Raw genomic sequence first — 57671 nt, 5'->3', positions numbered from 1 at the left:
TTTTCCTAAAACGTTATCCCCGTGGTAATCTGAATATTTCGTGTTTTGATATCAGAGTAATAATAAGAATCCTCTCTCATTTCTTTCATTTGGGATGTTCCAATGCCTTCATTGATACGAACGGTAATGGGAATACTAATTTTTCCAATTTCAAATTCAATACCTGCGCCGGCCACTAATCCAATAACATTCTGTGTTACTTCTGGTTGGAGATCAATGATTCTTTCCCCACTAAAACAGCCGTATAATTCACATATATTACCTCTATTTTCTACCTTGAAATCTGTTCTGTAACGAACATTCACCCCTGCTTCTGCAAAGGGTCGGATTTTGCCGGAAGTAAATGAATATCTCAAAAGAAGTGGAAGATTAATGGCCTGACATTGGTAGATATCAGTATCGCCGCGATCTTCATTCGTTCTTTTGTAACTGCTCCAATTGGGTTGAGCATGGATTGAAAATCTTGATCTTTCGGGTTTGAATGCATAACTGACATCAATGCCCAAAACAGCACCTTTGATGTTAGCGAGCGATTCATATTGGAAAGTTTTTCCAATAATCTGCGTACCGCCCAAGATGCCGAAATGAAATTGCTTTTGTTGTGATTGTGCGTATAGCAAGTTTGTGAATAAAAAGTAGACAACAAATGTGTATAAATTTTTCATAACGCTGCAAGTGGTTGCTTATAAGCTGATGACACCAGAACAGTTTTTTAGTTGCAAGGGATCTTAATATTTTATTGAAAATTGGACCGGAAAAATTCGATTTCGACCAATATGGATTGATGTATTCATTAACGAAAAAGACTTCAACATGTCAAATCATAAAATGTTCTTGCGTGTAAAAGAAGAATGCTGCACCGATCCGAAATCCGGACCTGGCACAGCATTCTTTATAGCTTTCGAAAAAATTGTGCTTAATTATTAAAACCTGAATCCTAATCTGGTAAATAGAAAAGCACCATTACTTCCCATTTGAACAGGATCCCATCCACCACCAGATTCGGTCAGATATGGTTTTGACATATCTGGATACACATTCAGGATATTACTTCCTCCAACCGACAAGGAAAACTGTTTGCTGAATTTGTAATTAACAGTAACGTCGGTCTGGATTTTTGGCTTATAAACGTCGGTGTATTGTGCCGGTGTATAGTCCTTACCTGTTTCAGGATCCGTTGATCCATAATTCCAGTTGGTCAGTTTTATTTCTCCGAAACGGACAAATCTCACCATCAAACTCAACTTGCTAACGGTATAGTCAAGCGTCAGGTTAATCTTCGAAGGAGGTGCAGAGGCAAGTACAAAACTGCGTTCTCTCTGGTTAAAATAGGTATCTTCTTTTCCCGCCAGTTTTGGACTGGTATTGATCGGTCCCAGTTTCATCCAGTTAAAATTAGAAGCAAGTGTCGTACTGAACCGGCCTCTGCCCAAAGGTGTTGAATGTGCGATAATGACGTCAATTCCTTTGGTTGTTGTGTAAGAAAGTGCATTGGTAAAAAACTGAGCCTGACCAACATTTAAGGATTTTAAAAGTGGCCCGATCGCCTCATCCTCATCACTGAACTGTCCTGTTAAAACAACACGGTTTTTAACTTTTACATAATATCCATCCACCGTAACCGACAACGCAGAAGCTTTTGGGGTCACCGTAATACCCAAACTTGCATTTTCTGATGTTTCCTGTTTAAGTTGTGGGATTCCCAGAGCTTTGGTTACAGCACTGTTATTATTTGCCAAAAGCACCTGAACTGCTTGTCCGTTTACGAAATTGGTGAAGGTAGAATTGAAATATTTCTGGGCAAGAGATGGCGCCCGGAAACCTGTACTAACAGACCCGCGAATGGCGATGTCGTCTGTCAGTTTATATCTTGCACCCAATTTACCATTCAAAGTACTACCAAAATCACTGTAATTTTCGAAACGTGCTGCGGCATCCACCAAAAGTTTTTTGGTTATATCTGCCTCAACATCCAGATAAGCGGCAGCGTTTGAACGGCCATGATTGGTTACATCCACAGGGCTGAATCCCGGAAAACCCTGGGAGCCACCTGCAAAATTCTGATCATAGGTTTTATAAGATGCCTCTTCGCCTGCGAAAATCTTGTAGCGTTCCATCCTGTATTCGCCACCAAAAGCTACGTTCAAACCGCTAAATATACTTTTATAATTCCGGGTAAAATTCAGATTTGTTACATTCTGGCCCAACTGAAAACCACCGGCATCAAAAGATGTAGGAGATTGCAATCCAAGCGAAGTGTTCAATGAATTTTTTACTGAAAAATGGAAACGGTTGAAACCATAGGTATTACTTAAATCAATATCCCACTGTTTCCAAACGCCACGAATTCCAACTGTTGCAGCATTATCGGTGATCTTGCTGGCGATGATCGGATCGAATCCGTTTGGATAAATCGCAGGAATATTTTTCACATCATCAGCAAAACGGGTCCATGCATAAGCGTCACCGTTTCGTGTATTATGGCCGCCGAAGCTGTAAACCTGTATGTTTTTGCCTAATGGAATTTTTGCGTTATAATAAATCGCAGCATTTTTCATCTGCGGATCACCATACTGTCTGCGGCTGATTTCGTCAATCGGACTCGTATTAGCGCGGTTGGTATGGTCGCGGAAATTATAATCTGCTGTTACATTCAAAAATCCTGTTTTCGCGATTTTTACACCATAATTCAGATTAACATTGTAATTCTGTCCGTCGAATTTTTTGTCGTCATAACGATACTTTGCTTGATACATGCCGGCGTTTACATTCGCAGTCAGCTGATTCACAGTTTCTTTTAAAACAATATTAATCACACCCGCTATCGCATCCGAACCATATTGCGCAGCTGCGCCATCTCTTAAAATTTCAATTCTTTCAATAGCAGCGGCAGGAATTGCGTTCAAATCAGTTCCGGTATTCCCGCGTCCTCTCGATCCAAACAAATTCACCAATGAAGATTGATGACGTCTTTTTCCATTGATCAATACCAAAGTCTGATCCGGTCCCAAACCTCGCAGTGAAGCCGGATCCACGTGATCTGCGCCATCCGAACCAGTCTGTCTGTTTGAGTTAAAAGAAGGTGCAGCAAATTGCAAAAGCTGGTTAACGTCCAGCTGTCCCTGTTTGGTAGTTACTTCCTGAATGTTGATGACATCAATCGGAGCCGGCGTATCAGTAGAAGAGCGATTCAGATTTCTGGAACCTACAACTGTAACCTGACTCAAAACTGTCGCATCCAGCAAAGTGAAATTCTGCGTTTCCTGGCCGTTAATTTCCTTTTCAATTTTGTTGTAACCAACATAAGTTACGATCAAAGTTGCGTTGGAATAACCAACCGACAGGGTGTAAATTCCACTGCCATCCGTGCTGGTGCCATTGCCGGTTCCTTTTTCAACTACCGATGCACCAATAAGCGGCTCTCCTTTTTCGTCTGTTACTTTTCCTGTTATTTTCAATTTCTGGGCGAAAGTGGAAAGCGACAGCAAAATGAAAAATAGCGAATAATAAATTTTAGTCATTTGATGAAATTTTAGTAATAAATCGCGCAAAATAAAATAATAAATTTTACACATTATGAATATTACTAAAATAATATTTCTTACATCTGGATTCTGACAGAATATATCCGAAAAGTCCTAGTTGGATTTTGATGAGTACAGATTATTGGTTTTCTTCCACTAATTTTTTGATCTCAACCAAAATCGGATTCCATCCTTCGCCGTTATTATAAGCTTCCTGATATCGTCTTTCTCCCTCAGCGACGGTGCTGTAATCGCCCTGTTCAACAGTTAAAACCGTTTGTCCGTCCAATTCTTCGAGCGAATAATTTACATTCAAATAATTTTCAGACACATCATCAATCGTTGAATTTGGATCGATGGTCGTGTAAATCAGCTGCTTCTCAGGTTCTATCTTAACAATGTTACCTTTCACAAAAACCATTTCCTGGCCTTCATAACTTCCTTTCCATAAAAGCGAACTCCCAACTTCCCAGTCCGAAACCGTTTCGCAGCCAAACATATAAACTTTGGTCTTTTCAGGATTTACCAGGGCATCCCAAACCTGTGAAGCGGGTGCATTGATCGTGATCACGCTTTTTACAACTAATGGTTCCATTTTCGATTTTTGTTAAACGGCAGAAATAATTTGAATGTCCCGAGGTGAATTCCTTTACTCAGCAAAGACTATCCGGCACAATATTTACCCGGATTTAAAAACAATGTGATATCCAAAATATATGAGGGCAGAAAATACATGTCTTATCACTAGAAACATGTCAAAACTTTCAAAAGATTCGGAATATTGATATTAAATTGTTAATATTTATAAATATTTTTAGTAAGAAATAATCGCTTTGTGAATGGATAATCAAATCGAAGATAGCAGTTCAAACCTGAGTCATCATTTTGTGATCATTGAAAATATCAGTCCCGAAAATGGCTTTGGTCAATATGCAACAAAGGCAATTTCCGGTGATTTTATTACCATTCAGGCTGATATTTTAACGCATGGAAATGCTGCACTGGCTGCCAGGATTTTTTATAAAAACAGAGGAGATAACTGGCAAAAAGCGTACATGAAACCTATCGGGAATGACCGGTGGGAAGGACAATTTCAGGTTTTAGAAACGGGGAGATATACATATAAAATCGCTTCCTGGGTAGATCCTGTTGCAACCTGGCAAACAGAGATTAATGGGCGCTTGCAAAAGTATCTTCCTATTGCTGACTTGATTCCGCAAGGTTTAAAGCTTTTGGAACAAATGTCAAAACTGGCTTCCAGAGATGATAAGGCACTGATGAAGGAAGCCTTACGGCTATTTAAAGATAAAAATCGTGAAGACGAAGCAGGGCAGCTTGCAGGGAGTTTTCGTTTTACAGAATGGCTGAACCGATATCCGGATGAACGTTTGTCGAGCGAAACAGTGGAGTTTTCATTGCTGGTCTATCGTAAAAAACTTGAATTCAGCGCCTGGTATACCATGTTCCCACGATCTGCTTCTGATGATTCCGGGAAACACGGCACGTTTGCGGATGTGGTGAAACGTTTGCCAAGAATTGCTGATCTGGGATTTGATGTTATCCACTTTCCACCGATTCATCCGATAGGTTTTCAAAATAAAAAAGGTAAAAACGGTGGTCAAAAGATTGAAGAATCGGATCCGGGATCACCATTTTCTATCGGAAATTTTAACGGAGGACACGAAGCTATTCATCCTGAACTGGGTAGTATAGTTGATTTTAAAAATCTAATTGTCGAAGCGGAAAAACTAGGCGTGGAAATTGCGATGGATCTTGCTTTAAAGTTTTCTGCCGATCATGCCTGGTTGGCTGAGTATCCTGAATGGTTTGATAAAAACGGTTCGGAACCATTTATGTCGTCGGGTCAGCTTATTTCCGTTCAACCTGATTTTTATAATATCACGATCAACGAAAGCAATGAAAAGGCGGTTGCGCAAGCTTTGGAGGAAATAATAGAATTATGGATTTCCCGGGGAATCAGAATTATCAGGGTCGTAGAGCCTGAAAGACATCCATATTACTTTTGGCAAAAATTAATACAAAATATCACGGGCCGGTTTCCAGATCTGATTTTCTATGCCGGAACTTTTAAGCCTCCAAAGGTTATGAACGTGCTTTCCAAATCGGGTTTTGCACTTTCAGATTCCTATTTTATGTGGAAAAATGGGAAATATGAGTTGGAACAATATATGAATGAGCTGGCATACTCAACTCAGAAGGATTTTTACAAAGCCATTTTCTGGACCAATACGCCCGATATCAATCCTTTTAATTTACAATCCGGCCACGAACCACAGCAACTGATCCGGTTTTTCCTTGCTGCTACATTGTCCGGCTGCTATGGTATTTACGGGCCGGTTTTTGAACAGTTGATTTATGAATCATTTCCGGGAAAAGAGGAATACTGGAATTCGGAAAAGTTTGAAATAAAACACTGGGACTGGGAAAAGGATACCAAGGTGCATTATCTGATCAAACTGATCAATAAAATAAGAAACGAAAATCCTGCTTTGCAAAAGACCAACAATGTCCATACCTGTTTCCTTGAAAATGATCAGATACTTGCGTTTTTAAAAAATGATTTTGCAGGTAATAAATTGTTGTGCGTTGTCAATCTGGATTCCTACCACCGGCAGTCGGGGATGGTACAGGTTCCGGTTCATATGATCAATAAAAACCATGATGAAAGATTCATAGCGCATGACCTCATTACAGATGCACGTTATGAGTGGATAGGCGAGTGGAATTATGTTGAATTGGATCCGCACATTTTACCATTCCATTTATTACGAATTGAGGATTATCATGGAGAAATCTATTAATGCTTTGGTCTAACTGTGAAATAGGCAAATAAGAATTGGGTTTTTATAGAAAAAAGGGTGAATTTGAAAACCGCAGAAAGAAACTGCGAAATTTTCACTCTTACTGGTTTATAATTTATGAAAAAGTTACTACTCTTACTTGCTCTCCCTTTACTGTCACAGGCGCAAACCGCTCCCGATGCTGTCAAAGAAAAAGCGGCCAAAATTCATGAAAAAGCACTGACGATTGATACACACGCCGATGTGCCGATCAACATGATGAAAGAAGGTTTTGATGTTTCGGTGGAGCATGATTATGCAAAAGACGGTTCTCAGATCGATTTTCCAAGGATGAAAAAAGGCGGCATGGACGGCATGTTTTTTGCGGTTTATTTGGGACAAGGAAAACGCAGTCCGGAAGCCAACGCCGAGGCAAAGAAAAAAGCACTGGCGATTTTTGACAAAATTCATGAAGCAGTAAAGCTGCATCCGGAAATGGCCGGAATTGCAACGACGCCAAAAGATGCTTACAGATTGCAGAAAGAGGGTAAGAGAGCCGTTTTTATCGGAATGGAAAATGGCTGGCCTGTTAATAATGATCTTGCAAACCTGAAATTATATTATGATCTGGGATTGCGTTATATCACGCTTTCTCACTCTGCCAACAACGATATCGCTGATTCCTCGACTGACCCGGATGGTCCTGAATGGAATGGTTTAAGTCCTTTCGGTGAGCAGGTTGTGAAAGAAATGAACCGTTTGGGAATGATGGTAGATATCTCCCACGTTTCGGATTCTACATTCTATGATGTGATAAAACTGACCAAAGTTCCCGTAATCGCTTCTCACTCTTCATGCCGCGCATTGTGTGATGTGCCGAGAAATATGACGGATGATATGATCAAGACGCTGGCAAAAAACGGTGGCGTGATCCAGATCAATTTTGTGCCCGGCTTTGTTAAAAAACCTTCGATGCAGCAGGAATTATCGATGAAAGCGATACGCCTTAAACTTCGTCAGACAGATTTGTCGCCGGAAGATAAAAAAGCGCTTTTTGAAGAAATGAAAGCAAATGCTAAAAAATATGAATCTGATATGCCAACAATTCAGGATGCGGTTAATCATATTGAACACGTGATCAAACTCACAAGCGTGGATCATGTTGGTATTGGTATGGATTTGGATGGTGGAGGAAAAGTGATCGGGCTGGACGATGTAAGTGATATCGGTGTGATTACCGAAGAGCTTGTTCGCCGCGGATATTCTGCAAAAGACATAGAAAAAATTTGGGGTGGAAATATTATGCGGGTTCTGGCTGCTGTTGAGAAAGGTAAGTCAATATAATGAAAGTACTTTGGCATTGGTTTTTTAGATGAGAAATGAAATAATAGATACATTTTAAGAAATAGTTTAATAAAATTGTAAATTGAAGCGATTACAGGTTCCAAAACAGTAACCAGTAAAACCGACACTCTCATCCGATTATTGTAAATTGTATATTAACCAATGACTAAGTCAACCATTAAAAACAAAAAGAATTCGTCCCAAGCGTCTTCGCAGGAACAGGACTTGGTTGCGGTGCCTAAGCGTGACTTGAAACCGGTGGAAACAATATCACGTTTTACCGACTTTGATATTCATCTTTTCAAGCAGGGAAAACATTTCAAGTTATATGAAAAACTGGGTTCCCATGTAATGGAGGTAGAAGGTGTAACGGGGACCTATTTCGCAGTTTGGGCCCCCAATGCATCTCATATTTCTGTCATAGGTAATTTTAATGGCTGGAACAGAGGTGAACACGGACTTTCAGCGCGTTGGGATAGTTCTGGGATATGGGAAGGCTGGATTCCAAATATTGGGGTAGGTGAAGTCTATAAATATCTGATTGTAACCAGCGATGGCGAACATTTGGAAAAGTCGGATCCTTTCGCTCTCTGGTGTGAAGTAGCACCCAGAACAGCCTCTATTGTCTGGGATACCTGGTATGAATGGGGTGATGCCGAATGGATGAAAATCCGGAAAGAAAAGAATAAACTAAATGCCCCGATTTCGGTGTATGAAGTACACCTGGGTTCATGGCAGCGCGATCCTTCCGATCCTGAACGATATTTGACCTATAAGGAAATTGCAGAAACACTGGTTCCTTATGTGAAAGAAATGGGCTTTACCCATGTGGAATTAATGCCTATAATGGAGCATCCTTATCCACCATCCTGGGGATACCAGATAACAGGATATTTTTCCTGTGCCTCTCGGATGGGAACTCCGCAGGAATTAATGTATCTGATAGATCGCCTGCATCAGGAAGGGATCGGGGTTTATATCGACTGGGTTCCTTCACACTTTCCCGGCGATGCTCACGGACTTTTCCGTTTTGATGGTACATCGCTTTATGAACATGAAGATCCAAGAAAAGGATATCATCCCGACTGGAAAAGCTACATTTTCAATTATGGCCGGAATGAAGTAAAATCATTTTTGATCAGTAATTCCATTTTCTGGATGGACCGGTATCATACGGATGGACTTCGTGTGGATGCGGTGGCTTCTATGCTTTATCTTGATTATTCAAGAAAACATAATGAATGGATTCCGAATGAATTTGGCGGAAGGGAAAATCTTGAAGCGATTGCCTTGCTGAGAGAAATGAACATTGCAGCTTATACCGAGTTTCCTGATATTCAAAGCATTGCTGAGGAGTCAACAGCGTTTCCAGGCGTTTCCCGTCCGGTTTTTGTAGGTGGACTTGGCTTTGGTATGAAATGGATGATGGGCTGGATGAACGATACTCTGAAGTATTTCGAAAAAGATCCGGCTTTCCGTAAATGGCACCAGGACCAGCTTTCATTCAGTCTTGTTTATGCTTTTACAGAAAACTTTATGCTTCCTTTCTCGCACGACGAGGTGGTATATGGTAAAAAGTCGCTGGTTAATAAAATGCCAGGTGACGAATGGCAGAAATTTGCAAATTTGAGATTAATGTTCGCCTATATGTTTACGCATCCGGGAACGAAGCTCATCTTTATGGGTTGTGAATTTGGTCAGACGTCCGAATGGAATTTTGAACAAAGTCTTGACTGGCATCTTCTAGACTTCGCTCCGCATAAGGGAATGAAAGAGTGTATGAAGGCACTTAACAGAATCTATAAATCAGAAATTGCATTATCAGAATATTCATTTTCAAGCGAAGGTTTTGAGTGGATTGATACGCAGGACCGTGAAAACTCGGTACTGATTTATGCCCGTAAAGCTTCGGATCCTGATCAAAACGTTGTAGTTGTTCTGAACCTTACGGCAGTACCAAGACCTAACTATAAAGTTGGTGTACTCTCTGCCGGAACATGGGAAGAAATTTTCAATTCTGATGACGTTTTATATTATGGTAGCGGTCAGTTGAACACGCAACCGGTGAATTCAGAAAATAGCTTATGGCATGGTAAGGAAAATTCAATTCACCTTAATTTGCCGCCGTTGGGTGCTGTAATTTTGAAGAAAACCCCAAAAGGGAGATGATTTGGAATAGTTTTTTGAAAATAAGTAAGAAGTATAAGGCGGAGACATCTCTGCCTTATTTTTTTAAGTTATATTTGGAAAAAGCGATTTGGGCATAAAAATTGCCATTTCTGAACGGAAAAATCCGGTACAGAGCTGATCATTGGAAATCAATTATTAAAAAATACCATGGATAAGGAAATCGAAAATGCGCTTTTGCTATTTCTAACTGCAACAGACAGAAACTTTATTGAATTCCCGACAGAAACACAGGATCTTTTTCAGGAGGCGACCGAATTGCTCAGAAAGCATGGATTGGTAACCGTTACTAAAATGGAAGATGAGGGATATAACATTACCGCCAGCCTCACTGAATCAGGTCTGGAACAGGTTCACATTTTGCGTGAAAAAAGAGGGGTTTAATGACCGGCAAATAAGGTAGAGCAAATTCCAAATTTGTTTTTTTGAACATTTATTTACCTTTACGTCAGCATAATAATTTTTAAAAATGAAAATCATTCGGTTAGCGGTAGTATTATTTTTACTAAGTACAGTTGCAAGTCACGCACAATATCCCTCCCGTGTCACATCTGGAGTGGATCTGGGAACGGGTTATTATGATAAGGCCTGGGCTCCATCCATTGGATATCATCAGGAATTAAGTGTCAATGGTTTTCCATGGTTTAACCTGACCTGGGGCGCTCGTACAGCCGGTTATTATACCGGGGAGAAAACGCTTACCCCGAAAACAAGTTTTTCTGGCGGGGATTCATTGAAATTTGGAAAATTGACTATGAACAGTTTGAGTATCCTTGCAGGAATAACACTTAAATTTGGTCAGTTTGATATAGGTGCCAATACGGATATCATTGGAATAGCCATAGGCGTGAAACGCAAAGGACTTTATACTAAGCCGACTTTCCCACAAGGAGAAGGATCGGATTATTACAACGCACTAATTCCAAGTTCTCCTAATTTCTTCAATGTATTACCCTTGGGAATGGATAAAAACAGTGGACAGTCCGAAATTTTCGTTCGTTACTGGATCACCAATAGAGTTGGCGTAAAAGCAGGTTATGTTCATGGTCGGACTACTTATAAAACGGATGTCAAGCTGGACAACAATCAAAACCGTTTTTCAACTACATACGACATGCCATACATTTCGGTCTGCTTCCCATTATATAATTAGTAATCAGCAGTTGACAGCGGAAAAGTAATATGGACGAAAAACTTGTTGATTCTCACAAATATAATCTGTGGAAAGGAAGGCTTGAAACAAGCGGTCTGGACGTGCACAGAGTAGACGAATTATATTCTCGCAGAAATGGCAAAGGAGAAGTGCTCTTCTCTCTTCTATACACAGACGCAACGACGCCAGAGGGAGATAAAATTCCACCAATCTGTTTTCTGAAAGGAGAAGTGGTGTGTGTGCTGATTTGTTTTGTTGAAATTGAAACCAGAGAAAAATACTTGTTATTGGTTCGTCAACGTAGAATTTGTGACGGGTCTTTGACTTATGAGCATCCGGCTGGAATGCTGGATAGTGAGCGTGATGCAGCTTCCGTAGCGGCCAGAGAAGTTTTTGAAGAAACAGGAATTCCGATTAAAAAAGAGGAATTGGTTGAATTGAATAAAGAACCATTCTTTCCCTCAACCGGTACCAGCGACGAGGCGATGTATCTTTTTTATAGTGAAATAGAATTGTCGGCCGAAGAAATTGCTCAGCATCATAACAAAACACAGGGACTGGTTTCTGATCACGAGCATATCACAACGCACGTTGTCCCCTTTGCGGAAGGGCATAAATTGATTACAAATACCAACGGTATCCTGCTGGATTTCATGTACTTGAAAGATGTGGGAGACTGGGATTTAATGAAAAGATTGTAAGCTTAGCAAGAGCCTCTCATTTTTATTTCCAATAATATTCTGTCAGTAATTGACAAGAAATCAAATTACGGGCTATATTTGCACCCCGTTACAGGCTTTAAGCCAAAGAGCACCCATAGTTCAATGGATAGAATTTCGGTTTCCGGTACCGACGATATGAGTTCGAATCTCGTTGGGTGCACTGAATGACATAACAAAAACAATCAAAACCCTGCAAATCAATGATTTACAGGGTTTTTGTTTTTTGAAAATGCGTCAAAATATAATATAATTCGCAATATGTTGGTGAGCAAATCGAGAGTCACGTACTTCGAAAATATTGACTCACCAGAATCGTGCTGCAAGCCCACATTTATTCAATTGAAAAGTGGATTGTGCTGACTTATCGTCATTTGGATAATGCAAAGTCAACCGCTGCCTTGGAATGAATTGCGATCGTGTCAAAAATTGGAATACTGCAATCAGTTTGATTAAGCAATATTGCAAATTCAGCGCTGCCGAATACTACTCCCTCTGCTCCGCGGCTTTTTAATTTGTCAATAATTTCGATGTATTTATTTTTTGTGACGTCCAGAAAAAGTCCTTTTGTTAATTCGTTAAAAATAGAAGCATGAATAAAATCTTTATCAGCTTCGTCAGGAATAATTGTGTCGATGCCCAACTGTGAGAGACGATCTTTAAAGAAAGGATGTTCCATTGTAAATTTTGTTCCAAGAAGCGCCACCTTATTAATTTTTTTGCCAACAATTTCCTTAGCTGTTTCGTCTGCACTATGCAGCAACGGAATTGTTATTTTTTGCTGAATGGGATCAGCAACAAGGTGAATCGTGTTGGCACACATCACGATACAGTCAGCTCCTGCATTTTCAAGCTGTATCGCAATATCTGATAACATCTTTTCAACTGCAACCCAGTCGCCTACGTTTTGGAGTACACTGAATTCTTCAAAATCCACAGAATAGAGAAGTAGTTTAGAAGAGTGAGCGTTGCCAAGTCGCTGATTTGTAAGCTGATTAAGCGTCTTATAATAAACGGATGTAGCATACCAGCTTAGCCCGCCAATTAGTCCTAATGTTTTCATTATTTATTATGTTTAAATCATATTGTTCTAATTATCAGACAAATATTTGGGCATTTTCTGTCGTGCTTTTGTCTGTTCAAAGTTCCCAGCCAATGTCGCTTTTGGTATGTAAAATATCTTTTAATTGGTGTACCCTAAAGAAACTTTTTTTGCCGCCTTTTAGCGGGAAAAGATATTCCGAAGTGTTCAGTAAGCATAGCGAGAAAATTGATGAGTGCTTTGCGATGCAATAATCCATATAATGCCTGATAATCCACTTGACAAAAATCAAGACATAGTAATAATTTACATCTTCACAGGTATTGTCTAGGTTTGTTTTAAAAATTTAAGGTTATTTTGAAAACCAGTTCACAATACATCAACTTATGCTGTCACCGAAAACCAAAAGAGATGTTGCCCGTGTCATTCCTTTTGGAGTATTGTGGTTTCTTTTTAGCCTGATTTATTGCATGCTGGAAAAAGGGATTCTTGGAGATATGGACCATTATCCATCTACTGGCAATCAGTACAACTTTGCAGCAAACCTTTTTGCAATTCCGGCTATGGGCCTGATGATGGGCCTGATTACCGGCATTCTTGAAATCGGTTATTTCAGTAAGTGGTTTATAAAAAAGAGCTTCGCCAGAAAGATCGTGTTTAAATCATTTCTTTACCTGATCATTACGATCATTTTTCTGGGTGTCACGTTGTTGATGAACGGACTGAATATGCATAGTGAGCACACTTTTAAAAACCTGGTATCACCAGTCCGGGCATTTTTTACTGACTACGCTGCGGTCGGTCTTATGCTATACATTGCTGCGCTCATTCTGATTACGCAATTTTATGCTGAATTTAGCCAGAGTATCGGACCAGGCACGTTGAATAATTTTTTCCTGGGAAAATACCATCATCCGGTGGAGGAGGAGCGAATATTTATGTTCCTGGATATGAAGTCCTCGACTACAATCGCGGAAAATCTTGGCCATGTCAAATACTTTGAAATGTTAAAAGAATATTTCTTCGACCTGTCAGTTGCTGTTATTGATTATGCGGGCACAATCTATCAATACGCCGGTGATGAGATGATCGTGAGCTGGAAACTGAAAGACGGGATAAGAAACAATAATTGTATTGAATGCTTCTTCGCTATGAAACGAGCACTTAATAAACAGGAGGAAAAATACAACAGTAACTTCGGCATCTTACCTGAGTTCAAAGCCGGGCTGCATTTTGGTATGGTGACTGCCGGGGAAATCGGATCGCTGAAAAAGGAAATCATTTTTACAGGCGACGTGCTTAACACTTCTGCCAGGATTCAGGGACTTTGCAATCATTTCGAAACCGATCTGCTGGTATCGGAGGACCTTGCTAAAATCCTTCGCCTTCCGGCCGCATTTGATGTAAAATCAGTTGGAGAGAACCTGCTGAAAGGCCGAAGCAAAAAAATGGAGATATTTTCCATTTCAGTATCAAATATCGGGCAAATTTAGGCAATCATCGTCGTGCACCTAATACGGTATATCATTTAAATGAATGCCTGAACGCTACGGGCGACAAATTAGTTTTGAGCCTGAATAGTTTACTAAAAGATTGCGGATGTTCAAATCCCAAACTATAAGCGATTTCATTTACAGTAAGGTCTGAACCAGCTAATTTTTCTTTGGCCAGCTCAATTACTCTGTCTTGTATAAACTGTTTGGTACTTTGTCCTGTTAGAGATTGCAATAATCTGCTAAGATAATTTGCAGAGATGTTCAACTTTTCAGCAACAAATTCAACGGTCGGAAGGCCCTTAAAATTTAATTGTTCCGCAAAATAATCTGTTAGCAAATCTTCCAGTTGTTGTAATGTAGAGTGATGTGCTTTTTTCCTCGTGATAAATTGTCGTTGATAAAAACGTTCGGAATATGTCAATAGTAACTCTATTTGGGCGACAATAACATTCTGGCTAAAATTGTCAATATTACTGTGATATTCTTGTTCTATCTTTTGAATGATTTCAATTACCAGGGTCTCTTCCTTCTCGGAGAGGTGTAAGGCTTCATTGACCTGGTATGAGAAATATTGATAAAGTTTTATTTTTTTTGAAAGTGAAGTATTCCATAAAAAATCGGGGTGAATCAGTAAAAGCCAACCGGAATGTTTCAGTTCCTCTTCGCTCGTTATTTCTACTGATAATACCTGTTTTGGTGCCATAAAGTGCATAACCCCTTCATCAAAGTCAAGTTTTTGCTGGCCATACCTCATTTTTGTGGTAACGTCCCTTTTTAGCGCAACAGAGTAGAAATTATGCACAATACTTGCCGGACATTTACCAGGACGCCGTTTGATATCCGCAAATTTTATTACGCTGATCAAAGGATGCAAAGGCTTAGGAAGCTCCATCAGCCTGTGGTATTCAGCGATTGTTGTTATATGGAATGGTGCAGTCATAATTTTTCTTTAACTGACAATTGAATATACGAAATATAAATGACTGCCGCTTCCATCAGAAGCATCTGGTTGATTACTTAATTTGTTTGCACAAGCTATAAACCAAATATTGTTTTAAGGCCTTCTTTTAAAGAAGCAGGCTTACGTCCCAAAACTGTCTCAAGGTCGTCATAAATATCCTGCTCCTGGTTATGTCTTATATCCGTTATAAAATCAATGATCTTTCGAATTGAAGCATTAGGAACATTTCTTTGTTGCATCATTTGTGTGAACGTATCATCGTCAATAGCATTGTAACTGACAAGGTTACCGGAGAGTTCGGAAAGGGCTGTGGCAATATCATAAAATGAATAGGCCTTATCTCCTGTAAAATTATAGATCTTGTTTTCACAATCTCCGGCAAGTAATACCTTCGCCATGGCTTCACCCATCTCACTTCTCAATGCAAAAGCAACTTTTCCGTTCCCGGCTGGTAGAAATATTCCTTTATCCAGGGCTGCCTTCCCGCCTATGAACTGAGGGATCGCATCCATGTACAATATGTTTCTGAAAAACGTATGGGCCAAACCGCTGGCTTTGATGTAGTCTTCGGTCTCAAAATGTTCATCCATTAATTTATTAACCAGGGAATTTCTGTCGTGCAAACAACGGCTTGTATATGCGATACTTTTTATGCCTGTTTTTTTGGCTGCATCAACGACGTTCTTGTGATCCTGCATACGGTCACCCTGATCACCGGAAGAAATTAACAAAACGACCTCAACATTTTCCATGGCTTTTTCCAGGGTTGTGACATCATCATAGCTGCCCAGAAAAGCGTGAAAGCCCTTAGCCTGAAACTCTTTTTGTTTTTCTGAGTTTCTGGTTAAAACTGAAATTTGTTTGCTTTGTATTTCAGTTAATAATTTGCTGATAACGGCGCTGCCCAGATGTCCCGTTGCTCCTGTTACAAATATTTTTTTCACTTTGTTTCAGTTTTTGTTTATACAAAGGTCGATTACAGTAATGGACTAAATGTGTTCAGATCTTTCTTTTTAGAAGTCAAATCTGACTTAGCATTACCTATTTACGGACCCTAGGCTTGCAGATTATCCGGTGGGAATATTTGGACTTCAATTTGATACTATCAATAAGGCTGGTAGTAGAGGAATAAAAATTAACGTGTTCTTGTCTACGATACTAGATAAAGTAAACTGCATCATTGCCTTGCATATTAAATAACTAAAAAAGGCATATTAAAGGTGCTGGTTTAAGGAGACAAAAATTTATTCCTCTTAAAATATATAACTTCGAAAAACGCATTATATATTTACGTAACTAATTACGTAATTGATGAATATTAATTTTTTTCAGACAGCGGGAATAAAAGCGTTAGGCAGCAGACTCAGAATGCTGACCGAAAAGGTTACCTACGATGCGGCGGACATTTATAATTTATACGGCATAGAGATGCAGCCAAAATGGTTTCCGGTTTTCTACGCCCTTTCTCATGGTGAAGAAAAAACTATTACAGGAATTGCCACTGAAATTGGACATTCTCATCCTTCGGTATCTAAAATTGTAAGCGAAATGATTAAAGCAGAGCTTATTGTAGAGAAAAAAGACGCTGCGGATGGAAGGCGCAACATGGTGAGCCTTTCGGAAAGAGGAACTAGCTATACAGAGAAAATCCAGGATCAATACACAGATCTTGAACATGCTATCGAGGCAATTAATTTGCAGGCAACACATGACTTATGGAAAGCGATCGAAGAATGGGAATTTCTGCTCGAACAGAAGTCACTGCTGCGCAGAGTGAGCGAGGAGAAAAAAAGCCGGGAAAGTGTAGATGTTAAAATTGTAAAATATGAACCCGAATATGCTGCGGCATTTAAGTCCCTGAATCAAGAATGGATCTCTGCTTATTTCGAGATGGAAGAGGCAGACTATAAGTCTTTAGATGATCCGGAAGGATATATTTTAAAGAAAGGCGGCCATATTTTGGTCGCACTATATCACGGTAAACCAGTCGGTGTTTGTGCTTTGATTAAAATGGAAAACAGCGAATACGATTTTGAACTTGCCAAGATGGCCGTATCTCCTCTGGCACAAGGCAGGAATATAGGCTGGTTGCTGGGGCAATCGGCACTTGATTGTGCCAGCAGGCAAGGTGCCAAAAAGATATATCTTGAAAGTAACACCATCCTGAAACCTGCTATTAATCTTTATCATAAACTAGGATTTGAAAAAGTTGCAGGTCATATGACGCCCTATAAAAGGTGCAACATCCAGATGGCTTGTGATATTAGCAAAAAGAATAGATGATATAATAATACCGTTAAAACAGATCGTTCGGGATGTATGAAAATAAGATATCCATTGTCAAACTCAAGGTTCTATGATTAAACAGACCAGTAACCCGTTCATTCTTGCACTCAAAGCCCGTAATCTCACCGTAGAAATCCATCAGCATTCTGCATATCAAATCGTTTTATCGAACGATACTCCATTTAATTCAACGATTAGCGGGATTTTTTATGAACGAATCCACGGTTTTCTGATTAAACCTCATGTCCCACATTTTTGCATTGCAGAAAATGGAACATTAAATGTTTTGAATATAGAACCTTACTCACATATTGGTTTAGAACTGGCGGGCAGATTTAAAGAAGATCAAAATTATATCGTTTTTAATTCTCCTCACGAAACAAATTCCTTCTTTCAGACACAAAATGATAGTTTGGATGTAAATATGGTAGTTGATGCGATGCTGTCCAGGTTACCTTCGATAGATTATGATGCCAGGGTTACAAGAATCGTTGAATATATAAAAGGTAATTATTTTGAACAGAACATAACTCCGCAAACATTTGCTGATATTGTTTTTCTTTCTCCATCCCGCTTGGCCTCACTCTTTAAAAAGCAAACCGGAAGCAGCTTATCCAAATACTTATTATGGACGCGGTTGCGTCAGGCCATCTATCTTATACTTTCTGACAAAGACAGAAGCCTTACTGACATTGCCTACGATACCGGATTTTACGACCTCCCACAGTTCAATAAGTATATGTATGAAATGTTCGGAATGCCTCCCAAGGCCTTAAAACACAATAGTGATCTGATTGACATTTATTAACATCGCATCACCTGTAAGTTTTAATTTTTTCTTACTGATTTGGTATACGCTAGCCAGGTCAACTTTGCTTTTAGAAGAACAGTGATCTGATACAAGTTTGATCATGTCCTTGGGTGCAACTTTGTGATATCATTTTAACAAAAAAAATAATATCATGAAATCCATCGTATATCAAAAGTTCGGCACCACGGACGTATTGCAAATCGTTGAAGAGCCAAAACCTACTATTAAAGCAGATCAGGTATTGGTAAAAGTGAAAGTTTTCTCTGTCAATCCAATGGACTGGAAAATCAGAAAGGGAGAAATGACACTGATGTCGGGCTCTAAATTTCCAAAACACACCGGCACTGATTTCGCCGGCATCGTTGAAGAAATCGGGACTTCTGTCAGTGGTTTTAAAATAGGCGATGAGGTCTTTGGCATAGTAAAAAATATGATGAAAGAAGGCGTTTCAGCCGAATATGTCGCTGTGCCGTCTTCCTTGATTTGGAAAAAGCCATTTAATATCAGCTTTGCTCAGGCTGCTTCTATCCCCGTAGTTGGTACGGCAGCGGTGAGCGCGTTAGAAAAAATGGGTAGCATCAACGCGCAAACCAGCATCCTGGTAAATGGAGCCAGCGGCGGTTTTGGTATGTTTTTACTTCAATTATTAAAACAAAGAAATGCCAATGTAACAGCCGTTACAAGCAGCAAGGGAATTGAACCGGCAAAAAAATGGGGAGCCAATTCCGTGATAGACTACACGAGAGAAGATGTGCTTTCTCACAAAGCCACCTACGATGTCGTCATCGATTTATCAGGTAAAATGGGTTATAAAGTTGCCAGACAAATCATGAAACCCAGGTCCATCTTTTTAAACCCAACACCAAGGCCAATTGAAATTCCCGTATCATTTTTTAAAAATTTGTTTACGGCCAAAAAGCATATTGTAATAATTTCCAGTCCCTCGGCTAAATACACAGATATATTGCTGAATGCCATCGAAAACGGGATAGAGATTGAAATCAATAAAGTTTTTCCATTTGCTCAATACAGAGAAGCTTATCAATATGCTGAGCGAGGTGGCTACATCGGAAAAGTTGCCGTAGAAATAAACTAAGGAGAGATTTTGACCTATTTGAGAAGTGGCCTGCAAAAACATTTTGACTTGAAAAGACCTTGCGGCTAAAATTTCATCAGGCCGGGAATCGCAGATCTTTTTTCCAAATTCTTTCAATTGACTGACCATCAAAATAAGAACAGTGATTTGATACAAGTTTAAATTTTTTGATCACAACATCTTTGCATAGTAATTAATCAAACACAAAAAGAATATGAAAACGAAAATAGTAGTTCTCGGAGCCACAGGAACAGTGGGAAGTAAGATTTCAGAAATCCTTTTAAATCAGGGGCATCAGGTAACATTGATCGCAAGGCACACTGAAAAACTGGAAAAATACCGAAGTCTGGGTGCGGAAATCATTGCAGGGGATATTATTGATATTCAGACGCTGACCAGTGCTTTTGAAAATGCGGATAGTGCATTCGTATTATTACCTGACAATGTAAAAGCTGAAAATACAAGAGCTTACCAGAGACAGGTTACCAGCATCCTGATTGAAGCCATCGGGAAGTCGGGCATCAAATATATAGTCAATATGAGCAGTGTCGGGTCTCACATGCATGAGGGTAATGGTATGATGGCAGGAACCGGTGAGCAGGAAGTCAGATTAAATCAATTGAACAATGTAAACGTATTGCACGTCCGGTCTGCCTATTTTATGGAAAACTTTTTAAGGACCATCGGTATGGTGAAAAAAATGGGGTTCAACGCCACAGCAGCAGATGGAGACCATGCCATACCGATGGTAGCCACGTATGATGTCGCAAAAATTGCTGCCGGGTATTTGGCAAATCTCGATTTCGAAGGTAAAAGTGTCCTTGCCATAATGGGTCCGGAGGACTATACATATAAAGAATTTACCACCATTATTGGGACCGCTATCGGTAATCCGGAACTAACGTATGTGCAATTACCGGTAGAGCAGGTGAAGCAGGCCTTTTTAGGTAACGGGTTTTCAGAAGATTTTGCAGACAATCTGATTGAAATGGGAACAGCCATTAAAACCGGATTTATGAATTATCAAAAAAGAGATGATTCTAATACCACGCTTACAACAGCAGAAGATTTTGTCAGGAACGTTTACCTGCCGCTCTACAACATGTAATAATAAAACTGGCTGTTCACAAAATAATATTTCATGTTTATCCTGGTCTGAAAGTGACTGTCGGAATTTAGTAGAATGTCAGGCACATACTGTATTTCTTACAATTTCAAATCATCTGATAAGCCTCAGACTGAGCGGTTATTTCTGCGGACGAGCGAGTCTCAGGATGAGCTTTGCTTGTTTATGTTAATATCGATGGTATGCTTTTTTTATAGTTGGGGATATACCGGTTTAGCCGGCGTATTGAATTTATCACCACTTAAACAATTATTTACCAATGAGAATTGCATCAACATTTTTGACACTGGCAACCGTAGCAATGTTATCGGGCTGCGGGTCCAAACAAACGGAAACAAAAGATACAACTGAGTTTGCCGACAGTACTAATGAAGCTACCGCTAAAAACACTGGTGCAGACTCAACATCAACCGACCTGGAAGATGACGCTGAGTTTGCCGTCGAGGCTGCGAATGGTGGAATGGCAGAGGTTGCGTTAAGTAAAATAGCAGTAGAAAAAGCTACCGATCCGAAAGTAAAAGATTTTGCTAAACAAATGATTAAAGATCACTCAAAGGCAAATGAAGAACTGAAAACACTGGCTAGTAGTAAAAATATTACCCTGCCTTCGGCGCCAAATGAAGAAAAGCAAAAGGAAGCTGCGGATCTTGGCGGGAAAAGTGGAAGTGATTTTGACAAAGCTTACATATCGCAGATGAATAAAGATCACGAAAAAACCGTGAAACTTTTTGAGGATGCGCAGAAAGATTTGAAAGACGCAGAGTTGAAGGCTTTTATAGAAAAGACACTACCAGTAATCAAAGCGCATGCTGAACATGTAAAAAGTCTGGAAAAGACTAAATAGTTTATATTAGGTGCTTTTAAGGCTGGCGGTCACAGGTTGTGGTCGCCAGCTTTTTTTGTTCATCAAGCTTTGCACGTTGAATAAGGTTACATCCTGATACTGCTGTCACGGTCATTTTCATAAATCTTAGACTTGAATGTAGATACGGATTTTAATTTTCTAGTTAAAGTCCGCCCTGAATTGCAATGGTGTCTGAAGGGTTTTGGTTTTAAAAAGCTTGCTAAACGATTGGGGATATTCGAAACCTAGTTCATAAGCAATTTCGCTGACTGAAATGTGCGTGGTCGATAATCTGTCCTTTGCGCGCTCGATCAGTTTTTCATGGATCAATTGTTGCGTGGTGCTGCCGGTAAGTTGTTTCAGACAATCGCTAACATACTTGGAAGATAAATGTAATGCATCGGCCAGGTACTGCGCCGTGGGCAAACCTTTTTTAAGTTGGTCGGATTCAAAGTAACTGTCGAGCAGTTTCTCAACCTTGTCCAGCAGCTCGCTGCCTTCACTTTTACGTGTGATAAACTGCCTGCCGTAATAACGGTCACAATGGGTCAAAAGCAATTCAATATTAGCAATCCATACTTGCTGACTAAAATTGTCAATCGGCAGCAACGACTCTTTTTGCAACTGGTGAAAAATGTTTTTCATCGTCTCCTGTTCATCTTCCGAGAGAATGAGCGCCTCGTTGACGGCATAGTCAAAATAACCGTATGATTTGATTTTGTTACATAACGGAGAAGCTCTTAAAAAATCCGGATGGATCGATAGCATCCAGCCTGCTTTGGCAAAGGCGAAGTCCTTATCTATAAAGCTTACCTGCCTTGGTGCAAAGCAGGACATTACACCTTCGTCAAAGTCAAATATACTCTGACCGTATTGAATTTTGCAGGGGCAATCTGTTTTCAAGGTCACCTGGTAAAAATCATTGATAAGCCTTGTCCGCTGTTCAATTTTAATAGGTGGGAAATCTTCAAATCTGATCAGGCTGACCAACGGATGCTTTGGCTTGGGAAGCTGCAATAGCTGGTGCAGCTGGGTAATCGATTGAATCTGAACCGTCGTTGTAGTTTCCATATAACAAAGTTAACTATAACTGACCTGATTTTTTCCTGTATGATTTGGCCATGAACCGGGTAATCATTGTATTTGGTAATAAAGCGGCTAACCGGGCACCAAAGCGGTTCCTGCTTCCGGATACATGAAAATGTTTTTTTGCGTACAGTGCTTCTAATAATTCATCAGCCACCTCTTCTGGTGTTTGTGTGGAAGAAGTCTTGTAGTCGGAACTGAGTCCGACGCCTTTTTCATTATTGATCCCAGCTGATTCATTAAAATTGGTTTTAGTCAATCCGGGGGCAAACAGCATAATGTGAATATTGTATGGTTTATATTCCTCGGTCAAAGCCTGGGTAAACGAACGCACAAATGCCTTGCTGGCCGCATAGGTCGCCATGTAAGGCACAGGTATAAACGAGGCCAGTGAGGCAACATTGATGATCGTTCCACTTTTTCGTTCCAACATGGGTTGTAAAAAAAGATGGGTCATCGCCACTAAGGAGGCATTATTCAGTTGAAGTAATTCCAGTTCGGATTGCAAAGATAACGCTCCAAATTCACCACCTGAGCCGATGCCTGCATTATTCACCAATGTTTCGATTTTCCAACCCTGCTTTTGTATCTCCTGGAATATTACAGTGGCAGCATTTGGTTTGGATAAATCAGATGCTATGAATTCAACTTGTACTTTATATTGATCCTCTAATTGTTTGCTGATTTCAGCGAGTTTTTCTGCGTTGCGTGCTACCAACACCAGGTTGTGTTTTCTTGCCGCAAGCTTTCTGACCAGGGCTTCACCAATTCCGCCAGAGGCTCCCGTTACTAAGGTATATGTCATTTTCTTGCATTAGTTTGTTTATGCAAAAAACGATATATATCCGCTATTCACTTGTAATCAAAAGTCGGTACGTTGTGTTCAATTGTCGGGATATCTGATAATATTGATATGAATCTGTTCTCAGTAATTTGTTTATTGTATTTAAATTTACGGTATGCTAAACAAGGAAACCGTATCTCAAAGTCTGTATGATCTTTATAAGAGCATGGATCTGCCGTTGGGGTCCATTGATCCGAAATCGGGGTTTACCGTACATTCCTTAAAGGAAACTTTCAAGACACTTCCTTTTAAATCGATTGCTTACCGTCCTGATTATTTCAGCTTCACTTTTATAAAAGATGCCCACGGCAAATACGTAATAGACGAAATGGAGTTCCTGACCGAGCCGGGAACTATCTACTTTACGAACCCGGGAAACTTCCGGCAATTTGAATGGTACCATATTGACGATGCCTACCTGATTACATTTAAAGAATCATTTCTGAAAGAACATGTGCATCATGATGTGTACAAAGATTTTTCATTTCTGCTGACAGAGACAGTTCAGCCAAAAACACTGCAAGTATCCGAATTTGAGGAAATAGAGCAGTTGTATCGTCAGATTCTGAAAGAACAAGTCGGTAACTCACCGTATAAAAATAAGATTATCGGCAGCTTGTTTGTCGCGTTGCTGTTGAAGATTAAGGAATATTTCTGGCAGGATTATAACCCGATCTATGAAGGTAACCGCGGTTCACTGATCGTTAAAGTATTCAAGCAAAATCTGGAAAACAGTTTTCGTGACCTTTTAAATGGCAAAACTGATAAGATACCACGGGTACAGGACTTCGCCACTTTGCAGCATTTGCATCCCAATTATCTGAGCACGGTCATTAAGACCAAAACAGGCAAGGCCATCAGTACCTGGATTGCAGACAAAACCATCGCTGAAGCCAAATCATTGTTGCAAAATTCAACGACCTCCATCAAAGAAATCACTTTTCTGCTGGGTTTTACCGAGTCTACCCATTTTAGTAATTATTTTAAAAAACACACAAATCTTTCCCCGGCGGCCTATCGCAAACAGCATCAAAATATCTGATCTTAGATATTTGTAAGTAATACTTTAATATCCGTCCTTTTGCAGGGGAGGCCATCTATGATCTTTGTTCTATCAATTTAAAACAAAGAAAACATGAGCAATCTAACAGAAAAAGTGATCCTGGTAACAGGTGCTTCAAGAGGCATCGGGGCGGCAATCTCACACAAATTAGCACAGGCCGGAGCAAAGGTAATCGTCAATTACGCCGGCGGAAAAGAAGCGGCTGAACAAACCGTTAACGACATCATTGCCAAAGGCGGCGATGCCATTGCAATTCAGGCGGATGTAAGTAATGCCGGTCAGGTAAAAGCAATGTTTGACGCAGCCATTGCGCATTACGGAAGGATTGATGTGCTTGTCAATAATGCAGGCGTCATGATCACCAAACTTTTGAAAGATACCACAGACGAAGATTTCACCCGCCAGTTTGATATCAATGTCCGCGGTACGTTTAATACCATGCGTGAGGCCGCAACACGTTTGGCCGACAAAGGCAGTATTATTAATTTTTCAACTTCTGTTAACCGGATCATGCTGCCCGCTTACAGCACCTATGTCGCTACAAAGGCGGCAGTCGAGCAGCTCACCCGTGTATTTTCCAAGGAAGTTGGCAGTAGAGGAATTAATGTCAACTCAGTTTCTCCCGGACCTACCAATACCGAACTTTTCACCAATGGAAAATCACAGGAGGTAATCGACCGGTTGGCATCACTCTCCGCTTTTAACCGCATCGGTGAGCCGGAAGATATCGCACAGATCGTATTGTTTTTAGCCAGTGATGAAGCCAAGTGGATCAATGCACAAAATATAGGCGCCAATGGCGGGATGGCGTAAGGCTGTCATCAATTGGCCGTCAGGCTTAACAAACAATTCATTCATAACATTAACCAGATTACAGGAAAAAACATGAACTCATTAAAAAATAAAGTAGCAGTAATTACAGGATCAGCCAGAGGATTAGGCAAAGCCATAGCAGAACGTTATGCCGCATTGGGCGCCAATATCGTCATCAACTACTCCCGGGACAAAGCATCTGCCGATGAAGTAGTAGGCAATATCAAAGCTATGGGCGTAAAGGTGATCGCTGTGCAGGCCGATGTGAGCAAAGTCGCTGATCTTGAACGTTTGTTTGCCGAAGCCAAAAATACTTTCGGGAAAATAGACATCGTCGTGGCGAACGCGGGTATCGAACTTGTTGAAACGCCGGTTGTAGATTTTACCGAAGAACAGTTTGACCGCGTATTTTCTATCAACACCAAAGGAGCTTACTTCACCATGCAGCAGGCTGCGAGAAATGTGGAAGATAACGGGCGCATCATTTATATTGCTTCCAGCACAACCTCATTTCCTGTCCCCGGGATGGCTGTTTACGGAGGAAGTAAAACTACGCCAAGGTATATGGTTGAAATTCTTTCCAAAGAGATAGGGCATAGAGGCGTCACAGTTAATACGATTATCCCTTTTGCAGTAGACCATTCCGGCATCTTTGCCGAGCCTGACAGTTATCCGGAGCTCCGCAAACAATTGTTGGACAGCTGCCCGATGGGAAGGCTTGCAGAAGTTGAAGATGTAGCAAATGCTGCCGAGTTCTTCGCCAGCGATCTTTCTTCTTTCGTTAATGGACAGCATTTGCTTGTAAACGGTGGTGCAACCAATTAATTTATTTGAATTTTGGCTCATGGCTACCGAGCGCACACGGCAGCCATGAGCCAAAATTGTCAGGTTATCAAAATCATAATGATCACCGGTAAATCATTTTTAATTCAGTGTTTTTATCCGGGCCTAAGGGGAACATAAACATTCAGTTTGGAATGCTGTATCAGTTAAGATATTTTAATTGTGTTGTATTAACTAACTGAAAAGTGCTATAAGTGAAGCGTCTCCATCTTTGGCAACGATAGCTTGGGCAAAACTCTGAAACAGTTCCTAAGTCGTTTTTATCATCAATAAATTTTTTCATTCGCGACTATTTATTTAACAGAACAGGCTATTTTACTCATAAAAATATCCGGACTTTTGTATATCATATTAAGTGTGCATAAAATTATTATTTGATATGTTCAGGGATGATTAAGGGTTGTGCTATCAAGATTTCAATACTATTGCCGAGGTTATTTCCTTTTTTGAACAAATGATGATACTGCGCTCTGCCGTTATAACCGATGAGACTTTAAAAAATACTGACGGTTTTCATCAGGAAAATAATCTGCAATTTTTACTAAATCTTTTTGGCGTTGATGCAGGTGATTAAAATTGAAATTATAAAAATAATATGATGAAAAATAATAAGATAGGAGTTGGCATTATTGGCGCGAATACAACCAACTGGGCATCAAAGTCTCATATTCCCGCACTCAAACTGATACCTGAATTTGATCTTGCAGCTGTCAGTACCACAAGGATGAGTACCGCCAAGGCAGCAGCGGATCAATTTGGTGCGCGGTATGCTTTTGATAATGAATCTGATCTGGTAAACTGCCCGGACGTTGATCTGGTCGTTATAGCCGTTAAAGTACCATATCATTACAAGTTGGTCAAAGCAGCCATTGAAGCGGGTAAAATGATCTATTGTGAATGGCCGCTGGGCAATGGAACTACCGAAGCGCAGCATCTGGCATCGCTGGCGGCTGACAGGGGGTTGCGCACTTTTACAGGGCTTCAGGCAATTTCGTTACCCGAAACGGTTTATCTGAAAAGGGTAATCGCTGAGGGATTGATTGGTGAAGTGCTTTCATCCAGCGTGATAGGATCAGCAGGTGGCTGGGCTTCCTCCCGCACCACAGACGATCTTTATTTATTAGATCCTGCAAATGGAGCCAGCATGATTGAAATCCCTTTTGCGCATACGCTAGCTGCATTTGTTGATGTTTTAAGTGGTTATAAAACCGTAAACGCCGTTCTGGCCCGTCGCAGACAGGAGGTTCCACTTCTGGCAACCGGAGAAAAAGTCCCCCAGCTTACTTATGATCAGATCGTATTGTCCGGCACACTTGAAAATGGATCTGTCGCCAGTATGCATTACAGAAGCGGTATTTCGGCAGGGACAAATTTTCTCTGGGAGATCAATGGGACAAAAGGCGATATTGTCATTACAGGAAATCTGGGTCATTATCAGTTATCAACTGTGCAGCTGCAATACTCTGCGACCGGTAACAAGTTGACCCCGCTAGTTATTCCTGATGACTATTTATCAAAAAGCACAATCATTCCGGACCAGCCGGTTCACGGTATGTATTACGCTTACCAGACTGTTTTAAACGATATTAAAAACAACACCCGGCATTTTCCTGATTTTGAATCCGGCGTTCGCATGCATAAGTTTTTAGACCAAATTTATGAAAGTGCGGCCAGCAAATTGGTTTGAAAAGATGATTCCCAATTATCGTCAGTAAGCACGGCGAAACCACCCCCAGGTGTTTCGGAGCCTCCCGAATTATTAACCAGTATATCCAGGCGACCAAATTTTTCAAGTACTTTCTCGACCACTTGGCTGGTACCGTCCGGTTTGCTTAAATCAGCTACTGAATAAATGTCGGTGGTTTCTTCTTCCGGCTTATTTCACGCAGTAATGATCACTTCAGCACCTGATTTCAAAAGGCGGTCTGAGATGGCTTTACCGGTTCAATTGCTGCCTCCGGTTCCATGATAAGGTTTGAAGTGGGTCTCAAAACAACTTTATTAAAATAACTAATGAATTAGTTTATAAACTAACAAATAAGTTATACATTTAGACCGTATAGTTAAGACGTTATTCATACCATTATCTGAATATTAATTTACGTTGGCTATGATAAGGAATTACATTAAAGTTGCCTGGCGTAATCTGTTGAAGGATAAGTCGGTTTCGTTCATCATGATTTTCGGATTAGCCTCTGGTATAGCTGCCTTTCTCTTAATTGCTCAGTATGTATTCTCTGAATTTAGCTATGATGACTTTCATGCTAATGCTGATAATATCTATCGTATTCAGCTGGATGATTATAAACAGGGTGTTCTGACCAATAGCAGTACAATCAGCTACCACGCCGAAGCTCCGGCCATAAAAGAAGCTTTCCCCGAAGTGGAAAGTTTTGTTCGCCTGCACAGGGCGGATGGCATGATCAGTTACCGAAAACCAACGGGGGAACTGGTAAGCTATCATGAAAAAAGGGCATTTTATGCGGACTCTTCCTTATTCAATGTATTTTCATTCCCATTACTAAAAGGTGACACCTATCGGGTGCTGCGTCGGCCTGAGTCAGTTGTGATTTCAGAAAGGATGGCGCAAAAATATTTTGGTCAGGAAAATCCGATTGGAAAAACGCTTCAGTTAAGTTCAGATTGGCAGGGAGGTGACTACGTAGTGGAAGGCATATTTGCTGATATTCCGGCAAACAGTCATATCCATTTCGATTTTGTTTTTTCCATCCAGAATCTGCTCAAAAATAAACAGTTCGCCTCAGGAGGCTGGTACTGGACTAATTTCTATACATATCTGCTGCTAAAACCGGGTACCTCTTTCAAAGCATTAGAAGGCCGGCTGTCCGGTATTATCGAAAAGCATATTAGCAAGCAACTTAAAAAATATAATATCAGGCAAACGTTTGTTTTACAGCCCCTTACCACAATTCACCTTTACTCCCAAACGGCTTCGGAGGTTGAAGCAAACGGGAATATTGTCGTCGTTTATGTGCTCACGCTGGTAGCTCTGCTGATTCTGGCCATTGGCTGGCTTAATTATATCAATTTATCAACGGCGAGAGGAATTGAAAGAGCGAAAGAAGTAGGACTCCGCAAAGCACTGGGTTCTGGTAAAGCACAACTAATTCAACAATTTTTTGTTGAAGCTCTGGGTATTAACCTGTTATCTGTGTTAATTGGAGTTGGTCTTTTTTTGTTAGCGCATAACATCTTCAATGACTGGATTCAGGCTACAAATGATTTTTCCATGGCTCAAAAGCCAATATTTTGGATTGTATCCTTCTCTGTCATTTGTCTGGGGTTTTTTCTTTCCGGATTTTATCCCGCCTTTATCCTTTCCTCGTTCAAACCAATTACTATTTTAAAAGGGTATTTGCCTAAACAAGCCGGTGGCGAATCGTTCCGTAAAGCCCTGGTAGTGTTTCAGTTTACCGTTGCAATCTTCCTGATCATTGCTACACTGATCATTAATCAGCAGCTTAATTTCATGCAGCAGCAGGATTTGGGGATGAACATCAACCAGAAGCTCATCGTTAAAGCTCCCAAAGTGTTACGAACGGATAGTTTTACGAATGACATTCGGTTTTTTAAGGATCAGATGTTAGCAAGTACGGGTGTGCAGCAGGTGACGACTTCCTCCGAAGTTCCTGGTCAGGAAATTTTCTGGACCGACGAATGGCAACGATTTCATGAGGCTGCCGCTGAGTATAAACTGTGCAGTATGTTGGCTGTTGACGAGGATTTTATTCCAACTTATAAAATCAGGTTGCTGGCGGGGCGAAATTTCAATAAAGAATTAGTGCTTGACAACGAATCGGTTATAATCAACGAGAGTGCGTTGAAAGCTTTTGGCTTCGTTGACGCCGAAGCGGCACTCAACCAGGAAATTGGCAACGTTATTCCCAAAAAGATTGTCGGCGTCGTCAATGACTTCCATCAGCAATCCCTGAAAACGGCAAATCGTCCTATGATTTTTCAGCATATTCCCTGGAATAGTAACTTTCTGACGATTGCGCTACGGAGCAGCAATATCAGGGAATCAATCAGTATGCTGCAAAAATCCTATGAGGAAGTATTTCCTGGTAATGCATTTGAGTTCTTTTTCCTGGATGATCATTTTCAGCGACAATACGAATCCGATGAACGGGTAGCCACTCTGTTCAGCTGGTTCGCGCTATTAGCGATTAGTATTGCCTGTTTGGGTCTGTTAGGTCTGGCTATGTTCATGGCCAGGAATCGCATAAGGGAAATCGGCATACGAAAAGTACTCGGAGCCAGCGTTGTCAGTGTTGTCGTGCTGTTATCCAGGGATTTCCTTAGGCCCGTGGCTATGGCTATTCTGCTGGCTTCCCCTCTTGCCTTGTATGCAATGACCTGGTGGTTAGAAGACTTTGCCTATAAAACGGACATCGGATGGTGGACATTTGCACTGGCAGGTGCGATGGCAACTGGAATTGCCCTGGTAACTGTAAGTTTTCAAAGTGTCAGAGCCGCATTGATGAATCCCGTCCAAAGCTTACGTGGCCAATGAGGTTAAGAAGCTGGCGGCGATTGATCTCTTGTACCGTCGTGAAAGAAATTTGGTAAGAAAATAAATAGTATGTAACTTTTATTCAACTTATCTGATCTTAATTCTTATGAAGATTTTTCTTTATTGTTTGCTAGTCATTATTTGTTTGTCATGCAAAACGTCAGGGGATGATGTAACTAAACAGGATACTGTTCTGGATGAATATCCTGATTGGTATACTTTGAAAGCACCGGTAGATCACCAGATTGTGGGTGCCTGGGGCAATTATAACAAAACGATACTGATTTCTACAATGTTTAAACTTTTTCGCAGCACCGATCAGGGCAAGAAATGGGAACAGGTTAGTGAACAGTCGACCGGAATTATGGGTATCGTACAATATCGGGATACTTTGTTTACCATGAGCGGTTTGTCCAGCCAGTCGAAAGAGAATAAATCTCAACAAATCCTTGTACAGGCAAATAATTATAGCGTAGATGATGGCAAGACCTGGCAAAAATACGTGGCAAGAAATCCCGTATTAGGCGGCCTGCCTGAATTTGATTCACCTGATAAATTTTTAATCAATCCGGTTGTAGCTCCAAATAAGGTAACATATCAGATTAATAGAGCCTTCCGAGACGGACCCAATGTTACATCAGGAGTTTTTGAAACCCCGGGAGTCATTAAATCCACAGGTGAGACAATTGATCTCCCGCAACTTCATCAGATACAAAGCCTTTATTTTGATGATCAGCAACGGCTTTACATTATAGGAAGCGATGCAGTCTGCGGTTCTGGAGACTCGTTTAAGTTTTGTAATAGCAAGGAAGGCAGAGGGGTTATCTATGTTTCCAGGAAATCAATGCCTTAAATTTTTCCTTATACTACTTAAATTTTCGGGTGTAATTCCCGGGTAGGTCAAAAAGTGATGCCAACCGCTATTAATGTAATCCTTACTGATTTTCATTTGCCGTGGTAATTAATTTAAAATTAACCTTTTGTTATAGGCCAGGCTCTTTCTTTGTCGCTTATCGCCATAATCTTGTTAATTATTAAATTCATTAACCGCATCATGAAAAACTTTTATCTGTTGCCAGCACCTTCCTGGCGCATCATTGCAGCGCTTTTGCTTTGCCATTTCATAGTCATACCTGCACATTCAGATACGGGCATATTGCTGGCCGGAACAGCCAAAATTAATATAACCCCCAAAACCAGTGAGCCAATTCATGATTCGGTATATGCCCGTAGCCTGGTGCTGGAAGTGGACCGTCTCAATATAGCTTTTGTAGCGGTTGATCTTGTTATTTTTACAAGTTCCAGGATAAAAAAGGAAAGCTTTGTAAAATATGGAATTTCTCAGGTTATCCTTTCTTCATCACATAATCATTCCGGACCGCTGGTCGATAATAAAATCTTTTTCGCAGAAAACAGTCCGTTTCAAAAATTTTATGAAGATCAAATCATTAAAGTGATTGGAATGGCGGTAAAAAACAAATTTAAAGCCAGGATTTCTGCTGGTAAAAGTATATTTCCCCAGTTAAACTTTAACAGGTTAATCGTGCGTGAGGATGGCCATGCCCGTGAGTCCTGGTTTGAGGACGAGCATTATAAATCTGAAAATCCGGAAAGAATTCCCTTTGGTCCGGTTGATACCGAGCTGGGCGTTATAAAAATAATGAATGACAAAGGGGATACCCGGGCAGTTTTAATGAATTATGCCATGCACGCTGATATCGTTTGTTTTAATTATGCGGTTTCAGCAGATTTTCCAGGCATAGCAGCCCGGAAGGTTGAAGAAACCCTGGGCAAAGATGTTAATTGTCTTTTCATCCAGGGCGCTTCGGGTAACATGGAGTCGTTGCTGATAAGTCCTAGGCGTTCGGGCCCCGACGATAAAATACAAACCAATTATGAGCCTATGGAAAGAACAGGCGAGCTGTTAGCCTGGGAAACCATTAAACTGGTAAAGAAAACAGCACCAGGTCCGGACCGCACGGATATGAAATTCATAACAGATTCTCTGCAATTCACCGGGCGTTATGACAAAAGTCTAAAATTCAACATCCAGTTTTCCAACCTGGTAATTAACAACGACATTTCGATAGCCATTTGTCCCGGCGAATTTTTCGTACAATTTCAAATGGACTGGAAAGAGAAGATGAAACTTGCCGGCGCAAACGGTTTTTTGTTCGGTTATTCATGGACGGGTGGGGGATGGCCGGGTTACATTGGAGACATCCGATCTATGGCATTAGGCGGCTATGGCGCCGACCAGAACCCAAAAGGTATTCAGGTGGGAAGTGGTGAATCGGTAATGAGCAAACAGCTTGAAAATTATTATCGCCTAACCGGGCTTATGAGGCAGCATCCTCCGAAATAATTTTTTTAGATTGTTCCATTAGCATGTCTAGAATGACATTGCACCGATAAAAGAGCCAAATGTTAAACCTTACTTATCATTTTGGCTCCAGGGTTCTCCGATTTCGCCACAGATTCCATATACCGTGATATTAGCTTTGTATTCAATTATTTAAAAGAAGGAAATGACAAAGACAATATTCATCACGGGAGCTTCGGCAGGAATTGGCAAGGCTACCGCAAAACTTTTCGCACAGAAAGGCTGGCATGTAATTGCAACGATGCGCAGGCCGGAAAATGAGAAAGAACTGAATCTTTTAGACAACGTAACTGTACTGCCGCTGGATGTAACAAACCTGGAACAGATTAAAGAAACGACGCAGAAAGCACTGATGTTAGGCCCCATTGATGTCGTTTTTAATAATGCAGGTTATGCTTTGCTGGGTATACTGGAAGCGATATCGGATGAGCAGGTGGTCAGGCAGATGGAGACAAATTTCTTTGGTGTAGTTAGGGTGACCCAGGCATTTATTCCCTATTTCAGGGAGAAAGGTTCCGGGCTTTTCATTACCACCGGATCTTCTGCCGGCTTAATGGGATTTCCTGTAAGTTCCATGTATGATGCAAGCAAATGGGCTTTGGAAGGTTGGAGCGAAAGCTTATCTTACGAATTGAATGAAATCGGAATAGGTATTAAAACCATAGAACCAGGTTTGGTTGCAACTGAGATCGGAGACCGGTCAGTAATCGTTTCCCATCCGGCCTACCAAAGTTTGATGGATAAATTTATGGCACTTATTGCGCACGGTGAAAATGTTACTACGGCAGAGCAGATCGCAGAAGTAGTTTATGGTGCTGCTACGGATGGTAGCGACACTTTGCGTTATGTATGCGGCGAAGATGCCATAAACCTTTACAGCCAGCGGCTGGCAAATGGCGACGAGGCTTTCAGAGCAGGAATTAAACAAATGCTTAGTGCCAATCAGCAAATTTAAATTACTTTGCCGGTAGATATCTTTGATGATATTTACCGGCAGGATTTAATTATGGAACAGAGAAATAAATTACAGGTCTTTCATTCAATTACAGAAATGCAGCGCATTTTTGGTTTACCCAAACCATTGCATCCGCTGATCAGCATGCTCGACTACAATAAAGTAGAAATAACTTCTGAGATGCTGGCACATCCTTTTGTGATGGATTTCTACAATATTACTTATAACGAATCGGCAGGCTGTCGGATGAAATATGGACAAACCGTTTATGATTTCGAGGAGGGCGGTATGTTTTTTACTTCACCGGGCCAGCCTTTGACCGGTATACAAACAGGAGACTCCCGTTCAGGTTTCACCCTGCTGATTCATCCCGATTTCTTGCGGAATTATACCTTGGATACGAAAATAAAAAGTTATGGGTTTTTCTCTTACTCGGTCAATGAGTCGCTGCATCTGTCGGCAAAAGAGCAAGTCATAATCACAACAATTGCTAAAAACATTGGTGACGAACTTGAAACGGCGATTGATGATATCAGTCAGGATGTGCTTATATCGCAGATTGAACTGTTATTGAATTACAGTCACCGCTTTTACAAGCGACAATTCATTACCCGCAAACCACTGAATAATGCTTTGCTGGAAAAGCTGGATAAAATACTTGATGACTACTTCAATGACAAAACGGCCTTAATGAATGGCTTACCCTCGGTACAGTTTCTTGCCGGACAATTAAATATATCACCAAAATATTTAGGCGATATGCTCCGGACGCTGACCGGGCATAATACGCAACAACACATACATATCAGGCTGATCGAAAAAGCAAAGGAAATTTTGACCATAAGTGATCTAACCGTCGGTGAAATTGCCTTTCAGTTAGGTTTCGAGCATCCGCAATCATTTAGTAAGTTGTTTAAATTAAAGACCAATTTATCACCACTGGAATTTCGAGCCAGCTTCAATTAAAACTTCTCTACAGGAATACCGATGAGATTTAAATCTTTTTCCAGCTCCGGGCGGATGACTGCATCACATTTATTGCACTTGTGTAGGGGTGTTGAATCGTTGTATGAACTTCCTTTTTTACCGTTAACTCAGTATTGGCCTAATAACTATCTGATTACATCCAGGTTACAACGATTATATTTAATTTTGAATGAGAGACATGGGATAACAATATTGGTTATCGATCCAGGGTTTTTTACGGTAAATCAAATATTACATTTTAACTTTCAACCTGGCTTTTTCATGAAAAAATTTTCCGTTTTCGTTTTTTTCTCATTTCTTTTTCTTCAAAATAATACTGTATATGCCCAGCACATATTTCTAAAGGCGGGTGATCTTACATTGAAAGGCAGCTTGTTTACTAATTATGAAAATTATGTTGAGCTTACCGGGGTGCAGTTAGGTGCTGACGCGGAAGTTTCTGTAATTAAGGGCGCTGGTGCTGCGGTTGGAAAGGCAAATTTCGATGCTATCGTTATCACCAAAAGTGTAGACATATTATCGAACGAATTAATGAGAAACATTGCGGCAGGTAAATCAATACCACTTATTGAAATTATCACTACAAACAAAGTTGGGCAGGTTGAACGCGTGGCGCATAAGATTGAGCTCAAAAACGTTTTTGTAACCAAAATCGCTAATGCCAGTGCAGAAGCATGCCCCGGGGACTGTGGAACTGTTGCTGAAAGTGTAAGTTTTGTATACAAAGCGATAAGAATTACCACTTATTCAATCGACTCCAAAACAGGTGCGTTTGTTGCAAACCCAAATCCGTTTGAACTGGATATTTCTTCGATGACTGCGACTTTTTGATTTGTTTAATACTTAAATCCAAATCAAATATGAGCTTCAAAATTTGTCTGGCTTTATTTTTACTCGCCGGAGTAGCCAGTGGACAATCTCTTCCTAAGTCCCGCGCGCAACAAACTGCGGAGAATCTGGTAGAAAGAACAACAGCCGGTTTCTTTGCTATTAATACATTAAAGACACCATTGTTAAGTACCGACCCTTGCTCAATGATTGTGCCCTGCGTACAAAAGCCTCTGCCGGTAACTTTGCTGAGCTTCTCGGTTGAGCGTATTGATGACACCCACGTCATGCTTCTATGGCAGACGAGTGAAGAAGTGAACAATGATTATTTCCAGATCGAGAGAACAGTTAATCCAATTGCTGGTTTTCAGGTAGTTGGTAAGATTAAAGGAGCAGCATCTTCAAAGTCCACAGTTAAATATCAAACAATTGATCCGAACGATAATTCAGAATATACCTATTATCGCCTTAAACAGGTTGATTTGGACGGTACCTTCGAATACAGTTCCATTGTGGCAGTAAAGGGAACAATGGTGCCTTTTAGCATCGCAGCATTTCCAAATCCGGGTCAAGTCAAGACGATATTGTTCAAAGTCAATGGCATGAAGGCCCCTGAGCAGCTGGAAATAACCATTTATGATCTGTCAGGCAAAGTTGTTTATCACAATGGCAGTCAGGTGGCATCAGCAGACCAGCAATACTTAAATCTTCGTCTGCCAAATTTATCACCGGGAAAATATACTATAAAAGTTCAGAGCAAACAGGATTTGGGGGTAAGTTCATTTGTGGTTGTACCGTAATTTTTAAATATATACAAACAAAGCTTCGTCAGACAAAAATATTCTCTCTTCAAACGCAATTCTAATCATCTTTCTATTCCGCCTTACACGCAGCGACTAAGCCAAGTCAATAGCTCAGTTTTAAAAAAAACTATTCGTATAATGAAAAATTATATTGATTCAGTGCACTTATTAATCATTTATTAACTATTTCTTAATAGCTCCGCCCTTTCTTTGGCCTAATCGTTCGGCCGAATAGATCTCTTACCCAAACAATTTCAATCTGACAATCCTGAGGGAGCAGGTAAAACTGCCACTTGCCGGACTGCCTAAAAACCCGTATCCAAAACCCAAATGCCTATGACAAAAATTATTTGACCAAAACGCCGACTTTGAATTAAGAATAACTACTCACCAATTAATTTTTATGGAAAATCAACCTTTATTAAAAAAAAGAATAAAGGCCTGGATGAAAGTGTTACAGCTGGTCATGATGGCATTTGCTATGCAGCTTTCTCCTCAGGTCTTCGCACAAAATCAATCTGCCGGAAGCGGCGAAATTTTAGTATCCGGTGAAATCGATGATGAGAAAAACCAGCCCGTACCTGGCGCAAGTGTGGTACTGAAAGGATCTATACAGGGTACTACAACGGATGCAAATGGAAAGTTTTCGCTTAGTATTCCCAGATCAGGCGCAACGCTGGTTATGAGTTTTCTTGGTTATAAGAGACAGGAAATTGAGGTTGGAAACAAAACCTCTTTCAAGATCAAACTGGAACCAAGCACAGACGAGCTTCAGGAAGTTGTCGTTGTCGGGTATGGAACCCAGCGCAAGCAAACCCTGACTGGCGCAATTTCCAATATTGTTTCAGATGCGATCAAAACCACCACCCATACCAGTTTGGCGCAGAGTCTTCAGGGTAAAATAGCTGGTGTGCAAATCCGCCAGAACTCGGGCGAGCCGGGTTCATTCAGCACAAGTATTAACATCCGCGGGTTTGGCGAACCGCTTTATGTGGTAGACGGTGTTGCGCGTGATGGCGGTTATGAATTTCAAAAAATAAATCCGGATGATATTGAAAGCATATCGGTATTAAAAGATGCTTCCGCTGCAATATTTGGTATCCGGGCAGGTAATGGTGTTGTGATTGTGACGACAAAAAAAGGAGCGAAAGGTAAACCCAAATTTAGCTACAACGCTGTTTACGGACGGCAAAGCCCTACCGATGTTCCCGCTATGACCAATGCGTATCAATGGGCGCAGATGCGTAATGACGCTGCCAGAAATCTGGGGGAGAATCCGGTTTATACTTCCGAGGAGGTCGAGAAATTCAGGACCGGTGCGCCAGGGTATCAAAGCACCGATTGGTATAAGCAGGTTTTAAACAAATCAGCTTCACAAACACAGCATTTCATTTCCGCATCCGGTGGTGAAGGCGCCGCGACTTATTTCACCAGTTTCGGTTATCAGAACGAAAACGGGCTTTTGAAAAGCAATGACATGGGTTATAAAAAATATACTTTCCGTACCAATGTCGGTATTGACCTGACCAAAAACCTGAAAGCGGATTTGATCCTGTCCGGGCTTTATGACAAAAGAAATCAGCCTGGCGACAACTTTTTTAATATTTACAAAGGGACGCGTATTGCCTTACCAACGGAAAGACCGTACGCTAATGATAATCCGAAATATCCTGCGCTGTTGAGCGGCGGTTATAATCCGGTTGCGTTGGCTGATGGTGCTTTGACAGGTTATAATGAGGAAGCCAACAAGTTTTTCCAGTCAACCTTTGCTTTGACCTACACCGTACCTTTTGTAACCGGATTGAGAGTAAAAGGTCTTGTTGCATATGACAGCAATAATTACCGGGCAAAATCGGTTTCAAAAAGCTATAATCTCTACACCTATGACGCTGCGACAGATAAGTATACCGCGCATCAGCAGCGTAATCCTTCACGGATCGGTAATAATTTTTCGGATAACAACCGGGTTACTTTTCAGGGACAATTGTTTTACAACAGGGTTATTGCAAAAAACCATAATCTTGGCGCAACGCTGGTATACGAGCAGCAGGAATCCAAAAACAGATCGGCCGGGCTGGGAAGAGAATACGCGTTTTTTACAAACGACCAGATCGATCAGGCTGGTTTGAATAACCAGACCACGAGCGGAAACGAAAGCGAATATGCAAGCCAGTCGTATGTGGGGCGTCTTAATTATGATTTCAAAGAAAAATATTTACTTGAAGTGGCGGCCCGTTACGATGGTTCTTACCGCTACCACCCGGATAGAAGATGGGGATTATTCCCGGTAGTTTCAGCCGGTTGGCGGATTACGGAAGAGTCATTCATGAAGAAAATTCCATTCGTCTCGACACTAAAATTAAGAGGTTCGTATGGTTTGGTGGGTGCTGATGCGGGTGCACCGTTTCAATATGTTCCCGGATTTTCGCTCAGCGGTGGCGGCGGTTATGAATTCAACAACGGAAACTATACCACCGGAGCAGCTTCTCCGGCCATTGTCAATGAAAAGCTTACCTGGTTTAAATCGAAAATCCAGGATGTGGGTATTGATATCGGGCTTTGGGATAATAAAATTGACCTGACCGTGGATGTTTACCAAAGAGATCGCAAAGGATTGCTGGCCAGAAGAAATGTGTCATTGCCCAACACTTTTGGCGGAACCCTGCCTGACGAAAACCTGAACAGCGACCGTGTGAAAGGTATTGAATTCACGGCAGGATATAGCGGACAGATCCGCGATTTCAAATATGGCATTACCGGAAATTTCAATTTTGCCCGGACGATGAACCGTTATATTGAAAGAGGAGATTTTTTGAGCAGTATGGACAAATGGCGCAATGGAGGCGCAAACCGCTGGAATGATGTGGTTTGGGCTTATCAGCTGGAAGGTCAGTTTCAGAATAAAGATGAAGTCATTTATGCGCCGATCCAGAATGGAGATCTGGGCAACACGCGCGAGCTGCCAGGTGATTTCAAATATAAAGATGTCAATGGAGACGGGGTGATAGACGGAAATGATGCGATGCCATTATTCTTCGGCGGAGATCCAAAAATGTATTACGGGCTTACTCTGAACGCTTCTTACAAAGGTTTTGACTTCATCGCCTTATTTCAGGGATCAGGAAAATACAGCGTCCGTTTTCGTGAGGTTTATGCAGAAGTATTCGCATTCCGTGGAAATACGCCTGAATACTTTTATGACAGATGGCATTTGTCCGACGATAACCAGTGGACACCCGGCAAGTGGCCAGCTTCACGATTCAACTATAATGTGGGTGCCATGTATGCGGAAAGTTCTGCCTGGCGGAAAGATGCTTCTTATTTGAGATTTAAAAGTGCGCAGCTGGGCTATACTTTCAAGCAGGGATGGCTAAAAAAAATCGGTATCGAGGAAGTCCGTTTGTATGGAAATGCTCATAACATTTTCACCTGGGCAGATCCTTTCGTAAAACCATTTGACCCTGAAAAAATCGAAGGTTTGTTTGGTGCCGGACTCACTTATCCGGTAACCAGAAGTTACAACTTTGGTATAAATGTTAAATTCTAAGCACGAGAAAAGATGAAATTATTTAGATATATCATGCTGCTTCCCATTTTGTTTTCGCTGAGCTGCGGAGATGTTCTGGACAAACAGCCTTTGGATAAGTTGCAGGGAGAGAATTTGTTTTCTAATCCCGAAGGTGTCAAACTTTATATGGCGAACCTTTATTACCAGCTGCCGATTGAAGATTTTACATTTTTCAGACAGGGTTTTAACTGGAACACGGGCGATCCGAACAACGGAGGATTTGCGCCTGCGATGGTCACAGATGAAGCAGTGCATACAGAATTTGGTGATTTCATCGGCAATGATGATTTTCAGTGGTGGGACCAGGGATACAAACTGATCCGGGATACCAACATTCTTATTGACATCATCCCTACGCTGGCTGTGTCGCAGGATGAAACCAAAGCGCTTGTCGGAGAAAGTGCCTTTATCCGTGCTTATGCCTATTTTGCTTTGGCAAAAAGATATGGCGGAGTTCCTTTAATTACCTCAGTTCAAAAATACGAGGGTGATGTAGAAGCGCTGAAAGTACCAAGAAGCACTGAAAAAGAAACCTGGGATTTTGTTTTGAAAGAATGTGATCTGGCCATTCAAAACCTGGGCGAATCATGGCCGGCCGGCGAGAGAAGAGCAACAAAATGGGTCGCTTATGCGCTGAAATCCAGAGCGGCCTTACATGCGGCATCGCTGGCGAAATATGGAGACAGGGCTCCGATTTCAGGCACAGCAGTTGACCAAAAACTGGTAGGTATGGATAAGTCAGCAGCAGCGGAATATTACAGGGCAGCCATTGAAGCCAGCGAAGCACTCATCAGTTCCGGTAAATTTTCCCTTTATAAACCAACGCCGGCATCTCCGGAAGAAGCGGCCGAGAATTACAGAGAACTCTTTGAGGACCCGAACATTGCGCCAAACGAGGCCATATTTATCAAAGGTTTTGCAAGACCAGGTGCCGGTACCGGACATAATTATGGAATCTGGTATCAACCCAATCAGACAGCAAATGGCTGGCCGCATCCCGGGCGTATGAACCCGACGCTTGATCTGATCGATGCTTATGAAAGTTATACGGATCCAGGAAAGAGTGCGCCGGTTGTGACATCAGAGTCAGCTAATGATATAAATGACTATAACGGATTTAATGCGTCAAAAAATTACAAACGTTATGATGATCCGGCAGGCATTTACAAAGACAAAGATGCGCGGCTCTGGGCCACGGCTATCTTGCCAGGCACTGCGTGGAAAGGTCAGAAGATTATTATCCAGGCCGGGTTTGTGAAACCGGATGGTAATCCGCAGCTTTTCGGCGGAGAGCCTGTCACAGCGAATGGAAAAACATACTATCCGTATGGCGCAGCTGACCGCACACAATATTCGGGCTTCGATACCTGGGGCGGAAACAATACGCGGACGGGTGTGAGCTTCAAAAAATTTCTGAATGAGGGCACCAACGTGGCTCCGGGCTGGAACCAGACGGTATCAGACTGGGCAGATTTTCGTTATGCAGAAATCCTTTTGATCTATGCGGAAGCAATCGTGGAAAGCGGTTCTGCAAAAACGGATGCAGGCACAAAAGCCTTAAATGACATCCGCCGCCGGGCAGGTCATACCAAAGACATTCCTTTGAGCATTGACAACGTGATCCGGGAAAGGCGGGTGGAACTGGCCTTTGAAAACAAGCGGTTCTGGGATCTGATAAGACGCCGTGAGTATCATACGCTGTTCAACAACTCCGTTCGCCATGCTTTGATACCGGTACTTGACCTACGGGTTTCGCCGGCTAAATACATTTTTATCCGCCAGACAATCCAGCGTTTGAATCCAGCCACTTTTGATTACAGACAATATTACAGGTCCATTCCCGGCATAGGTTCAAACGGCCTGGTTCAGAATCCACAATACTAGGAAGGTTGACAAATCTTAAAAAGGAAATTATGATGAAAAAGATAAAATTATATATACAGGCACTGCTTTTGGTTTTAACTATAAATGCCTGTAAAATTGATAATTATCCGGCTCCGGATGCTGGTTTACACGGAACATTTCTGGATATTGATACCAACGAACCTGTTGAGCAGGATATCATCCGCGGCAGCACGATTGAATTTATTGAGCACGGATATGCTTCCCAGACCAAGCAGGTGATGATCGTTAAAAATGACGGAACTTACCGCAACGACCTTATCTTTTCAAACACCTATACCATCACACCGGTCCGTGGAAATTTTGTTCCCGCCGAACCTCAGGAAGTAGATGTAAAAGGTGAAACCCAGTTAGATTTCAAGGTTCAGCCCTATATCCGTGTGAAAGATGCCAAAATTGAAAAAGTCGGCACAAAGGTTGTAGCTACCTTTAAATTGCAGCAGACAGTAATCAATAATGTTAAAAAAATTGGATTGTACGCACATCCTGAACCTGCTGTCGGTGAGCCGATGCGGACCGTTCTGGCTGACCAGGACATTAATGCGGTTATTGATCCCAATAAAATTTACACATTGGAAATTGATCTGCCGTCCAACAGCAGTAATCTGAAAGCCGGAGGCCAGTACTTTTTCCGTGTGGGTGCCTTGATTGATGCGCCGGAATCTAAATTTAATTATGCCAAAGCGGTAAGACTTACTTTGTAGCATCAGATTGCCGGCCTGACATTTGGGCCGGCAATTTTTATGTTAAAATTACTTTTGTAAATCCAAATCATACCCACAAATGAAAATCTTGAAATTCCTCTGCCTTTTTTCGATTCTTTCTATCAGCTGTAAAGTGGTTGAGGAGAAAAAGACAGATTTTCCCACACCAGCTGAAGAAGTAAGATATGATCAGACCGGAGTTTTGTTTCCAAGTTATAAAGGTCTGGTGATGGCCGGATATCAGGGCTGGTTCACCACAGAAGGCGATGGCGCTGGCCGTGGCTGGCATCACTATCAAAAAAACGGCAAGTTCGAGCCAGGATTTGCCTCCATCGATTTTTGGCCTGACGTCACAGAATATATTAAAACGTATACAACGGCTTTCAAATACAAGGACGGTGAAAGCGCAAAAGTTTACAGTCCTTATGATGAAGAAAGTATTGACCTGCATTTCAAATGGATGAAAGAGCACGGTATTGACGGGGTGTATATGCAGCGTTTTGTAAGTGAGGTTAAAGGAGAAAGTGGAAAAAAACATTTTAATCAGGTACTGACAAATGCGATTAAAGCATCGAAAAAATACGAACGCGCTATCAGCATCATGTACGATCTGAGCGGGTCCACGTCTGCTGACATGGATTTTATTATTAAAGATTGGGAAGAATTACAGACGCTTTTTAAACTTTATGACAACAAGGAAAACCCGACCTATCTGCGCCACAACGGCCGTCCGCTACTGGCCATATGGGGTGTGGGATTTAATGACGGACGAAAATACACGATTGCAGATATTGAAAAACTGGTAAACTCAATCAAAGGCCCTACGAAGAAAACATCCATTTTACTTGGTGTTCCCTATTATTGGCGCACGCTTACAAAGGATACTGAGAATTCGGCAAGTCTTCATACGCTGATCAAAACAGCGGATGTGATCATGCCCTGGGCGGTTGGCAGATACAACGCATCAACCTACGCCAGCGTGGCCGGAGCAACTTTGCCAGGCGATATTACCTGGTGCAAAACAAACAAAATTGATTACGCCCCACTTGTTTTTCCTGGATTCAGCTGGGGGAATCTGAAAAATGATAAAACATTATATAATCAGATCCCGAGGGCAAAAGGCGACTTCCTCTGGCAGCAGATTGCCGGAGCAAAAATGTCCGGAGCGGAAGCATTGTATGTAGCCATGTTTGATGAAGTGGATGAGGGCACAGCCATATTTAAAACCAAAAAAGAAGGTGAAACGCCACTGAACGGTGATGGGAAATTTGTAGGTATTGAACCGGATATTGATTCTGATTTTTACTTATGGCTTACCGGTGAAGGAGCAAAATGGTTTCATGGTGCAAATGGGTATAGTGCTCAGAAACCTGCCAGGATCAAATAATAATCTGATTTGTTTCACGCAAAACTTTATCAGTTTCCGCCGTAATAATTTGTGTAAACTTCTAACAATAAAATCCGGCAACGATATCGATGCCGGATTTTATTGTTAGCTCGTAATTACGATTATTGTTTCAAAAACTTTCGTTCGGTCCCGTTAAACTTTACGATGTAGATGCCTGTCGCCCAATTGCTGACATCAAGTTCCACAGTCAGCTTTTCAGGGTTTGAAGAGTACATTTTCCTGCCGTTCATATTGACAATTTGCAGGTTAAGTATTTTCTGCTCCGAGCTGATTGTCAGCTTTCTTGATGCCGGATTGGGATACACTTTTATCATATCATCAGAGATTATTTTGATCGTTGCAATCCTGCTCAACGCACTGGTTTCATCCAGATCAACCATTTTCAGACGGTAATAATAAGTACCTGACGGAAGGTTTAGGTCAGTGAAATTGTACTGCTGTTTTGAGGACGAATTATTCCCGGCTGTAACCTTTCCGATTCCTGCGAATGTTTTTGCGTCTGAACTGCGCTGAATTTCGAAATGCGAACTGTTAACTTCTGTGGCCGTTTCCCATCGCAGCTGTGCTGAATTTCCTTCCTTGCTTGCTGTAAATTCCGTCAAGGTTACCGGCAGCGGATTTCCTGCATCAGTCGTGACAGGATTAGGGAAGAGGGGAACTGACAAACTATTGGTTGCCCTGCCAGCCAGTACCTTTTTTGTATAACCGGCTATTCCCAGATACCAGTCCGGCGTCAGATCATAACCATCCGCGTCCAGCGAAAGATACCAGGTGTCTCCACCCTTGGGCGTATGAGCAGAAAATTTCGCCATTTTGAAAAAAGATGTAGCCTCATCTACCTCATCAAACATCGCGAGATAGATCATTTTCGCTCCTTCATTAATGACATTTTGAGACTGTTGCCAAAGAAAACTCCCTCCGTTTCTGGGGATTGAATTCTTGATCGCCGCAGAAGGATTGTTTCTGACCGTTTGCAGATTGAACCAGGAAAACCCCGGGAATATTACCGGCATATAATCAATTCCTTTTGGTTCGAGATAAGCCATATCGGGCCTTACCGTATTGATCGCAAAACTATTGGCCCCGCTTTCATCACCATAACGACCAACCGACCAGGGACTAACAGCATCCAGCATGTCATAAACAGCCAGCCACTCGGCAGAATGAGAGCGCCAGTTGTCATTTAATCCGCCCATGACCGTTGCTCTGTATTTAGGATCATCGGTTGGATCAGCCGGATCTCCCTCCCTAAACCATCTGACCAGTTTTTCCGAACGCGCGGCGGTCGCTTCCGGATCAGAGGCCAGGCCCAGCCCCCAAAGTGCGACAAGTGGTTTGCCTTTATGCCACAAATAGCTGTCTTCCGAAGTCACGCCAAGGTCATCTACAAGCCTTTTCCAGTCCGCAATTATGGCTTCGGTTGAAGTGGCGTTGGCGCCTGAAAGATCATACATAATCGAATAAACCCGTTTGTATTTACTGCTGGCGGTCTGCACATTTTCAATCACCTTATCAAAATGACGGTGCACGCGTGTGTCCGTCGTTGTGGCATAACCAAGGAAGCGCTGCTGGAAAACCCCATCTACCTCATTTTGCTGCATCCACTTAAAGTGCTCATCAACAGTGTTGTAGTTATAGCTTGAAAATAATCTGGCCGGACTTCCATCACTGTATGTCATGGTGGTTGGAACGAGTTCACTTGGAGGATAATCTGCCTGGTATGGCCACATGTCCACGGTCGCCGTACTATGCTGCGGTGCGCCGCTGAACCAGTGAAGCCACCACTCATGCGCCGGCTGACCATCCGTTGGCAGGCCAAACCAGCCCTGATAACCAAACATCACTTTTCCGTTCAGTGTGTTTGTGGATGGATCAGCCGTGAGCATTGATTCGGGCTGATAAAACTCAATTTCATCAATTTTAGCCGTGATTGAAGCAGAGAGCGGCTGATTAATCCTGAGATAATTGATGGCACTCAGATTGGGGTTACCTTGTTTTGCAGCTTCGGAAATTTTCAGAAAAACATGATTCCAGCCATTCAGGAGTTTCTGGCCTGACATATTCCATCTGTATTCATCTGTTCCGCTCTGTCCGGATGAAGAGAATACGATACTTCCTGCACCTGTAAATTTGGAAATATCAGCTACATACAACCAGAATTTGATCAGCCCATCCGTTTCATTTACAGTTGAATTAAATACGGAAGCTGGTGCAAATATAAACCAATCCGATCCGGAACCTGTTTTGGAAATGGATGCTGCACCCAGGATTTTATTACCGTTATCGACCTGGATAGCATCCGAACCGGACCATCCCGTATTCTGATCAGCATTGTTAAAGATATGGGCGCCGGAAAGCTCACTTCCGTTATAACCTTTGGTAAATCGCATGTTGTCAATCTTGATAACCACGCTTTCTCCGTCATTAATGGGCTTGTAATATCTGAAAAAGTTGATTGCCGACAAATCTGGATTACCGGATTTTCCTGCGCCGCTCAACCGTAATACCACATTATTCCAGCCATTTCTCAGATTGACACTGCCCGTTCCCCAGTTGTATTCATCAGTATCCGGGCCACCTGAACTGGTAAGTTCAAACTGGCCGTCGGATGTTGAGAACTTTGTAATGTCAGATACAAAAAGGGAGAATTGTAAATAGGAGATTGTAAGTTCACCGGGGAGAATACCCGTATTAAGCGGTGTCGCGAAATTCTTGCGGAAACGCTCTGTATTACCACCTTCGGATTTTATGGAGGCCAGCCCCTGAACGGGATTGTCTGTATCTAGACTAAGCGCATTACCACCTCCGCCCCAGCTGGAAGTCGATTCACAATCGTCGATCAGGACTACCTGCGCATGTCCTTCCAAAAAGAACATTAATAATAAACTGAGTAAAAAAAGTTTTTTCATCCGTCGAAAAAATTAAGGTGAATAGTGATTTTAACAAAGGCTAGGTTTGTGGCGTTTTGTAATGTCAAATCTATCCGGACACCTATAATTTTTTCTTAATTATAACTTAACAAAGAAAAAATATTGAATTTATTTTTAAGCTGATCAAAATCATAGCTATTCCCGGGACATTTTAATTTTTTAATAATTTTTTTTAAATCAGATACAAACCGAATTCAATTGAAGATTCAAAGCAGTAATATGGCGTGTAATTTGCAGGCGTAGATCAGTTAGAAATGGTAACCTTTGCCCTTTGAGTAATAAACGTATATCTACCACAGTAAACCCATATTCGCGCCCATGAAAACCATTCAAAATAGTTACGATGCAGTGATAATCGGTTTCGGAAAAGGAGGCAAAACATTGGCTGCTTTTCTGGCCAAAGAAGGATGGAACGTTGCGGTCATCGAACAGTCTGCGCTTATGTACGGGGGAACGTGCATCAATATTGCCTGCATCCCGACCAAGTCGCTGGTGCATAGTGCGGAAACAAGTGTGCCTTATCATGAAGCTGTTAATGAGAAAAACCGGTTAATAACATCACTCAGGCAACGTAACTTTGAGATGGTCGACAACCAGCCCGGCGCGACGGTGATCACCGGAACCGCAACTTTTGTGTCGCCCCGACAAATGTCGGTACGTCTGGCGGATACCGGCGAAGAAGTATTTATTGAAGCTGAGAAAATATTTATCAATACAGGTGCAAAACCCGTTGTTCCCTCCATTCCGGGTATTGAGCAAAGTCAGCGTATTTGCACAAGCACAACACTGATTGACCAGATGTCTCTGCCTGAGGAACTGGTGATTATTGGTGCAGGTTATATTGCGCTTGAATTCGCGAGTATGTATGCGCAGTTCGGTTCCAGGGTAACATTGCTTGACCGTTCCGCCACATTTTTGCCGAATGAAGACAGAGATATTGCAGATGCGATTAAGATCATTTTATCTTCCAAAGGAATCAGGTTAGAACAAGGTGCACAGATTGATAAAATAATCCCCGGCGAAACCGCGGATACTATCGTTTACCACCAGGGAGAAATACAAAAAGAAGTTTCAGCCACCGCTATTCTGGTCGCTGCCGGTCGCCGGCCGGTAACAGAAAACCTGAACCTTCCTGCTGCGGGTGTAGAGCAGGAAGAGAGAGGTTACATCCGGGTAAACGAACATTTGCAAACGACAGCTGAAAACATCTGGGCGATCGGCGATGTGAATGGCGGGCCGCAATTTACCTACATATCCCTAGACGATTTCCGCATTATCCGTAGCCAGCTTTTTCCCAAATATGGACCGCATACAACGCTCGACAGAAAATACGTAGCGTCTTCTTTGTTCATTACACCGCCTTTGTCACAAGTCGGATTGCGTGAGCATGAAGCCATTGAGCAGGGTTACCGGATAAAAGTTGCCAGTATTCCGGCAGCAGCCAGTACGCGCGCTCAGATTTTAAGACAAACCGAAGGTGTTCTGAAAGCCGTCGTCGATGCGGATACGAGCAAGATACTTGGCTGCACGCTGCTTTGTGTCAATTCCAGTGAACTGATCAACCTCGTGCAAGTGGTCATGCAAGCCGGACTGGACTACAAGATTTTGCGGGATACGATTTATACGCATCCATCGAGCAGCGAAATATTTAATGATCTTTTTGGCAAAATATAAGTTATGAATGCACTGAGGTTGTTTTTAGGTTGAGAAAATCTCCTGCGGGCTTTTGCTTTTGGGGGATATTTTGGTTTGGGAGAGGTTTTGTTGTTGGTTGTATCTACCGTTTAATAAAAATTCTTTTTGATTTCGTGTGAACAGAAACGCGGATTTTGTTACTTGTAGAAATAATATAAACCTTCTATGAATATGACAACGTTACTGAAAATTTCAACTAAGCTTCTTTTTGCAGGTTCCACCCGGAAAATTCTGCATCATCCGTTTTCTATTTTTATTTAGGTGGTAAGTACCGGAAAGAATTGGGCTATCGTAGGATTCGCTATCGGGACTTTCGTTGGTCTGCGCCGAAATAGCGAATCAATAAAAACTGGTTACATTTTGCCTTATTATCTCTTTGGTTAGTAACAATATTATAATATAGTACGATTATACTTTTGCAAATTATACAGTTATAGGCTATGTTGGGACAACCATCCGACAATAAGTCAAAACAATAAATTTTATTAAGATATGACCAAACAAATCTTTAAAAACACACTCAAAGAATTTGCTTTCATAGTATTTATGGTAGCAATGATATGTTGTAACTCTAACAAAAAAGCAGATGCGAAAGTAAGTTCAGCCGCAATTTCTGAAAATGAAAGCATTCCGGATTCTATTGTTAAGTTTTTAATTATTTCGGCTTCCAATGATTTTCTTAATCATCAACCACCGAAACCTATTGATTTCCGGAATGTAAAAATTGGCTATATTGAATCACCAAACAGTGTAAAGACTTTTGTCTTATGTGGAGAATTTTTATCTCAAGAGAATAAGGATTGGAAAGAGTTTACTACTATTAAAACATCTGGATACGAACAATATCTCGGAAAAACGCAATATTGCCAGGATGCAAAAATGGTTTTAACAGATGAAAATTTATCAGTTGAATTAAAGAAGAAATTGACAGAGAAATGAAAAATTCGTCAATCATCAGATTACGAGAAAATTTTTCCAAAACAAGTCCTTTATTTATCCAACTTGAAAAATATTAAAAAATCACAATAAATCCACAAAAATGTCAAATTCGACGAATCCAAATTCACGAAATCCAGCAGAGTACCAGCAAGAAGATTCGGGACAGATTCCAGATATTTCATTAGGAATAAATATATAACATCTTATATGTCCCTTCAAGCTATCATAAACGCCCATTAAGAAAAGTGCGCAGTGCAAAAAACACTACGCACAACGGGTAACCGAGAATAAATAAAGAAAGTCAAACCCCAACCCATTCCGGTCTCAGCAACAAGAAGTTTCAAGAGATAACAACGCACTAAACTTTACCAACGCCACAAGCGCCTAGACACCCGGAAAATAAGTCATCTTCAAATATTCCCTTAACGAAGTTGGCTTACGGCCAAGCAGACGTTCAACGGTATTGTCTGTCCCGGCAAGCATCCCGTGTTTAGTAGCGGCACACCACTGGGCAAGGAAGTTGGCGACGACTTCGGGGAAGCCGGCGGCTACTTTCTGCGCGATGTAGGGCGCCAGCTCGCTGTTTTTGTATGTGATAGGACGGCCTGCTAACGCGGAAAATTCCCGGGCAATGTCGTCAAACGAGTATGCTTCGCTTCCTGACATGGTATACTCCTGGTTTTCATGTCCTTCGCTGGTCAGCAGGGTAGCCGTGGCAGCTGCAAGTTCAGTTCGCTTAACAAATGCTATTTTACCATCTCCCGCCGGTATAGATATTTCCGCCTCAGGTACCTCGCTGCCAATCATGTATCCAAGTCCTTCAAAGTAGTAACCATTTTTGAGAATGGTGTATACCAGTCCGGATGCTTTGAGGTAGGCTTCGGTAGCCAGGTCGCTTTCCGTGACCTCCGTCATCACAAAATTTGTACTCCGCTGTATACTGGTGTAAAAAAGGTGCTTTACCCCGGCTTCTTTGGCGGCGTCAATGACATTGCGGTGCTGGTGTACCCGGTCTGTAAACGCTACGGCAGAAACCAGCAGCACTTTATCGATACCCTGAAATGCCTGCACCAGTGCGGGATAGTCAAGGTAGTCGGCCTGCCGGACGTCTACACCTTTCTCCACGAGGTCCGTGGCTTTGCTAACGTCGCGCACAAGACCTGCAATTTCTGCGGCCGGAGTGGTGTTGAGCAAGGATTCTATGGTTTGGTGGCCTAATCCACCGGTTGCGCCAGTTACTAAGATCATGATAAAAAGAAATTAAATTCGCGTATATTTGCTTGCAATTTGCAAGTACAAAGTTAAATATATTACTTGCAAATAGCAAGTGAAATAAAATTAAATTTATGAAAGAGTTAAAACAGCGATCTACATGCCCTGTAAGCACATCGCTCGACGTATTGGGCGACAAATGGACCCTGCTCATTCTCCGGGACATGGTGTTTGAGGGAAAGTCTACTTATGGGCAATTTATGCAATCAGAAGAAAAAATAGCGACCAACGTTCTGGCCGACCGCCTGGCTGCATTGGAATCGCAGGGCATTTTAACCAAAACGGTGGCTGAGGATAAAAAATCGAAATTCACCTACCGCCTGACGGAAAAAGGCATTGACACCATTCCGATTATTGTGGAACTTGTTCTGTGGGGAACCAAACATCTCGCGACTGTCGTCAACCCTGTGTTACTCGAAGAACTTCAGGCTGGTAAAGATGCGGCCATCGGGAAGTACCAACGAAATGCCCGGGAAAACTCCCTGTCATAAGCGAAGGGCGTGAGTCGAAAATATGGCAGGTGAGAATTTGGCAGAGATGCCAGGATTTGTACCAAGAAAAACGCGAAAACTGACCTTCTTTATCAAAAAAGATATAAAAGAATTCTTGCAAATCTTGCGTAATCTCCAAGACCTGGTTTAAATAAATATACAATCTTTAACGGTTGTGGAATTTGTTGTGTTTGAGGTAATTGCGGATAAAGCAGAATTCATTGATCCGCTCAAAACCTCAAACACACAACATGCCTGCGTATACCAATAATTAATTATTGGCTGACAATCTGGTATCTTCCTTTTCACCGGCATCTTCTTCGGGGGAAGTCTTTTTGGCATTCGCTGCCGGATCGTTCGGTAGTGATCCCATTTCTTCACTCCCTGCTTTGCCGTGAGTACGGTTTTGGTCGTTACTATCATGCTCATCAGCATTCGTCAATTCCGATTTCTCATCTTCAGGATTTTGCATAACTTTTCTGGTTTAAGTAGTTTATGATGTTATGCGATAAAATCTTATGCCAATGATTGTGTAATTGCTATTCTAAGCAAAACTTTCCAACAATGGTCCATATCTTCACAGGAGCATTGAAGACGCAACCAATCCTTCCACAAAAGCATCAAGTAAGAAACCTTTATTCATGTCACAAAAATCTACTTTCTCGCCAGGTAACAAAATCTCACAAATTCTGCTCGCCGTGCTCGCTACGCTCATCGGGCTGTATCCTTTGTTCTATTTTTTCCAGAGTAACTTTGGACTGTTGGGCAACAAAAACATTGCGTTATTGGCAAGCGCGGTATGGAGCTCAGCTTTTTATATGCACATCACTACCGGGGGATTGGCTTTGCTGATCGGCTGGGTTCAGTTTAGTCAAAAGATCAGAATATCTGCTCCTGCCATACACCGCAACCTTGGAAAACTATATGTGTTACTTGCGCTTTGCAGTTCGGTTTCTGGTGCGTATCTGGCCTTTCATGCAGACGGCGGCGTTATCGCTTCAACGGGATTTTTATGCCTTGCCATTGTGTGGTTTACAAGCACCTTCCTGGGATACACCAGCATTGTAAAGGGGCGCGTAACCCAGCACCAAAAATTCATGATTTTCAGCTACGCAGCATGTTTTGCTGCCGTGACACTGCGCCTGTGGCTACCTTTGCTGGTTGTTGTTTTCGGGGATTTTATCAATGCTTATGTGCTTGTAGCATGGCTGTGCTGGCTTCCGAATATGTTTGTTGCGTATCTGTTAACCCGGAATATGAATAAATCTGAGTATGGGAGTGTTTGAGGTTATTGCCGGATCAAGTGGAAATCATCATTGATTGGGCAAGTGTAGCGTATTTTAACGAGCTCAAAATAATCCCGAATAAAACCTTTTTCTAAAAAATCACCTTATTTCCGCTGAACATGCCGCTTCTACAAGAGCAGCATGTTCAGCGGAAATAAAAAATTATAAATTCAGCATTGTTTTCAATTTGTAAGAATAAATCATTTATCATGATCAATGATTTATTCTTAGAGTATCTATATTACAATTACCAATCTCAGTCAATCTGTTTTATGCAATTCACTATTGCTGGACGTTTTTAATATAATTCGGAGATTCGCATTCCTGCCAGTAATCGACAATCTTCACCATGATTTGTTTTAGTTTGTCGTAGTTACTTGGCTTAACAAAAAATCCCTGAATGGATCTTGAATAAGCATCGATCACATCTTTTTGTTCGGCGGCAGTAGAGAAGAAAAGATAAGGAATTGATTTTAATCTGAGGTCTTCATTATTGTGAATTTTATCACGCAATTCCATTCCGTTGAGTTTGGGCATGTTAATGTCCGAGAGAACAAGAAAGGGTTCAATTTCGGTGTTTGTTAAATATTCCAGAGCCTGTATACCGTCATCAAAGAACACAAGTTCATTTTCGTAAGGAAGTTCAGCGAAAATCTCTGTCAAAATCAGTTGGTCGTCGACATCGTCCTCAATAATTACGATTGGTCCGTTTTTGTTCATGATAAAGGTTTTGATTGTGGTTTTCTGTAAGTTTCTATTGCGTTGGATAGTTCTTTGAGGTCGACCAAAGGTGGCCATTTTAATCTCTAATAAAAAGAATTTGTCAGCGGAAGTTGATAGTACAAGCGTTTTACTGATTCTTTTTCTGAAATTTTTCTAAAATTAAGATTTAAAGTATTCAGGATTGAAATAGTGTAAGAAATAAAGAAAATTTAGCCCAGGCGACGTACTGGAAGTTTGCATTACTTGCAAAAATAACACCCACACTTATCCATTAACACAAAAAATCATTCTTTTCACAGATTTACTTTTCAACTCTTTTTCCCGAGTTTTTCACAAGAAAATAAATTGAAAATCCAAAGGTGATCATGTAAACAATGGCCAATCCAGTATTCTTGAATGTGAGACTTTCAAAGTCGAATTGCTTAAACAATGTGACACCCAGAATGATTGCTACAATTGTAAACGAGAATGATAGTACATTTTTATTTTCCATAATTTTATTGGTGAAGTTTCTACCGTTAAAAATAATGACTATTTCAAAAATACCTAAATCATTCTGTTCTCATGCATTATCTAATATTTTTGATTCCTGCCAAATGGCAAAAGAGGCCAAAGTTTGCACTTCGGCCTGAATAATGAATAAGACTTATCAATTCGGATTTTATTGCGGAATTTGTTCAACCAGAACTTCATTTCCTGCTTTGTCGTAATAAGTGCAAGTCATTTTATCCATACAGATAGCCCATTTTTCAATGCCATAGGTTGCACACATTTTAATGAAGGTCAGGAAATCGGTTTTGCCCTGCTGATGCGCGACGAGCTCCGATTTAAATTCTTCGCCATTGGAGTTTTCAGCAATAATTAACGGGTCGTATTTCGCAGGCACTTTTGCGATATGATCGTTGGCTCCGTGATAGTCAATATGTCCGTCTGTTACATAGGCTTCATAATGCGTAACTCCTAAGGCTTTGATTTCTTTGACATACGACGGGAATTCTGCGCCCGACTTAACTTTGCTGTGTGCGGCTTTGATTTGTTCTGCTGTAAACATTTTTCTTTGTTTTAAATGTTAAATGATTGTTGAATTACACGCAACCATAATAAAGATTACTATACAAAGATTGGAATGCTAAAATATCTGTCATTGTAAAAAATCGTTTTTTTACAAGAAGCGTTTGAAGTTTTCAGGCGTGTCGCCAGTGAATTGCTTAAAATCTTTTATGAAGTGAGCCTGATCAAAAAAGTTGTTTTCATAGCAGATTTCAGTGAGCGATTTTGTCTGATTCAGATTGTCAAGAACTGTATTGAAACGAACAATGGAAGCAAATTTTTTGGCTGTTGTGCCAACCACTTTTCTAAATCGTTTCTCAAACGGACTTTGGCTGATGGATAATTTTTCGTTCAGTTCTTTTATACGGATTGTTCCATTCGTCCGGTAAATTAGTTTTATCGCTTCCACAATCAGTTTGTCGGTTTGGATGTCTTTGAGATGAGATAATAAAAATTGCTCGACCAGATCAATTCGCTGTTTGGCGGTGGAAGATGTGGCCAGTTTTTCCTTGACTTCGTTGACACATTTTCTATCAAAAATGTCATCAAGAGAAAGGCTTAAATTAAATAATTCGTTGGCAGGATGTGAAGCAAAATGAGTGAAGCCAATTTCAGTGAAATATACCAATATGGTTCCTATATCAGCCGAGTTTTTGAAAATTTTGTAACCATCTGTAATCCCGGAAATTCCAGCGGAATTCAGCTTGTTCTCTATGCTGCTATGGATAGTTGCCAGTTGTCCTCGGTACTGAAAACCAATAACAAGCCCGGATGATGGAAAAACTTTGTATTCATTTTCCAATTCGTTCTCCGACACTACAAAATATTTGATGTAGGGTTTAAGTCTTTCCATCGGATCATGTTTTTCAAATTTCATGGGTTTGTGCGTGTGTAGTGGTTTGTGGAAGATCTTGTTGTATTTTAAAAATATAAGTCTGACGATCCAGCAAAAAGGTACATTATTCCGGTCAGTTTTTGCGTAGTAAATTCATTTTTCAGTTGTCTGGTACTTCGTCAAATTTTCAAGTCTTACAAAATACTTTCAGTGATAGTGGTTTGTAAAACTGCTTTTCATCAGTTGAATGTCTGTCTGAATTCCAGCGGAGAAAGTTTGGTTTTCGTTTTAAATAACCTGCTAAATGATTGTGGAAACTCAAATCCTAATTGATAAGCAATTTCTGAAACTGATAAACTGGAAGAGGATAATTTTTCCTTTGCCGTTTCAATAAGCTTATTATGAATATGTTGCTGCGCATTTTGTCCCGTAAAAGAACGGAGCATATCGCTGAGATAACTCGGGGATATATGTAATTGTTCTGAAAGATTTTGAACCGTAGGAATTCCCGACATCATCGATTTTTCGTTGTTGAAATATTCGCTCAAAATCTCTTCAAATTTTTGGATCAAATCGTTATTAACCGCTTTTCTCGTTATGAATTGACGTTTGTAAAAACGATTTCCATAATTCAATAATAATTCAATTTGCGAAATAATGACATCCTGACTAAAATCGTCTATTCTGCTATTTAATTCATCGTCGAGTATGGCGAAAATTGATAAGATGGTATTCTTTTCCTTGTCCGACAAATACAGAGCTTCATTTGCAGTATAAGAAAAAAAGCCATATTCCTTGATTTTTTTCGCCAAAGGGTAAGACAAAAAGAAATCGGGATGAATAAGTAACAAATTGCCGGTCGCCTGGTTACTACCGGGGCTTTCAAAAATTTGGTTTGGGGATGTGAATACCAAACCGCCTTCTCCAAAATCGTAATAATTTTGACCGTATTTTGCTTTGCCACAAGTATTTGTCTTATAAGCAATTTTATAAAAATTCAATATGATTGAACCGGGCAATACATTTTCCGGTATCTTCATATCCTTTAAATCAACGAAACTTATCATCGGGTGCAGGGGCTTTGGCAGCCCGAACACCCGATGAAAATCTGTCAAAGATTCGAATTTGTAAAACGAGTTTTCTTCTTTTTTCATCATGTAAGTTTACGATTTACCAGGGACATTCGCCTGTTTCCGGGTTATGTTCTTCGCTGATAAATTTGCCTGTCGGTCCGTCTTCGCCGATCATGACATATTTAGCAATGCGTGTGCCCGCTTCATGAACCGTGCCTGTCCCGCGATGACCATTAAAATCAGTTGCCACGAAGCCAGGACAAACGGCATTTACCTTAAACTTAGTGTCTTTTAATTCGTAAGCCAAATTGATGGTATACATATTCATCGCGGCTTTTGATGCCGGGTAAACTGCCGCCTTGTGCGTATAATATTTCCAGGTAGGATCGCAATGCAAGGCAAGCGAACAGCCACTGGAAGAAACATTGACGATGCGTGGCTGCGGCGATTTTCTTAACATATCAATAAATGCCTGCGTTACTCGCGCTACGCCATAAACGTTGGTTTCAAATACCTGCTTAAACTGGTCAATACTTGCTTCCAGGGCAGCTTGTGGCCATCCGCCGTTGATGCCGGCATTATTGATGAGCGCATCCAATGTTTCTGTTCTTTTTCCAATTTCAATGCGGGCCGTTTTTACGGATTCATCATCGGTTACATCAAGCTGTATGGCTTCCACATTAGATAACCCTTCGGCTTTTAGCTTTCCTGCTGCTTCCAAACCATTCTCAAAATTTCTACTGCCTAAAAAAACAAAATATCCGTTTTGCAAAAGTTGCCTTGCTGTTTCATAACCGATACTCTTATTTGCTCCTGTTATTAATACGTTTTTCATTTGTTCAGTTTTTAATTGTTATAAGCCAAAGCAAACTGTTTTGCAAAATCAGTAAGTTTCGTTTTACCAAACGCAGGTTTATGGCGATAAAAGTCTTCAAATAATAAACCACTTCGTTGACTTGCCTGCATTTCCACCATGCCGCTGGCAATTTCCGGATTTACACCCATCGCCAACATCCCATCCAACATCTGTTCATCAGAAATTTCCAGCCATTTCAGATCCGGTTTTCCGATGGCTTCTCCCAAAATTTTGGCAATCTCATTTGGCGACGCTTCATCGCTGGCTATATAACGAACCGTTCTGCCCTGAAAAGGCAATTCCATTTCTTCGACAATTGCAGATGAAATATCCAGTGGCGACACCCAGGGCTCTTTTTTATCACCACCGTAAGTAGAGATAATCGCACCCTTTTCTTTAATGTTTTTCAG

The 57671-nt window shown here is 41.2% G+C and carries 50 protein-coding genes and 1 tRNA gene (1 of these 51 running past the window's edge); 32 read left to right on the top strand and 19 right to left on the bottom strand.

Going from position 1 to position 57671, the window contains the following annotated elements:
- Positions 1-5 precede the first annotated feature (5 nt).
- The 3 genes from LXL81_RS11455 to LXL81_RS11445 all read right to left on the bottom strand — a co-directional run bounded on the left by LXL81_RS11455 (position 6) and on the right by LXL81_RS11445 (position 4119).
- Entirely contained in the window at positions 6-665 is a 660-nt protein-coding gene (locus LXL81_RS11455; RefSeq protein WP_234646918.1) for an outer membrane beta-barrel protein, read from the bottom strand.
- A 258-nt stretch (positions 666-923) separates the two neighbouring features.
- On the bottom strand, positions 924-3521 hold the full coding sequence (locus LXL81_RS11450; RefSeq protein ID WP_234646917.1) for a TonB-dependent receptor: 2598 nt from the start codon (positions 3519-3521) through the stop codon (positions 924-926).
- A gap of 142 nt (positions 3522-3663) precedes the next feature.
- Positions 3664-4119 carry an SRPBCC domain-containing protein gene (locus tag LXL81_RS11445; RefSeq protein ID WP_234646916.1) on the bottom strand — a complete coding sequence of 152 codons (456 nt, stop codon included), beginning with the start codon at positions 4117-4119 and terminating at the stop codon, positions 3664-3666.
- Positions 4120-4363: 244 nt separating this feature from the next.
- On the opposite strand from LXL81_RS11445, the gene LXL81_RS11440 reads away from it, so the two are divergent.
- The 7 genes from LXL81_RS11440 to LXL81_RS11410 all read left to right on the top strand — a co-directional run bounded on the left by LXL81_RS11440 (position 4364) and on the right by LXL81_RS11410 (position 11891).
- On the top strand, positions 4364-6346 hold the full coding sequence (locus LXL81_RS11440) for a maltotransferase domain-containing protein (protein WP_234646915.1): 1983 nt from the start codon (positions 4364-4366) through the stop codon (positions 6344-6346).
- Positions 6347-6463: 117 nt separating this feature from the next.
- The gene (locus LXL81_RS11435) at positions 6464-7669 is read left to right on the top strand and encodes a dipeptidase (protein WP_234646914.1); all 1206 of its coding nucleotides are present in this window, start codon (positions 6464-6466) and stop codon (positions 7667-7669) included.
- Between the two features lie 162 nt (positions 7670-7831).
- Complete coding sequence (gene glgB, locus LXL81_RS11430; RefSeq protein WP_234646913.1) at positions 7832-9838, top strand: 1,4-alpha-glucan branching protein GlgB; 2007 nt, start codon at positions 7832-7834, stop codon at positions 9836-9838.
- Positions 9839-10006: 168 nt separating this feature from the next.
- The gene (locus LXL81_RS11425) at positions 10007-10240 is read left to right on the top strand and encodes a hypothetical protein (RefSeq protein WP_234646912.1); all 234 of its coding nucleotides are present in this window, start codon (positions 10007-10009) and stop codon (positions 10238-10240) included.
- A gap of 85 nt (positions 10241-10325) precedes the next feature.
- Complete coding sequence (locus LXL81_RS11420; RefSeq protein WP_234646911.1) at positions 10326-11009, top strand: hypothetical protein; 684 nt, start codon at positions 10326-10328, stop codon at positions 11007-11009.
- Positions 11010-11038: 29 nt separating this feature from the next.
- Positions 11039-11710, top strand: a complete 672-nt coding sequence (locus LXL81_RS11415) for an NUDIX domain-containing protein (protein ID WP_234646910.1) — start codon at positions 11039-11041, stop codon at positions 11708-11710.
- Positions 11711-11819: 109 nt separating this feature from the next.
- A tRNA-Arg gene (locus tag LXL81_RS11410) sits at positions 11820-11891 on the top strand.
- Between the two features lie 207 nt (positions 11892-12098).
- Here the strand turns inward: LXL81_RS11410 and LXL81_RS11405 are convergent.
- Positions 12099-12791, bottom strand: coding sequence for an aspartate/glutamate racemase family protein (locus LXL81_RS11405; protein ID WP_234646909.1), 693 nt, complete (start codon positions 12789-12791; stop codon positions 12099-12101).
- A gap of 365 nt (positions 12792-13156) precedes the next feature.
- On the opposite strand from LXL81_RS11405, the gene LXL81_RS11400 reads away from it, so the two are divergent.
- The gene (locus LXL81_RS11400) at positions 13157-14263 is read left to right on the top strand and encodes an adenylate/guanylate cyclase domain-containing protein (protein WP_234646908.1); all 1107 of its coding nucleotides are present in this window, start codon (positions 13157-13159) and stop codon (positions 14261-14263) included.
- A 31-nt stretch (positions 14264-14294) separates the two neighbouring features.
- On the opposite strand, the gene LXL81_RS11395 is transcribed toward LXL81_RS11400, so the two are convergent.
- Both LXL81_RS11395 and LXL81_RS11390 read right to left on the bottom strand, forming a co-directional pair.
- A complete protein-coding gene (locus LXL81_RS11395; RefSeq protein WP_234646907.1) occupies positions 14295-15206 on the bottom strand; it encodes an AraC family transcriptional regulator in 912 nt (303 codons plus the stop codon).
- Between the two features lie 95 nt (positions 15207-15301).
- Entirely contained in the window at positions 15302-16171 is an 870-nt protein-coding gene (locus LXL81_RS11390; RefSeq protein ID WP_234646906.1) for an SDR family oxidoreductase, read from the bottom strand.
- A gap of 367 nt (positions 16172-16538) precedes the next feature.
- Between LXL81_RS11390 and LXL81_RS11385 the strand changes: the two genes are divergently transcribed.
- From LXL81_RS11385 to LXL81_RS11365, 5 genes are all read left to right on the top strand, one after another.
- Positions 16539-17510 (top strand): bifunctional helix-turn-helix transcriptional regulator/GNAT family N-acetyltransferase, encoded by a 972-nt coding sequence (locus tag LXL81_RS11385; RefSeq protein ID WP_234646905.1) that lies wholly within the window; start codon positions 16539-16541, stop codon positions 17508-17510.
- 73 nt (positions 17511-17583) lie between these two features.
- Entirely contained in the window at positions 17584-18321 is a 738-nt protein-coding gene (locus tag LXL81_RS11380; RefSeq protein WP_234646904.1) for a helix-turn-helix domain-containing protein, read from the top strand.
- A gap of 154 nt (positions 18322-18475) precedes the next feature.
- Positions 18476-19420 (top strand): NADP-dependent oxidoreductase, encoded by a 945-nt coding sequence (locus LXL81_RS11375; RefSeq protein ID WP_234646903.1) that lies wholly within the window; start codon positions 18476-18478, stop codon positions 19418-19420.
- 214 nt (positions 19421-19634) lie between these two features.
- A complete protein-coding gene (locus LXL81_RS11370) occupies positions 19635-20528 on the top strand; it encodes an NAD(P)H-binding protein (RefSeq protein WP_234646902.1) in 894 nt (297 codons plus the stop codon).
- A gap of 277 nt (positions 20529-20805) precedes the next feature.
- Positions 20806-21390, top strand: coding sequence for a DUF4142 domain-containing protein (locus tag LXL81_RS11365; RefSeq protein ID WP_234646901.1), 585 nt, complete (start codon positions 20806-20808; stop codon positions 21388-21390).
- Between the two features lie 159 nt (positions 21391-21549).
- Here the strand turns inward: LXL81_RS11365 and LXL81_RS11360 are convergent, their stop codons facing one another.
- Positions 21550-22461 (bottom strand): AraC family transcriptional regulator, encoded by a 912-nt coding sequence (locus LXL81_RS11360; RefSeq protein WP_234646900.1) that lies wholly within the window; start codon positions 22459-22461, stop codon positions 21550-21552.
- 13 nt (positions 22462-22474) lie between these two features.
- Entirely contained in the window at positions 22475-23281 is an 807-nt protein-coding gene (locus LXL81_RS11355) for an SDR family oxidoreductase (RefSeq protein WP_234646899.1), read from the bottom strand.
- Positions 23282-23435: 154 nt separating this feature from the next.
- Here LXL81_RS11355 and LXL81_RS11350 point away from each other — a divergent pair, with 154 nt between their 5' ends.
- The 4 genes from LXL81_RS11350 (at position 23436) to LXL81_RS11335 (ending at position 27726) form a co-directional block, all read left to right on the top strand.
- Entirely contained in the window at positions 23436-24362 is a 927-nt protein-coding gene (locus LXL81_RS11350) for an AraC family transcriptional regulator (protein ID WP_234646898.1), read from the top strand.
- Positions 24363-24455: 93 nt separating this feature from the next.
- Complete coding sequence (locus LXL81_RS11345) at positions 24456-25196, top strand: SDR family oxidoreductase (RefSeq protein ID WP_234646897.1); 741 nt, start codon at positions 24456-24458, stop codon at positions 25194-25196.
- Positions 25197-25268: 72 nt separating this feature from the next.
- A complete protein-coding gene (locus tag LXL81_RS11340) occupies positions 25269-26021 on the top strand; it encodes an SDR family oxidoreductase (RefSeq protein WP_234646896.1) in 753 nt (250 codons plus the stop codon).
- A 613-nt stretch (positions 26022-26634) separates the two neighbouring features.
- Positions 26635-27726: a Gfo/Idh/MocA family protein gene (locus LXL81_RS11335; protein ID WP_234646895.1), complete on the top strand. Its 1092-nt coding sequence runs from the start codon at positions 26635-26637 to the stop codon at positions 27724-27726.
- On the opposite strand, the gene LXL81_RS11330 is transcribed toward LXL81_RS11335, so the two are convergent.
- Complete coding sequence (locus LXL81_RS11330; RefSeq protein ID WP_234646894.1) at positions 27696-27848, bottom strand: SDR family NAD(P)-dependent oxidoreductase; 153 nt, start codon at positions 27846-27848, stop codon at positions 27696-27698. The genes LXL81_RS11335 and LXL81_RS11330 overlap by 31 nt on opposite strands.
- Positions 27849-28149: 301 nt before the next feature.
- On the opposite strand from LXL81_RS11330, the gene LXL81_RS11325 reads away from it, so the two are divergent.
- The 11 genes from LXL81_RS11325 to LXL81_RS11275 all read left to right on the top strand — a co-directional run bounded on the left by LXL81_RS11325 (position 28150) and on the right by LXL81_RS11275 (position 44090).
- Positions 28150-30573: an ABC transporter permease gene (locus tag LXL81_RS11325; protein WP_234646893.1), complete on the top strand. Its 2424-nt coding sequence runs from the start codon at positions 28150-28152 to the stop codon at positions 30571-30573.
- A gap of 145 nt (positions 30574-30718) precedes the next feature.
- Positions 30719-31426: a hypothetical protein gene (locus LXL81_RS11320; RefSeq protein ID WP_234646892.1), complete on the top strand. Its 708-nt coding sequence runs from the start codon at positions 30719-30721 to the stop codon at positions 31424-31426.
- Between the two features lie 201 nt (positions 31427-31627).
- Positions 31628-32938, top strand: coding sequence for a neutral/alkaline non-lysosomal ceramidase N-terminal domain-containing protein (locus LXL81_RS11315; RefSeq protein WP_234646891.1), 1311 nt, complete (start codon positions 31628-31630; stop codon positions 32936-32938).
- Positions 32939-33101: 163 nt separating this feature from the next.
- Positions 33102-33911, top strand: a complete 810-nt coding sequence (locus LXL81_RS11310; protein ID WP_234646890.1) for an SDR family oxidoreductase — start codon at positions 33102-33104, stop codon at positions 33909-33911.
- Positions 33912-33962: 51 nt separating this feature from the next.
- Complete coding sequence (locus tag LXL81_RS11305; RefSeq protein ID WP_234646889.1) at positions 33963-34877, top strand: AraC family transcriptional regulator; 915 nt, start codon at positions 33963-33965, stop codon at positions 34875-34877.
- A 282-nt stretch (positions 34878-35159) separates the two neighbouring features.
- On the top strand, positions 35160-35729 hold the full coding sequence (locus LXL81_RS11300) for a type VI secretion system tube protein Hcp (protein WP_234646888.1): 570 nt from the start codon (positions 35160-35162) through the stop codon (positions 35727-35729).
- Between the two features lie 29 nt (positions 35730-35758).
- Complete coding sequence (locus LXL81_RS11295) at positions 35759-36526, top strand: T9SS type A sorting domain-containing protein (RefSeq protein WP_234646887.1); 768 nt, start codon at positions 35759-35761, stop codon at positions 36524-36526.
- Positions 36527-36932: 406 nt separating this feature from the next.
- Positions 36933-40076 carry a TonB-dependent receptor gene (locus LXL81_RS11290; protein ID WP_234646886.1) on the top strand — a complete coding sequence of 1048 codons (3144 nt, stop codon included), beginning with the start codon at positions 36933-36935 and terminating at the stop codon, positions 40074-40076.
- A 12-nt stretch (positions 40077-40088) separates the two neighbouring features.
- Entirely contained in the window at positions 40089-41981 is a 1893-nt protein-coding gene (locus tag LXL81_RS11285) for a RagB/SusD family nutrient uptake outer membrane protein (RefSeq protein WP_234646885.1), read from the top strand.
- Positions 41982-42010: 29 nt separating this feature from the next.
- Complete coding sequence (locus tag LXL81_RS11280) at positions 42011-42703, top strand: DUF3823 domain-containing protein (protein WP_234646884.1); 693 nt, start codon at positions 42011-42013, stop codon at positions 42701-42703.
- Positions 42704-42782: 79 nt separating this feature from the next.
- A complete protein-coding gene (locus LXL81_RS11275) occupies positions 42783-44090 on the top strand; it encodes a glycoside hydrolase family 71/99-like protein (RefSeq protein ID WP_234646883.1) in 1308 nt (435 codons plus the stop codon).
- A 122-nt stretch (positions 44091-44212) separates the two neighbouring features.
- On the opposite strand, the gene LXL81_RS11270 is transcribed toward LXL81_RS11275, so the two are convergent.
- Positions 44213-47020: a T9SS type A sorting domain-containing protein gene (locus tag LXL81_RS11270; protein WP_234646882.1), complete on the bottom strand. Its 2808-nt coding sequence runs from the start codon at positions 47018-47020 to the stop codon at positions 44213-44215.
- Between the two features lie 339 nt (positions 47021-47359).
- On the opposite strand from LXL81_RS11270, the gene LXL81_RS11265 reads away from it, so the two are divergent.
- Positions 47360-48715 (top strand): FAD-dependent oxidoreductase, encoded by a 1356-nt coding sequence (locus LXL81_RS11265; RefSeq protein WP_234646881.1) that lies wholly within the window; start codon positions 47360-47362, stop codon positions 48713-48715.
- A 513-nt stretch (positions 48716-49228) separates the two neighbouring features.
- Entirely contained in the window at positions 49229-49675 is a 447-nt protein-coding gene (locus tag LXL81_RS11260; protein WP_234646880.1) for a hypothetical protein, read from the top strand.
- Positions 49676-50059: 384 nt separating this feature from the next.
- Here LXL81_RS11260 and LXL81_RS11255 read toward each other — a convergent pair whose 3' ends face one another.
- Entirely contained in the window at positions 50060-50923 is an 864-nt protein-coding gene (locus tag LXL81_RS11255; protein WP_234646879.1) for an SDR family oxidoreductase, read from the bottom strand.
- A gap of 98 nt (positions 50924-51021) precedes the next feature.
- Here LXL81_RS11255 and LXL81_RS11250 point away from each other — a divergent pair, with 98 nt between their 5' ends.
- Positions 51022-51438: a helix-turn-helix domain-containing protein gene (locus LXL81_RS11250; RefSeq protein ID WP_234646878.1), complete on the top strand. Its 417-nt coding sequence runs from the start codon at positions 51022-51024 to the stop codon at positions 51436-51438.
- Between the two features lie 271 nt (positions 51439-51709).
- Here the strand turns inward: LXL81_RS11250 and LXL81_RS11245 are convergent, their stop codons facing one another.
- A complete protein-coding gene (locus LXL81_RS11245; protein WP_234646877.1) occupies positions 51710-51910 on the bottom strand; it encodes a hypothetical protein in 201 nt (66 codons plus the stop codon).
- 169 nt (positions 51911-52079) lie between these two features.
- On the opposite strand from LXL81_RS11245, the gene LXL81_RS11240 reads away from it, so the two are divergent.
- A complete protein-coding gene (locus LXL81_RS11240; protein ID WP_234646876.1) occupies positions 52080-52724 on the top strand; it encodes a DUF2306 domain-containing protein in 645 nt (214 codons plus the stop codon).
- Positions 52725-53006: 282 nt separating this feature from the next.
- On the opposite strand, the gene LXL81_RS11235 is transcribed toward LXL81_RS11240, so the two are convergent.
- From LXL81_RS11235 to LXL81_RS11205, 7 genes are all read right to left on the bottom strand, one after another.
- The gene (locus LXL81_RS11235) at positions 53007-53444 is read right to left on the bottom strand and encodes a response regulator (RefSeq protein ID WP_234646875.1); all 438 of its coding nucleotides are present in this window, start codon (positions 53442-53444) and stop codon (positions 53007-53009) included.
- Positions 53445-53748: 304 nt separating this feature from the next.
- Entirely contained in the window at positions 53749-53940 is a 192-nt protein-coding gene (locus tag LXL81_RS11230) for a hypothetical protein (RefSeq protein WP_234646874.1), read from the bottom strand.
- Between the two features lie 168 nt (positions 53941-54108).
- The gene (locus LXL81_RS11225; RefSeq protein WP_234646873.1) at positions 54109-54498 is read right to left on the bottom strand and encodes a DUF1398 domain-containing protein; all 390 of its coding nucleotides are present in this window, start codon (positions 54496-54498) and stop codon (positions 54109-54111) included.
- Between the two features lie 111 nt (positions 54499-54609).
- Complete coding sequence (locus LXL81_RS11220; RefSeq protein WP_234646872.1) at positions 54610-55374, bottom strand: helix-turn-helix domain-containing protein; 765 nt, start codon at positions 55372-55374, stop codon at positions 54610-54612.
- Between the two features lie 197 nt (positions 55375-55571).
- A complete protein-coding gene (locus LXL81_RS11215) occupies positions 55572-56489 on the bottom strand; it encodes an AraC family transcriptional regulator (RefSeq protein ID WP_310589563.1) in 918 nt (305 codons plus the stop codon).
- A 13-nt stretch (positions 56490-56502) separates the two neighbouring features.
- Entirely contained in the window at positions 56503-57240 is a 738-nt protein-coding gene (locus tag LXL81_RS11210; protein ID WP_234646871.1) for an SDR family oxidoreductase, read from the bottom strand.
- Positions 57241-57251: 11 nt separating this feature from the next.
- Positions 57252-57671, bottom strand: partial view of a hypothetical protein gene (locus LXL81_RS11205; protein WP_234646870.1) — the 3' portion only. Its footprint extends 99 nt past the window's final position; only the last 420 of its 519 coding nucleotides appear in the window; its start codon lies off the right edge, out of view — the gene reads right to left on this strand; the stop codon is at positions 57252-57254.

It is taken from the genome of Dyadobacter sp. CY356 (genome assembly GCF_021440195.1).
GTDB lineage: Bacteria > Bacteroidota > Bacteroidia > Cytophagales > Spirosomataceae > Dyadobacter.
Note: the sequence above shows the minus strand (reverse complement) of the source record. Positions and strands in the feature narration are given on the sequence as shown.

What these genes read in the sequence shown, in the direction of transcription:
- LXL81_RS11455 (WP_234646918.1), bottom strand. Translation starts at nt 665, where the DNA reads ATGAAAAATTTATACACATTTGTTGTCTACTTTTTATTCACAAACTTG.
- LXL81_RS11450 (WP_234646917.1), bottom strand. Translation starts at nt 3,521, where the DNA reads ATGACTAAAATTTATTATTCGCTATTTTTCATTTTGCTGTCGCTTTCC.
- LXL81_RS11445 (WP_234646916.1), bottom strand. Translation starts at nt 4,119, where the DNA reads ATGGAACCATTAGTTGTAAAAAGCGTGATCACGATCAATGCACCCGCT.
- LXL81_RS11440 (WP_234646915.1), top strand. Translation starts at nt 4,364, where the DNA reads ATGGATAATCAAATCGAAGATAGCAGTTCAAACCTGAGTCATCATTTT.
- LXL81_RS11435 (WP_234646914.1), top strand. Translation starts at nt 6,464, where the DNA reads ATGAAAAAGTTACTACTCTTACTTGCTCTCCCTTTACTGTCACAGGCG.
- glgB (WP_234646913.1), top strand. Translation starts at nt 7,832, where the DNA reads ATGACTAAGTCAACCATTAAAAACAAAAAGAATTCGTCCCAAGCGTCT.
- LXL81_RS11425 (WP_234646912.1), top strand. Translation starts at nt 10,007, where the DNA reads ATGGATAAGGAAATCGAAAATGCGCTTTTGCTATTTCTAACTGCAACA.
- LXL81_RS11420 (WP_234646911.1), top strand. Translation starts at nt 10,326, where the DNA reads ATGAAAATCATTCGGTTAGCGGTAGTATTATTTTTACTAAGTACAGTT.
- LXL81_RS11415 (WP_234646910.1), top strand. Translation starts at nt 11,039, where the DNA reads ATGGACGAAAAACTTGTTGATTCTCACAAATATAATCTGTGGAAAGGA.
- LXL81_RS11405 (WP_234646909.1), bottom strand. Translation starts at nt 12,791, where the DNA reads ATGAAAACATTAGGACTAATTGGCGGGCTAAGCTGGTATGCTACATCC.
- LXL81_RS11400 (WP_234646908.1), top strand. Translation starts at nt 13,157, where the DNA reads ATGCTGTCACCGAAAACCAAAAGAGATGTTGCCCGTGTCATTCCTTTT.
- LXL81_RS11395 (WP_234646907.1), bottom strand. Translation starts at nt 15,206, where the DNA reads ATGACTGCACCATTCCATATAACAACAATCGCTGAATACCACAGGCTG.
- LXL81_RS11385 (WP_234646905.1), top strand. Translation starts at nt 16,539, where the DNA reads ATGAATATTAATTTTTTTCAGACAGCGGGAATAAAAGCGTTAGGCAGC.
- LXL81_RS11380 (WP_234646904.1), top strand. Translation starts at nt 17,584, where the DNA reads ATGATTAAACAGACCAGTAACCCGTTCATTCTTGCACTCAAAGCCCGT.
- LXL81_RS11375 (WP_234646903.1), top strand. Translation starts at nt 18,476, where the DNA reads ATGAAATCCATCGTATATCAAAAGTTCGGCACCACGGACGTATTGCAA.
- LXL81_RS11370 (WP_234646902.1), top strand. Translation starts at nt 19,635, where the DNA reads ATGAAAACGAAAATAGTAGTTCTCGGAGCCACAGGAACAGTGGGAAGT.
- LXL81_RS11365 (WP_234646901.1), top strand. Translation starts at nt 20,806, where the DNA reads ATGAGAATTGCATCAACATTTTTGACACTGGCAACCGTAGCAATGTTA.
- LXL81_RS11360 (WP_234646900.1), bottom strand. Translation starts at nt 22,461, where the DNA reads ATGGAAACTACAACGACGGTTCAGATTCAATCGATTACCCAGCTGCAC.
- LXL81_RS11355 (WP_234646899.1), bottom strand. Translation starts at nt 23,281, where the DNA reads ATGACATATACCTTAGTAACGGGAGCCTCTGGCGGAATTGGTGAAGCC.
- LXL81_RS11350 (WP_234646898.1), top strand. Translation starts at nt 23,436, where the DNA reads ATGCTAAACAAGGAAACCGTATCTCAAAGTCTGTATGATCTTTATAAG.
- LXL81_RS11345 (WP_234646897.1), top strand. Translation starts at nt 24,456, where the DNA reads ATGAGCAATCTAACAGAAAAAGTGATCCTGGTAACAGGTGCTTCAAGA.
- LXL81_RS11340 (WP_234646896.1), top strand. Translation starts at nt 25,269, where the DNA reads ATGAACTCATTAAAAAATAAAGTAGCAGTAATTACAGGATCAGCCAGA.
- LXL81_RS11335 (WP_234646895.1), top strand. Translation starts at nt 26,635, where the DNA reads ATGATGAAAAATAATAAGATAGGAGTTGGCATTATTGGCGCGAATACA.
- LXL81_RS11325 (WP_234646893.1), top strand. Translation starts at nt 28,150, where the DNA reads ATGATAAGGAATTACATTAAAGTTGCCTGGCGTAATCTGTTGAAGGAT.
- LXL81_RS11315 (WP_234646891.1), top strand. Translation starts at nt 31,628, where the DNA reads ATGAAAAACTTTTATCTGTTGCCAGCACCTTCCTGGCGCATCATTGCA.
- LXL81_RS11310 (WP_234646890.1), top strand. Translation starts at nt 33,102, where the DNA reads ATGACAAAGACAATATTCATCACGGGAGCTTCGGCAGGAATTGGCAAG.
- LXL81_RS11305 (WP_234646889.1), top strand. Translation starts at nt 33,963, where the DNA reads ATGGAACAGAGAAATAAATTACAGGTCTTTCATTCAATTACAGAAATG.
- LXL81_RS11300 (WP_234646888.1), top strand. Translation starts at nt 35,160, where the DNA reads ATGAAAAAATTTTCCGTTTTCGTTTTTTTCTCATTTCTTTTTCTTCAA.
- LXL81_RS11295 (WP_234646887.1), top strand. Translation starts at nt 35,759, where the DNA reads ATGAGCTTCAAAATTTGTCTGGCTTTATTTTTACTCGCCGGAGTAGCC.
- LXL81_RS11290 (WP_234646886.1), top strand. Translation starts at nt 36,933, where the DNA reads ATGGAAAATCAACCTTTATTAAAAAAAAGAATAAAGGCCTGGATGAAA.
- LXL81_RS11285 (WP_234646885.1), top strand. Translation starts at nt 40,089, where the DNA reads ATGAAATTATTTAGATATATCATGCTGCTTCCCATTTTGTTTTCGCTG.
- LXL81_RS11280 (WP_234646884.1), top strand. Translation starts at nt 42,011, where the DNA reads ATGATGAAAAAGATAAAATTATATATACAGGCACTGCTTTTGGTTTTA.
- LXL81_RS11275 (WP_234646883.1), top strand. Translation starts at nt 42,783, where the DNA reads ATGAAAATCTTGAAATTCCTCTGCCTTTTTTCGATTCTTTCTATCAGC.
- LXL81_RS11270 (WP_234646882.1), bottom strand. Translation starts at nt 47,020, where the DNA reads ATGAAAAAACTTTTTTTACTCAGTTTATTATTAATGTTCTTTTTGGAA.
- LXL81_RS11265 (WP_234646881.1), top strand. Translation starts at nt 47,360, where the DNA reads ATGAAAACCATTCAAAATAGTTACGATGCAGTGATAATCGGTTTCGGA.
- LXL81_RS11260 (WP_234646880.1), top strand. Translation starts at nt 49,229, where the DNA reads ATGACCAAACAAATCTTTAAAAACACACTCAAAGAATTTGCTTTCATA.
- LXL81_RS11255 (WP_234646879.1), bottom strand. Translation starts at nt 50,923, where the DNA reads ATGATCTTAGTAACTGGCGCAACCGGTGGATTAGGCCACCAAACCATA.
- LXL81_RS11250 (WP_234646878.1), top strand. Translation starts at nt 51,022, where the DNA reads ATGAAAGAGTTAAAACAGCGATCTACATGCCCTGTAAGCACATCGCTC.
- LXL81_RS11245 (WP_234646877.1), bottom strand. Translation starts at nt 51,910, where the DNA reads ATGCAAAATCCTGAAGATGAGAAATCGGAATTGACGAATGCTGATGAG.
- LXL81_RS11240 (WP_234646876.1), top strand. Translation starts at nt 52,080, where the DNA reads ATGTCACAAAAATCTACTTTCTCGCCAGGTAACAAAATCTCACAAATT.
- LXL81_RS11235 (WP_234646875.1), bottom strand. Translation starts at nt 53,444, where the DNA reads ATGAACAAAAACGGACCAATCGTAATTATTGAGGACGATGTCGACGAC.
- LXL81_RS11230 (WP_234646874.1), bottom strand. Translation starts at nt 53,940, where the DNA reads ATGGAAAATAAAAATGTACTATCATTCTCGTTTACAATTGTAGCAATC.
- LXL81_RS11225 (WP_234646873.1), bottom strand. Translation starts at nt 54,498, where the DNA reads ATGTTTACAGCAGAACAAATCAAAGCCGCACACAGCAAAGTTAAGTCG.
- LXL81_RS11220 (WP_234646872.1), bottom strand. Translation starts at nt 55,374, where the DNA reads ATGAAATTTGAAAAACATGATCCGATGGAAAGACTTAAACCCTACATC.
- LXL81_RS11215 (WP_310589563.1), bottom strand. Translation starts at nt 56,489, where the DNA reads ATGATGAAAAAAGAAGAAAACTCGTTTTACAAATTCGAATCTTTGACA.
- LXL81_RS11210 (WP_234646871.1), bottom strand. Translation starts at nt 57,240, where the DNA reads ATGAAAAACGTATTAATAACAGGAGCAAATAAGAGTATCGGTTATGAA.